46 protein-coding genes and 2 pseudogenes (1 of these 48 running past the window's edge) are annotated in these 57,671 nt (G+C 53.7%); 33 read left to right on the top strand and 15 right to left on the bottom strand.

Annotation, left to right across the window (positions count from 1 at the left end; genetic code table 11):
* The 4 genes from EHN13_RS10570 to EHN13_RS10585 form a co-directional block, all read left to right on the top strand.
* A partial coding sequence (locus EHN13_RS10570) for a tetratricopeptide repeat protein (protein ID WP_170166185.1) occupies nt 1-1,628 on the top strand: 1,628 nt, incomplete at its 5' end.
* A gap of 73 nt (nt 1,629-1,701) precedes the next feature.
* A complete protein-coding gene (locus EHN13_RS10575; protein WP_003838420.1) occupies nt 1,702-3,141 on the top strand; it encodes a sugar porter family MFS transporter in 1,440 nt (479 codons plus the stop codon).
* Complete coding sequence (locus EHN13_RS10580; RefSeq protein ID WP_124021366.1) at nt 3,141-3,983, top strand: aldose 1-epimerase; 843 nt, start codon at nt 3,141-3,143, stop codon at nt 3,981-3,983. The genes EHN13_RS10575 and EHN13_RS10580 overlap by 1 nt, the downstream gene beginning before the upstream one ends.
* 88 nt (nt 3,984-4,071) lie before the next feature.
* Nucleotides 4,072-5,220, top strand: a complete 1,149-nt coding sequence (locus EHN13_RS10585) for a 3-phenylpropionate MFS transporter (RefSeq protein ID WP_003037650.1) — start codon at nt 4,072-4,074, stop codon at nt 5,218-5,220.
* Here EHN13_RS10585 and csiE read toward each other — a convergent pair.
* The 7 genes from csiE to EHN13_RS10630 form a co-directional block, all read right to left on the bottom strand.
* On the bottom strand, nt 5,215-6,492 hold the full coding sequence (gene csiE / locus EHN13_RS10590) for a stationary phase inducible protein CsiE (RefSeq protein ID WP_003037652.1): 1,278 nt from the start codon (nt 6,490-6,492) through the stop codon (nt 5,215-5,217). The genes EHN13_RS10585 and csiE overlap by 6 nt on opposite strands.
* Nucleotides 6,493-7,354: 862 nt before the next feature.
* On the bottom strand, nt 7,355-7,954 hold the full coding sequence (locus EHN13_RS10605) for a KpsF/GutQ family sugar-phosphate isomerase (protein ID WP_101742013.1): 600 nt from the start codon (nt 7,952-7,954) through the stop codon (nt 7,355-7,357).
* Complete coding sequence (locus EHN13_RS10610; protein WP_061068343.1) at nt 7,951-9,588, bottom strand: FGGY-family carbohydrate kinase; 1,638 nt, start codon at nt 9,586-9,588, stop codon at nt 7,951-7,953. The genes EHN13_RS10605 and EHN13_RS10610 overlap by 4 nt, the downstream gene beginning before the upstream one ends.
* Before the next feature lie 17 nt (nt 9,589-9,605).
* Nucleotides 9,606-10,559: an ABC transporter permease gene (locus tag EHN13_RS10615; protein ID WP_003037658.1), complete on the bottom strand. Its 954-nt coding sequence runs from the start codon at nt 10,557-10,559 to the stop codon at nt 9,606-9,608.
* A gap of 1 nt (nt 10,560) precedes the next feature.
* Nucleotides 10,561-11,550, bottom strand: coding sequence for an ABC transporter permease (locus EHN13_RS10620; protein WP_115601659.1), 990 nt, complete (start codon nt 11,548-11,550; stop codon nt 10,561-10,563).
* Entirely contained in the window at nt 11,543-13,051 is a 1,509-nt protein-coding gene (locus tag EHN13_RS10625; protein ID WP_124021368.1) for a sugar ABC transporter ATP-binding protein, read from the bottom strand. Before EHN13_RS10625 ends, EHN13_RS10620 begins: the two co-directional genes overlap by 8 nt.
* 104 nt (nt 13,052-13,155) lie before the next feature.
* Nucleotides 13,156-14,139 (bottom strand): autoinducer 2 ABC transporter substrate-binding protein, encoded by a 984-nt coding sequence (locus EHN13_RS10630; RefSeq protein WP_032949791.1) that lies wholly within the window; start codon nt 14,137-14,139, stop codon nt 13,156-13,158.
* 420 nt (nt 14,140-14,559) lie between these two features.
* Here EHN13_RS10630 and EHN13_RS10635 point away from each other — a divergent pair, with 420 nt between their 5' ends.
* The gene (locus EHN13_RS10635) at nt 14,560-15,198 is read left to right on the top strand and encodes a DUF1007 family protein (RefSeq protein WP_124021369.1); all 639 of its coding nucleotides are present in this window, start codon (nt 14,560-14,562) and stop codon (nt 15,196-15,198) included.
* Nucleotides 15,189-16,169, top strand: a complete 981-nt coding sequence (locus EHN13_RS10640; protein ID WP_124021370.1) for a nickel/cobalt transporter — start codon at nt 15,189-15,191, stop codon at nt 16,167-16,169. Before EHN13_RS10635 ends, EHN13_RS10640 begins: the two co-directional genes overlap by 10 nt.
* Before the next feature lie 72 nt (nt 16,170-16,241).
* Here the strand turns inward: EHN13_RS10640 and suhB are convergent, their stop codons facing one another.
* Entirely contained in the window at nt 16,242-17,045 is an 804-nt protein-coding gene (gene suhB, locus EHN13_RS10645; protein ID WP_003037670.1) for an inositol-1-monophosphatase, read from the bottom strand.
* A gap of 118 nt (nt 17,046-17,163) precedes the next feature.
* Here suhB and trmJ point away from each other — a divergent pair, with 118 nt between their 5' ends.
* The 11 genes from trmJ (at nt 17,164) to sseB (ending at nt 25,874) form a co-directional block, all read left to right on the top strand.
* Nucleotides 17,164-17,895, top strand: a complete 732-nt coding sequence (trmJ, locus tag EHN13_RS10650) for a tRNA (cytosine(32)/uridine(32)-2'-O)-methyltransferase TrmJ (protein ID WP_048218399.1) — start codon at nt 17,164-17,166, stop codon at nt 17,893-17,895.
* Between the two features lie 173 nt (nt 17,896-18,068).
* A complete protein-coding gene (gene iscR / locus EHN13_RS10655) occupies nt 18,069-18,560 on the top strand; it encodes a Fe-S cluster assembly transcriptional regulator IscR (RefSeq protein WP_003037674.1) in 492 nt (163 codons plus the stop codon).
* 112 nt (nt 18,561-18,672) lie between these two features.
* Nucleotides 18,673-19,887, top strand: a complete 1,215-nt coding sequence (gene iscS, locus EHN13_RS10660) for a cysteine desulfurase (RefSeq protein WP_003037677.1) — start codon at nt 18,673-18,675, stop codon at nt 19,885-19,887.
* 25 nt (nt 19,888-19,912) lie between these two features.
* Nucleotides 19,913-20,299 carry a Fe-S cluster assembly scaffold IscU gene (iscU, locus tag EHN13_RS10665; RefSeq protein ID WP_002913991.1) on the top strand — a complete coding sequence of 129 codons (387 nt, stop codon included), beginning with the start codon at nt 19,913-19,915 and terminating at the stop codon, nt 20,297-20,299.
* 20 nt (nt 20,300-20,319) lie between these two features.
* Nucleotides 20,320-20,643, top strand: a complete 324-nt coding sequence (gene iscA, locus EHN13_RS10670; RefSeq protein ID WP_003037681.1) for an iron-sulfur cluster assembly protein IscA — start codon at nt 20,320-20,322, stop codon at nt 20,641-20,643.
* Between the two features lie 108 nt (nt 20,644-20,751).
* Nucleotides 20,752-21,267: a co-chaperone HscB gene (gene hscB, locus EHN13_RS10680; protein ID WP_124021371.1), complete on the top strand. Its 516-nt coding sequence runs from the start codon at nt 20,752-20,754 to the stop codon at nt 21,265-21,267.
* A 15-nt stretch (nt 21,268-21,282) separates the two neighbouring features.
* Nucleotides 21,283-23,133 carry a Fe-S protein assembly chaperone HscA gene (gene hscA, locus EHN13_RS10685; RefSeq protein ID WP_003037687.1) on the top strand — a complete coding sequence of 617 codons (1,851 nt, stop codon included), beginning with the start codon at nt 21,283-21,285 and terminating at the stop codon, nt 23,131-23,133.
* Nucleotide 23,134: 1 nt separating this feature from the next.
* A complete protein-coding gene (fdx, locus tag EHN13_RS10690) occupies nt 23,135-23,470 on the top strand; it encodes an ISC system 2Fe-2S type ferredoxin (RefSeq protein WP_124021372.1) in 336 nt (111 codons plus the stop codon).
* A gap of 11 nt (nt 23,471-23,481) precedes the next feature.
* Complete coding sequence (iscX, locus tag EHN13_RS10695) at nt 23,482-23,682, top strand: Fe-S cluster assembly protein IscX (protein WP_003037694.1); 201 nt, start codon at nt 23,482-23,484, stop codon at nt 23,680-23,682.
* Between the two features lie 61 nt (nt 23,683-23,743).
* On the top strand, nt 23,744-25,027 hold the full coding sequence (pepB, locus tag EHN13_RS10700) for an aminopeptidase PepB (RefSeq protein WP_061068340.1): 1,284 nt from the start codon (nt 23,744-23,746) through the stop codon (nt 25,025-25,027).
* A gap of 70 nt (nt 25,028-25,097) precedes the next feature.
* The gene (gene sseB / locus EHN13_RS10705) at nt 25,098-25,874 is read left to right on the top strand and encodes an enhanced serine sensitivity protein SseB (RefSeq protein ID WP_005120414.1); all 777 of its coding nucleotides are present in this window, start codon (nt 25,098-25,100) and stop codon (nt 25,872-25,874) included.
* A 36-nt stretch (nt 25,875-25,910) separates the two neighbouring features.
* On the opposite strand, the gene timP is transcribed toward sseB, so the two are convergent.
* Together timP and sseA are read right to left on the bottom strand one after the other, a co-directional pair.
* Nucleotides 25,911-26,039 carry a small toxic inner membrane protein TimP gene (gene timP / locus EHN13_RS24330; protein WP_306308094.1) on the bottom strand — a complete coding sequence of 43 codons (129 nt, stop codon included), beginning with the start codon at nt 26,037-26,039 and terminating at the stop codon, nt 25,911-25,913.
* A gap of 338 nt (nt 26,040-26,377) precedes the next feature.
* Nucleotides 26,378-27,226, bottom strand: coding sequence for a 3-mercaptopyruvate sulfurtransferase (sseA, locus tag EHN13_RS10715; protein ID WP_061068338.1), 849 nt, complete (start codon nt 27,224-27,226; stop codon nt 26,378-26,380).
* A 206-nt stretch (nt 27,227-27,432) separates the two neighbouring features.
* Here sseA and EHN13_RS10720 point away from each other — a divergent pair, with 206 nt between their 5' ends.
* From EHN13_RS10720 to EHN13_RS10785, 13 genes and pseudogenes are all read left to right on the top strand, one after another.
* Complete coding sequence (locus EHN13_RS10720) at nt 27,433-32,364, top strand: alpha-2-macroglobulin family protein (protein WP_124021373.1); 4,932 nt, start codon at nt 27,433-27,435, stop codon at nt 32,362-32,364.
* The gene (pbpC, locus tag EHN13_RS10725; protein WP_124021374.1) at nt 32,365-34,677 is read left to right on the top strand and encodes a peptidoglycan glycosyltransferase PbpC; all 2,313 of its coding nucleotides are present in this window, start codon (nt 32,365-32,367) and stop codon (nt 34,675-34,677) included.
* Between the two features lie 137 nt (nt 34,678-34,814).
* Nucleotides 34,815-35,246 (top strand): nucleoside-diphosphate kinase, encoded by a 432-nt coding sequence (gene ndk / locus EHN13_RS10730; RefSeq protein WP_003037710.1) that lies wholly within the window; start codon nt 34,815-34,817, stop codon nt 35,244-35,246.
* 290 nt (nt 35,247-35,536) lie between these two features.
* The gene (rlmN, locus tag EHN13_RS10735) at nt 35,537-36,703 is read left to right on the top strand and encodes a dual-specificity RNA methyltransferase RlmN (RefSeq protein ID WP_003037713.1); all 1,167 of its coding nucleotides are present in this window, start codon (nt 35,537-35,539) and stop codon (nt 36,701-36,703) included.
* A gap of 285 nt (nt 36,704-36,988) precedes the next feature.
* Entirely contained in the window at nt 36,989-37,966 is a 978-nt protein-coding gene (gene rodZ, locus EHN13_RS10740) for a cytoskeleton protein RodZ (protein ID WP_101742002.1), read from the top strand.
* Between the two features lie 26 nt (nt 37,967-37,992).
* On the top strand, nt 37,993-39,111 hold the full coding sequence (gene ispG, locus EHN13_RS10745) for a flavodoxin-dependent (E)-4-hydroxy-3-methylbut-2-enyl-diphosphate synthase (RefSeq protein ID WP_040233471.1): 1,119 nt from the start codon (nt 37,993-37,995) through the stop codon (nt 39,109-39,111).
* Between the two features lie 110 nt (nt 39,112-39,221).
* Entirely contained in the window at nt 39,222-40,496 is a 1,275-nt protein-coding gene (gene hisS / locus EHN13_RS10750; protein WP_061068334.1) for a histidine--tRNA ligase, read from the top strand.
* A gap of 13 nt (nt 40,497-40,509) precedes the next feature.
* Nucleotides 40,510-41,130, top strand: coding sequence for a YfgM family protein (locus tag EHN13_RS10755; RefSeq protein WP_005120429.1), 621 nt, complete (start codon nt 40,510-40,512; stop codon nt 41,128-41,130).
* 10 nt (nt 41,131-41,140) lie between these two features.
* Nucleotides 41,141-42,319, top strand: coding sequence for an outer membrane protein assembly factor BamB (gene bamB / locus EHN13_RS10760; RefSeq protein WP_048210928.1), 1,179 nt, complete (start codon nt 41,141-41,143; stop codon nt 42,317-42,319).
* 118 nt (nt 42,320-42,437) lie between these two features.
* Nucleotides 42,438-43,909, top strand: a pseudogene (gene der / locus EHN13_RS10770) (ribosome biogenesis GTPase Der).
* Between the two features lie 288 nt (nt 43,910-44,197).
* A complete protein-coding gene (locus EHN13_RS10775) occupies nt 44,198-45,739 on the top strand; it encodes a peptide MFS transporter (protein ID WP_124021375.1) in 1,542 nt (513 codons plus the stop codon).
* A 63-nt stretch (nt 45,740-45,802) separates the two neighbouring features.
* On the top strand, nt 45,803-46,837 hold the full coding sequence (locus tag EHN13_RS10780; protein WP_124021376.1) for a Gfo/Idh/MocA family oxidoreductase: 1,035 nt from the start codon (nt 45,803-45,805) through the stop codon (nt 46,835-46,837).
* Between the two features lie 52 nt (nt 46,838-46,889).
* Entirely contained in the window at nt 46,890-47,105 is a 216-nt protein-coding gene (locus EHN13_RS10785) for a zinc ribbon domain-containing protein (RefSeq protein ID WP_048210932.1), read from the top strand.
* Here EHN13_RS10785 and xseA read toward each other — a convergent pair.
* Nucleotides 47,102-48,475: an exodeoxyribonuclease VII large subunit gene (xseA, locus tag EHN13_RS10790; protein ID WP_124021377.1), complete on the bottom strand. Its 1,374-nt coding sequence runs from the start codon at nt 48,473-48,475 to the stop codon at nt 47,102-47,104. The genes EHN13_RS10785 and xseA overlap by 4 nt on opposite strands.
* Before the next feature lie 158 nt (nt 48,476-48,633).
* Between xseA and guaB the strand changes: the two genes are divergently transcribed.
* Both guaB and guaA read left to right on the top strand, forming a co-directional pair.
* Nucleotides 48,634-50,100, top strand: coding sequence for an IMP dehydrogenase (guaB, locus tag EHN13_RS10795; RefSeq protein ID WP_048210934.1), 1,467 nt, complete (start codon nt 48,634-48,636; stop codon nt 50,098-50,100).
* A 63-nt stretch (nt 50,101-50,163) separates the two neighbouring features.
* The gene (guaA, locus tag EHN13_RS10800; RefSeq protein ID WP_124021378.1) at nt 50,164-51,741 is read left to right on the top strand and encodes a glutamine-hydrolyzing GMP synthase; all 1,578 of its coding nucleotides are present in this window, start codon (nt 50,164-50,166) and stop codon (nt 51,739-51,741) included.
* Nucleotides 51,742-52,685: 944 nt separating this feature from the next.
* Here the strand turns inward: guaA and EHN13_RS10805 are convergent.
* The 4 genes and pseudogenes from EHN13_RS10805 to EHN13_RS10820 form a co-directional block, all read right to left on the bottom strand.
* Nucleotides 52,686-53,840: a hypothetical protein gene (locus tag EHN13_RS10805; protein ID WP_061068328.1), complete on the bottom strand. Its 1,155-nt coding sequence runs from the start codon at nt 53,838-53,840 to the stop codon at nt 52,686-52,688.
* A gap of 33 nt (nt 53,841-53,873) precedes the next feature.
* Complete coding sequence (locus EHN13_RS10810; RefSeq protein WP_124021379.1) at nt 53,874-54,563, bottom strand: YaaW family protein; 690 nt, start codon at nt 54,561-54,563, stop codon at nt 53,874-53,876.
* A 215-nt stretch (nt 54,564-54,778) separates the two neighbouring features.
* Nucleotides 54,779-55,093: pseudogene (locus EHN13_RS10815) on the bottom strand (mechanosensitive ion channel protein MscS); the annotation flags it as partial.
* Between the two features lie 408 nt (nt 55,094-55,501).
* Entirely contained in the window at nt 55,502-55,705 is a 204-nt protein-coding gene (locus EHN13_RS10820; protein ID WP_071887371.1) for a YfgG family protein, read from the bottom strand.
* Nucleotides 55,706-56,071: 366 nt separating this feature from the next.
* Here EHN13_RS10820 and EHN13_RS10825 point away from each other — a divergent pair, with 366 nt between their 5' ends.
* A protein-coding gene (locus EHN13_RS10825) for a bifunctional diguanylate cyclase/phosphodiesterase (protein ID WP_124021380.1) crosses the window boundary here: on the top strand, nt 56,072-57,671 show its 5' portion. The gene runs 671 nt beyond the window's last position; only the first 1,600 of its 2,271 coding nucleotides appear in the window; its start codon is at nt 56,072-56,074; the stop codon falls past the right edge of the window.

Below are 57,671 nucleotides of genomic sequence, written 5' to 3' on the forward strand. Positions count from 1 at the left end.
GAGGCGACGACGACAGCGCGTGGGATAATTATTATAAGGCCAGCTGGAGCGGCAACTGCCGGGATGCGGCTTTCTGGTCGTTAGCGCGTTTGGCGATGAAGCGTCAGGATTACGCTGGCGCGTTGGAAAAGGTGGAGCAGAGCCTGCGCTTTAACGGCAGTAATAACCTGGCGATGGGACTGAAAGCGCTGGCGCTGACAAAGCTTGATCGCAATGCGCAAGCGCTGGACTACATTCGCCAACAGCTGGTGGATTATCCGCTGAGCTATACCCTGCACTATGCGCGCTGGGCTATCTGCCAGGACGAGGCGACAGCGCTTGCGCTGATCTCGATTACCGGGCGTCGCGGGACCAACGCGTGTGAACTGGCAGGCTGGCTGACCTCTTTGGGGCAAAAGGATGCTGCCCGTGGCGTGCTGGAACTGCTCGACAGCCAGGAAACGCTGCCGATGCTGTGGCGCGCCTCGCTGAGCGATAATCCACAACCCTTCATTGAACGTGCTCGTGAGTGTCTGCAAAACCGCGTGCGTTTCCCCAATACGCTGGATGAAGTGCAGATGCTGCAAACTCTTGAGCAAAGCGCTTTTGCCCGCTATTTACTCGGCTGTTTCTGGTACAGCAAACGGCGTTATGCCGAGGCGGTTTCCTGCTGGCAGTTCACGCTTGCGCAGGAAGCGGATTTCGCTCCGGCGCATCGTTTACTGGGGATTTACGCCTGGAACAAACTGCACGATGCGCAGCAGGCGAAACAGTATCTGTCGCAAGCCGTGGCGCTGGAGCCGCAAAATGCCCGCTTCCTGTTTGAACTCGACTATCTCAACAAGCTGATGGCACAACCGGCTGAACAGCGCCTGCAGCGGCTGGAAGCCAGTAAAGAGATTGTCTTCCTGCGTGATGATCTGACGGTGGAACTGCTCAGCTTGTGGAATGGGTTGGGGCGCTATGACGATGCCGCCGCAGTATTACGTGAGCGGGTGTTCCATCCGTGGGAAGGCGGTGAAGGTAAAGCCACCGGGCAATATCTGCTTAATCAATTACATCGCGCGCTGGCTGCCGTGCAGTCCGGCGACCCGCAAACTGCTATTACGCAACTGCAACAGGCGCTGCACTATCCGCAAAACCTCGGGGAAGGCCGTTTGCCAGGGCAAACGGATAACGACATCTGGTATTTGCTGGGGTATTGCGCGCAGCTGCAAGGCCATTTCGAAGAGTCTCAGCGCTACTTCTCCCGTGCGACGCGAGGCGGAAGCTCACTGGATGCCGGACGTTACTACAACGACCAGCCAGTGGACTATCTCTTCTGGCAGGGTATGGCGCAGAGAAAACTTGGCGATGATGCAGAGGCGGACGCTCTGTTCAATAGCTTCCTGCAATGGGTTGAGTCGCATCACGACAACGTGCCGGATGTCGATTTCTTTGCCGTATCGCTACCCGACCTGGTGGTGCTGGATACCTCAGCAGAAGCAAAACACCAGCAACACTGCCTGTTTATCAATGCGCTCGGGCATCTGGGGCTAGGAAATAGCGCCGCCTGTCAGCGTGAACTTGATGAACTCCTGCAACTCAATCCGGCACATGACAAGGCATTACTGCTGCGTCACGCCATTAACGTAAGGCTTTTCCAGTAACACTCGAAACGGGTGGGGGATAACCTCACCCGAAACCTACTGTACCCTGCGTTTCCCTGAAAGAGGAATCATAATGAATAACGCGCAGACACATTTAAAGATTGGTTACGTCTGGACTATCTGCCTGGTTGCGGCCTGCGGAGGTTTACTGTTTGGCTATGACTGGGTGGTGATCGGCGGGGCAAAACCCTTCTATGAAGCATATTTCTCGATTACCGATCCGGCGCAATCCGGCTGGGCGATGAGTTCCGCGCTGGTTGGTTGTATCTTTGGCGCGCTGATTTCCGGCTGGTGCGCCGATAAATTTGGCCGAAAAATGCCGCTGATTCTTTCAGCGATCCTCTTTAGCGCTTCTGCATGGGGAACTGCCGTCGCCAGTAACTTCGATATGTTTATTGTCTATCGCATTGTGGGTGGCGTGGGGATTGGTCTGGCGTCTGCGCTAAGTCCGCTGTATATCGCCGAGGTCAGCCCGGCGGAAAAGCGAGGTCGCTTTGTTGCCGTTAACCAGCTCACCATCGTCATTGGCGTGCTGGCGGCGCAGCTTATCAACCTGATGATTGCCGAACCTGTTGCCACAGGCGCTACGCAGCAGGCCATTGTTGAAAGCTGGAACGGTCAGACAGGCTGGCGCTGGATGTTTGGTGCTGAATTAGTGCCTGCGGTAATTTTCCTGGTGCTGATGTTCTTTGTACCTGAATCGCCGCGCTGGCTGGTGAAAGCGGGCAAAGCCGATCGTGCGCGTGCCATGCTGCAGCGCATTGGTTCGGCGGAATATGCCGGGCAAACGCTGAAAGAGATTGAACATACGCTGCAAAAAGATAATCACAAGGTCGCGTGGTCAACGCTGTTACAACCGCAGATCAAACCGATCGTGATTATTGGCATGGTGCTGGCAGTGTTCCAGCAGTGGTGTGGGATCAACGTTATTTTCAACTATGCGCAGGAGATCTTCGCCTCTGCCGGATTCGACATCAACGGTACGTTAAAATCGATCGTGGCGACAGGGATCATCAATCTGGTCTTTACCCTTGCTGCTCTGCCGTTAGTGGACAAAATTGGCCGTCGTAAATTGATGCTGTTCGGCGCGTCAGGATTGACGGTTATCTACGTACTGATTGCCGGGGCGTACGGGTTGGGCATTATGGGCTGGCCGGTTTTGGTTCTGGTGCTGGCGGCAATCGCGATTTATGCTCTGACGCTGGCGCCGGTGACCTGGGTGCTGCTATCAGAAATTTTTCCCAACCGCGTGCGCGGGCTGGCAATGTCGCTGGGGACGCTGGCGCTGTGGATTGCTTGTTTCCTGCTGACCTATACCTTCCCGCTGCTCAATGCGAGTCTGGGCGCGTCGGGAAGCTTCCTGCTGTACGGTGTGATTTGCGCGATGGGCTTCATCTATGTTCTGCGTAATGTACCGGAAACCAAAGGCGTGACGCTGGAAGCGCTGGAAGAACAGCTGGCGGCGCAGCATACAAAAGTTGGTGCATCAACCCAACCGCGAAGCGCTCGCTAATGGATGGTCTGCTGACGCTACAAAACGCACATCTGCGGATGTGCGTCGATCCGCAGGGCGGTTCTCTATTAAGCCTGGTTTCGTTACAACATCAACAGGCCATTTTACGCGAAGGTCATGGTCAGCGGCCTGGTGATTGCGGCCTGTTCCCGATGCTGCCGGTCGCGAATCGGGTGGCGGGAAATCGTTTTATGCTGCGCGGTGAAGAGGTGGTTTTACCTCAGCATGGCGCAGACGACACTTTCTTCCTGCACGGTGACGGCTGGCTGCAACGCTGGCAGATTATTACCGCTACCCAAAGCGGCTGTTTGCTGCAGTTGCGCAGTTGGCACCCCTGCGGCTACGACTATACGGCGCGGCTTTGCTATCAACTGGAAACCTCAAGCCTGCACGCCTCGTTGACGCTCACTCATTGCGGTGAACAGCCAATGATTTACGGCTGCGGGTTCCATCCGTTTCTCGCCTTTGATAAGCGCAGCACGGCGCAGTTCACCGCCGGCGGTTACTGGCCGGAGGGGGAACAGCATCTGCCGCTGGAATGGCAACGCGATATCCCTTCAGCGGCGGATTTCATGCATGCGCAATACGGTGAGGATAGCTGGCTGAATGTCGAATATTCTGGCTGGAGCGGGCGGGCCGTTATTCAGCGGGATGTGATGAAAGTCACGATTTTAGCGCAAACTCCGTGGTTGATGCTGTTCAGAATGTCGGGTGAGGAGTTCCTGTGCCTGGAGCCGCAAACGCATCCGGTGAATGCCCACAACATGCAGGGGCAGCCGGGATTGCAGGTTTTAGCGCAGGGAGAACGCTGCCATTTTGCGATGCAAATTAGCGTCGAATAGGGCAAAAATCATGTTATCTGCCTGTTAATGCTCTCTTGCGCCAGCCTGCGTTTGTCGCCAGACTATCGCCTCCAAACGGGAGGGATTCATGGCTTTGCATTCCACGCGCTGGCTGGCGCTCGGTTATTTCACCTACTTCTTTAGCTACGGTATCTTTCTGCCTTTCTGGAGCGTCTGGCTCGAAGGGTTAGGGCTGACGCCGGAAACCATCGGTTTACTGCTGGGCGCGGGGCTGATTGCCCGTTTTCTCGGTAGCTTGCTGATTGCACCGCGTGTGAGCGATCCCTCTCGGCTGATCTCAGCGTTACGTATTCTGGCCTTATTGACGTTGGTGTTTGCGCTGGCCTTCTGGGCGGGGACCAACGTGGCGTGGCTGATGGTGGTGATGGTCGGCTTTAACCTGTTTTTCTCGCCGCTGGTGCCGCTGACCGACGCACTGGCCAACACCTGGCAAAAACAGATAACCATGGATTACGGTCGGGTGCGACTGTGGGGATCCGTGGCCTTTGTGATCGGCTCTGCGTTGACCGGCAAACTGGTGAGCCTGTTCGACTATCGGGTGATCCTGGTCCTGTTATCGCTTGGCGCCGCCTCAATGCTGCTGGGCATGATGATTCGCCCGAGCGTGCAGCCAGCGGGTGAAAACCGTCAGCAGGAGAGCGCAGGATGGCCCGCCTGGCGCGCGCTAATAACCCAAAGCTGGCGCTTTCTGGCCTGCGTGAGTCTGCTGCAGGGCGCGCATGCAGCTTATTACGGTTTCAGCGCCATTTACTGGCAGTCTGCCGGGTATTCCGCTTCGGCGGTGGGCTATTTATGGTCTTTAGGCGTGGTGGCGGAAGTGATTATTTTTGCGCTCAGCCACAAGCTGTTCCGCCGCTTTAGCGCTCGCGATCTTCTGCTGCTTTCCGCCGTTTGCGGCGTCGCGCGTTGGGGCCTGATGGGCTGGAGCACAGAGCTGCCGTGGCTGATTGTGGTGCAAATCCTGCATTGCGGAACGTTTACCGTCTGCCACCTGGCGGCGATGCGTTACATTGCTGCGCGACAGGGCAGTGAAGTGATTCGTCTCCAGGCGGTATATTCTGCGGTGGCGATGGGCGGCAGTATCGCCATCATGACCGTTTTCGCCGGCTATCTGTACCAGAACCTGGGCAGCGGCGTATTCTGGGTGATGGCGCTGGTGGCGCTACCAGCTATCGTTCTGCGCCCGAAAGTGGTGGCGCAGCCTGCGACGTTATGATTCAAGGATTTTGCGGATCTGCTGCTGCTGGTGAGACGTAAGCGCCAGATCCGCATGAATCAGCGGGGGAGAAAACAGCGGTAGCGGCGTGGTGTACGGTGTAATAATCAGCGTTACGCCACGCGGCGCTCCCTCTTTTTGAAAGTCCTGCATCGGCATATGCTTTACGTTGAGCGGCAGCAGCGTCAGTTCGCGCAGCTGTTGCTCTATATGCGCTTCAAGTTGTTCGTTACTACCGGTCAGCAGGATAATCTGCTTTTCGTGCAAATCCTTCTCCTGCATCAGCCAGGCGCCGAAAATAACGGCGACCAGGCCGATCTCTTCTTCTGAAAACTGGACATCGTATTCCGCTTCAAAGCCGTGAATCGCCTCGCGGGTAGTTCGAACCAGCCGGGGATAAAGTCGGCTGAACTCCTCCGGTAGTGTGTTATCAATGCCGATGGCAAATACGCTGCGGTTCAGTGCCTGGGCCAGGTGGATATACAACTGGTCATTCAGCCCTTGCTCGTCGCTGAAGCGCACGTTGCCATACTCGCGAAAACGCAACACCAGCCGCGCAATAGCAAGGCGCAGGCGGCGATCCTGCTGGTGATTATCGCGGATCGGGTCGGGGATGCGGATCATTGAGAATAACAACGCCATAAACAGCGATTCGCCCAGCGGCGCACTTTGCATGACGTGGCGCTGCCAGTGGCGGCCAATTTCCTCGGCGAGCGGATACTCAGCGCAGGATTGTGCCCACCGTTGCTGGAGTGGATTAAACTCCGGGGTGATCCCCGCGTGGTGCTGTAGCAGACAATATTGTAAATACAAGCGCAGGAACTGGATGTCACGACACTCAAACGGCTTCTGTAAGCGCCGGGAGCACAGATTGATGAGCGCATGCAGATTGGTGTCGTCATACAGCGTACGTGCGATACCTTGTTGTTTAAGAGCAATTTTTAAAGTGGGCGTGAAATGCTGAGCGATAAAAGTAGGGCAAATCCGCAGGCCACGGCGCAGCCACTGCAACAGACACAGACGCTGATTTAGCGGGGTTCCTTCGATCGCATAGCCACCATTCTGCGCGGTGGCTATCGTGAGCCGGTGATAGCGCTGGATTTCGAGCCCTGCGCCAATAATATCTTCCTGAACCGTGGCATCATCGACACCATTGAGGCTGCTGAAGGTTTGTGTAGTCGCGATTTGCCCCGGCAGGAAAAGCGTCAGCAGAACCTGGCAACGGCGCTGGGGAGCGGAAAGTACAGATGGCGGAGCAAGCGTTGACATCATCTGTAGGGTCTCCCGTAAGTATGTTTGATAAGAATAGCTAAAGTTTGCTCATAGATTTGGAGAATGGAATGCTTTCCACCAGGAATGCTGGAGAGCGTCACAGAATTTTTAACGTGCGGAACAGATAGCGGGAGTGGAACGCAGCGCGTTAATCCGTTTTTTCACTGTTTTATCTTTTGTTTAGATATAAAAAAATGCCAGAGGGGGAATGCTGGCGGAGGGTGGTATGAACATGCTATCGCAGAGAAAGGGTTCCGTTCACCTCAGCAGTGTCATTTCTCTGAAGCGCTGATACCCGTGAACGTGCAAGGGAGGCTCACCGTCGCCTCCCTTGCATCCCAGGCTCCCGGCGGGAAAATCGTCGCTACGCGATGTATTCGTCTTATGCCGTCTGCCTGTCGGGTCGGGGTCGAGCCTGCGTCCCTGCAGGCCGTCCCCTCTGCCCGCATTCCTGCGGGCAGACCCGGTCAGCCGTCAACGCCTCATCGATTTTCAGCCGGACCGGGGTCATCGCTGCAACGCTCTGACTTCCAGTTAAATCTGTTTTGCTGTTCAGATATATTCAAATAAAAATGCAGGTGGTCAGGTGTGGGCTGGTCCGGCTGAAAATTGCCGACGTGGTTCCGTAAGGCCGGGAGAGCCAGCATGGATGCTGGCTCAGGGCGCGTTTTGCAGGGATGCTACCTCGCGCCCGGCCCGGTAGCCTGGAGGAATAAGCGGAGGGTATTGCGTAGCAACAATTTTCCCGCCGGGAGCCGGGATTGTTAAGGGTACGGCGATAGTACCCTTAACACGTTCACAGGCAGTATCGTTTCAGAGAAGTGAAAAACATAAGGTGAACGTAACAATACGCCGGATGGCGTTACTGCTCACGACTCAGCGTTAATCCCACATCGCCGCCCGGATGTACCGCCAGCAGCGTTTCCTTTGAGTATCCGCTCTCGCTCATCAGACAGGCACAGGCGGCGTCAAAGATAGCCAGCACCAGTAAAATAGAGGTGGTAGCCAACATGTTCAGCGGATCGGCCTCGCGCTGTACACCGGTGGAAATCACCAGCCTCGAGGCTTTAGCAATGGCCGAATCGGCGTTTTCAGTCACGCTCAGGATGGGCACATTCCTCGCAGCCAACCCGGGCAGCAGCCGGGTGAGCTCGTCCGAATTCCCCCCGCGCGACAGCATAATCACCAGGTCGTTAGCGCGTAAGAAGCCCAAATCGCCATGCGCTGCATCCGTTGCGTTGAGATAAATCGCCGGACGTTCCACGCAGGCGAGCATATGCGCGACTTTACGCGCCGCAATACCGGATGTACCGACGCCGGTCACGACGATTTTCCCTGTACAACTGCGCAACTCCGCCATCAGCGACTGCCAGACCGGTTCAGTCAGATGCTGCCCCAGACCCGCCAGGGCATCGCTATAGAGCTGAAATACGTCGCTGGCCTGAGACCATGAATCACTCATGCGTCCTCCTGCATCAACTGGCGGTATTTCATATGGTCCTGATACATCTCGTGGAACACCCGATATTTGCGATCGTAGTACTGCTTAATGCGATTGGTCTGCGGGGTGACCGTTTTACCTATCCGGCTCATCGCTGACATTGCTTCCGGGAAGGTATCGAACACGCCCGCGGCGATAGTTCCCATCATGGCGCCACCCAGCAGCATGGCTTCGCTCTCTTCAGGCAGCAGCATCGCACAGCCGGTGGCGTTGGCATGCTCCTGAACGAAGATCGGGTTTTTCGTCCCGCCGCCGCTGGCCATAATGGTATCGATGGTATAGCCGCTTTGATTCATCGTTTCAATGATATGACGGGTTCCCAGCGCAATGGCCTGAATGGTCGCGAGGTACTGTAACGCCATATCTTCCGGCGTGCGCGACAGCTTCAGTCCGGTGATAGCGCCTGTGAGCGTTGGGTTGGCGCGCGGTGAACGGTTGCCGTGGAAATAGGGCAGGATGTGCATATCGCGGGTTAAAAATGCGATATCTTCCGGCTCACCGGCCATTTTACGCAGCAGCGCATTCAGCACTTCATAAATGGTCTGCCCTTGAGATTTCGCCTGGGTCAACAAGGTTTCGTAACAAGGATGCGACTGAATAACGTGGTCGATTAACGCCCCGGTTGCCGACTGTCCACCTTCGTTAAGCCAGTATTCTGGCAGCACTGCTGAGTAGTAAGGACCCCAAACGCCGCCGATAAAACGCGGCTCTTTGGAAATCGCCATGTGTCCGGTAGAGGTGCCGCCAATCAGCGCGATACGACGGTCAAAATCCGCCACCTCGCCGGAAACACCGCTTGCGCCGAGCGTGCCGAGCGTACCGGCGTGGGCATCGATGATCGAGACGCTGACCGCGGTCCCCGGAATCAGCCCCATTTCGCTGGCGGCGCGTGCGGACAGCCCGTGACCGAGCGGTTCGCCCATGGTTTTCACGTAGCGACCAATTTTGGCGGCATCATGTTCCAGCAAGTCTTCCAGCCCAATCTGGCGGAAATAGCTGGCATCCCATTTGTCTTCATGGCCCATATAGGTCCATTTACACACCGTCGAGCACAGTGAGCGCGTGTCATCGCCCGTTGCGCGCCAGGTCAGGAAATCGGGCAGGTCAAAGTAGTATCCCGCATTGGCCCAGGTGTTGGGCATATGTTGCTTCAGCCACAGCAGCTTTGGCGTTTGCATTTCCGGTGAGATAATGCCGCCAACGTAGTCCAGCACCCGGTGGTGCAGGGCGTTGATGCGTTCGGCCTGGGTAATGGCGCGGTGATCCATCCACACAATGATATTCTGTTCGCTGCGCCCGGACGGACTAATGGTCAGTGGTTTACCTTCTTTGTCCAACACCACCAGTGAACAGGTCGCGTCAAAGCCCAGACCTTTCACCTGGATAGGGTTGATATCCGACTGGTTAATCGCATCGCGAACCGCGTTACACACCGCCTGCCAGATGTTATCGGAAGACTGCTCAACAAAATCGGCCTGCGGGCGGTAAATCTCGATGGCCCGACTGGCCTGGCCGACCATTCTGCCGTTGAGATCAAACACGCCAGCACGGGCGCTTCCGGTTCCGACATCCACACCAATAAAGTAACTTGCCATAATTTTTTCTCCTGAAATCAGGCTTTACGATTCTGTAATGCGATAAAGAGGATCAGCACCGCGCCCCACAGCGCCATCGTCAGATAGCTGCTGACCCCCAGCAAGTTAAGGCCGCTTTCCAGCATTTGCAGCACAATCAGCGCCAGGACCAGGCCGATAATGCGTCCGAAGCCGCCATCCGGATTGATGCCGCCGAGTACGGAGGCAAGGATGGTGACCAGCAGGTAGGACTCACCGTATCCGGCTTTTGCCGAGTTAAATTTCGCCATCATCAAAATGGCGGCGACCCAGCCGAGCAGGGCTGAAATAACGTACACGGAAATTTGTACCCGCACGGTATTCACGCCGCTGTAGCGGGTAGCTTGTTCATTGGAACCGACGAGATACAGGCTGCGCCCCAGCGTGGTGTGCTCCAGCAGTACCCATAGCAGGATTGCCACCAGGAAAAAGAGCAACAGCGCCACCGGAATACCCGCAATCGTGGCGTTGCCAAGGTACTGAATGGCGGTCGGGAAACCCGAAATCACCGTCCCGTTGGAGAGCAGAATATTCAGCCCGGAGATAAGCGTCATCGTGCCGAGGGTGGCGAGAATCGGTGAGACGCCGACCCAGGCAATCAGTGCGCCGTTGAGCGTGCCGATAGCCACCGCCACGGCAGCCCCTGCCAGCAGCGCCAGCACCAGAAACAGCGGGTTATCCGGATGGGTGACGATAATCGCCGCCATCACCAGCGAGCAGGCGTTCGCCCCGGCAATAATTGACAGGTTAATGCCGCCGGTCAGCATGGTCATACCCATCCCGAGGGCCAGCATGCCGAGGATCGGTAACTGTGAGCCTATCGACTGGAAGTTAGCGACGCTAAAAAAACGGCTGCCGAGCAGGGCTGAGAAAACCAGGGCGACGACCACAATAATGACGCATTGCAGACGAATGATGGCATCACCGGGTAAAAATCTGGCGATTGTTTTCATCTCAAAGCTCCCTTGCCAGTTTGCGTTTTTCGTTCCAGGCCGTGGCACTGATGCTGACCAGGATAATGGCGCCGCTGAATACGGTGTGCCAGTAAGAGGAGACGCTGAGTAGCGTCAGACCATTTTGTAAGAAGGCGAGTAAGACAACGCCGAGCAGGGTTCCGGTCAACGTACCGCGCCCGCCGCTCATGCTGGTTCCGCCGAGTACGACCGCCGCCAGCACCGTCAGCTCAAAGCCGAGCAGCGAATTGGGTGCAACTGACTGGGTGATTTGCGCCTGAACCACGGCCGCAACACCTGCCAGAATGCCCATATAGCCATACACGTAGAAATGCAGCTTCAGCAGATTCAGCCCCAGGCGTGAGGCCGCGTCGCGGTTGCCGCCCATGGCGTAAACCTGACGGCCAAGACGGGTATAGTTCATCAGCACTGCGGTAAAGACGATCACCGCCGCCAGGCACAGCAGGGGCAGGGTCAGGCCGTAGTCGTAGCCATCTGCCGCGGTGAAGGAGAACCAGTTAATGCCGTTCATAAACCAGTCAGGGAAACCGTACAGCCAGGTGCCTTTGGTGGCGTATACCAGCAGGCCGTAGTAGACGTTCAGCGTGGCGATGGTAATGATGATTGCCGGAACGCGCAGCCAGTAGACCAGGAAGCCATTAATCAGTCCAAGCAGCAGGCCCACCGCAATCGCAATGGTTAACGCCAGAGCGAAGTTGCCGCCGTGGCCGATCACCCAACTGGCCATCGCATACTGGGCAATCGCGGTCATCGCCGGAAATGAGATATCGATCCCGCCGGAAATCAGCACCACAAACAGCCCACAGGCAAGGATGCCGAGAATCGCGTAGCTGGTGGCCACATCCGTCAGGTTCCCCAAAGACAAGAACTCGTCGGTGCTGATGCTCAGCCCAACCGCCAGCGCCACGACCAGCAGGCCCAGCCAGAATTCATGTTGCCCGATTAAACGGGACAGATGCATCTTATTCATTGATTACCTCGACCACTTCAGCAATCTCCTCTTCACGGCAGTGATGAGGATTAAATTCCGCCACCAGCCTGCCGCGACGCATCACCAGCACGCGGTGGCTGTTGTAATACGCTTCCGGGATTTCATCGCAAATCATCAGCACCGCCATACCTTGTTCCGCTAAATCGCGGGCGATCTGGTAAATGCCCTCTTTGTTGGCGATATCCACGCCTACGGTAGGCGAGTCGAGGATCAGAATGCGGGGATTGGTCGCCACCCATTTGGCAATGGCGATGCGCTGGGCATTCCCGCCGGAAAGCGTTTTGACCGGCAGGTGCGGATCGGACACCTTGATATTTAGCTCGCGGATCAAATCGGCGACCAGCTTTTGCGCTTTATGGTGATCGAGCAGGCCGCTGCCGGTATGCAGCTGATCAAAGACCGTGACGATGGTGTTGTCGTAAATCGACTGCTCCATGATCAGCCCCTGCGTCAGGCGATCTTCTGAGACATAGCCGATCCCGTGTTTGATGGCGTCATGGTTATTACGAAGCGTGACCGGCTGACCGTTAATACGCATCTCGCCGCTTTCCGGGTGTGTCATGCCAAACAGGCTCAAACAAAGCTCGGTACGCCCGGCGCCCAACAGGCCGACAATTGAGACAATCTCGCCGCCGTGTAGCGACAGATTAATGTTCTGGTATTTGCCTCTGCGGCTGAGGTTGCGCAGCTCCAGCAGGGGCTCTCGATCGTCGAATGATTTCTCCGGCAGCGGGCTGTAGTGGAAGCGTTGTCCGGTCATCAGGAAAGCCAGCTCGTGACTGTCCAGTTCGCTGGCAGGATATGTACCCACCAGTTTGCCGTCGCGCATCACGCTGATACGGTCTGCCACTTCCATTACTTCATCCAGACGATGGCTGACAAACACCACGCAAATACCGGCCGCTTTCAGTTCGTTAACCACCTTCAGCAGGCCATTGACCTCCTGGCGGGTTAGCGAGGCGGTGGGCTCGTCCATAATCACCAGACGCGCATCGGCGGCAATCGCCCGGCAAATGGCGACCAGCTGTCGATCAGCAATCGAGAGTTTTTCTACTTTTTTATCGGGATCGATATTCACCCCGATACGTTTCATGGCGGCCAGCGCCTGCTGTTTCATAGCGCCACGACGCACCCAGATATCGCCGCCAGGAAGGTAGCGGTTAACCGCAATATTTTCCGCGACGCTAAAGTTGGGGAACAACGACAGGTCCTGATAAATAACCTGAATGCCGTAGTGGGACGAAAGCTGCGGCGTCAGGTGATGGAACAATTTTCCGTCGAGTAAAATCTGCGCGCCTTTTTCCGGGTGATAAACCCCGGAGATCACTTTAATAATGGTGCTTTTACCACAGCCGTTTTGACCCGCCAGACAGTGAACTTCGCCTTTTCTCAGCGTCAGATTCACGTTATCCAGCGCCAGCACGCCCGGGAATTGTTTGCTGATATTCTCAAGAGTGATAAATGCGGTGGTGTCTGTCATGGACAATACCCCTGCGAGCGTCCTGACGGACGCTGAGTGTTAGTTTGGTGGATAGCGCCGACCAGACGGTCGGCGTTATGGTTTCCCTGGTGTTGGCAAAAGCCTTAGAAACCGAGTGACTGTGCGTTGTCTTTGGTGACTTCGAGGATCTTGTTAAAGCGGATCACTTTCTTCTCCGTGTCGATATCGGCTTTCCCTAAACCGTCGATACTCAGATCTGCATTGACTTCTTTGCCCTGCAACAGCTGATCGGCAACCGTTACCAGCGCATAGCCCGCATCTTTTGGATCCCACAGCAGCGCTTTTTTGATATCACCGCGCATCAGGTAAGGCGCAGCTTGTGCTGGCATGGCGATCCCGACAACGGCGATCTTATCTTTGGCGCGTTTTTTCTGCACAGCCTGACCCGCCCCAATTGGACCCAGTGAGCCGAAGCCGATAATGCCCTTCATCTGCGGATAGGTTTTCATCAGATCCAGCGTTGTGGCGTAGGATTTATCGATGCTTTCCGCGACCGGCAGGCGTGAAGTGACCTCGAACATTTCCGGATATTTTTCTTTCTGGTACTTAATTGCATAATCCGCCCACGCATTATGCAGTGGGACCGTCAGCGAACCGACATAGATGGCATAACCCCCTTTGCCGCCCATGTTTTTTGCTAGCTCATCAACGTTGGCCTGCGCGTATTTTTCACTGTCGATGGTTTCGATATCCCACTGACCGATTTGCTCGTCCGGGGATTCGTGCGTCAGGACCACAATGCCTTTCTCGCGCGCTTTTTTCAGTACCGGCTCAAGAACCTTGGCATCGTTTGGTACCACGATGATTGCGTTGACGTTTTTGGCGATCAGATCCTCAATCACTTTGACCTGCTGTGCCGGGTCCGGCGTAGACGGACCGGTCTGGTAAGCGTTCACATCCAGTTTTTTTGCTGCTTCGTTAACACCGGTTTCCATGCGGTTAAACCAGGGAATACCGGTGACTTTGGCAACCACAGCAATTTCATATTTTTCCGCCGCAAAGGACGTGCCGGACAACATGCATGCAGAAACCAGGGTTGCACTGAGTAATGCGAGTTTGAATTTCATAGTTGTACCTTTCGTAGGGGGCAGGACATGTCACGGCGTGAAGTTAACAACGAATGGAAGAGGGAATGAATCATAAGTTTGGAGAATGTGATATACGCCCATTATTGTGAATTTATGGAAACAAAATGGTTAATAATTGGTTAAATTTGCATGGTTTTACATTCAAATGTTCAAATTAAGTGTTAATTAAGCATTAAAATGAAACTGTTAATTAACATTTTATTATCATTTGACTTAGGCTTTGACGCCGAAAAGGTGTTTGGGTGGAATTTCCCGAAGAAGAAATTATCGAAATTGAGAACTGAATCGATACCGGAAAAGGGTGCTCAATATTTTTTCGTTCAATGGTATCCTCGGCACACTTGCGCCAAATACGGCATCATTATTTGTGGCGGTGTTGATTTTTAACGTGGAGAACTCATGCAAGGCGTTAAACGTATCATTATGACGTGGTTTCTCGTAGTTCTGTCCTTTGGCGCAGGTGCGCATCCCCATAGCTTTATTCATCTGAAAACTGAAGTTGTGAGCGAGAATGATCGGTTCGTCGCGCTGAAAATGCGCTGGACGATGGATGAAATCACTTCGGCCGATCTGCTTTACGATGCGGGGAATGCCAAACCTGGTGATGAAATTTGGAAAAAACTGGCGGCGGAAGTGATGGCCAACGTTCTCGGGCAGCACTATTTCACCGAAGTGTGGCACGATGGGAAAAAGGTAAAGTTTAAAAACAGACCGACGGAATATGGCATGGAGCGTGAAGAACACCAGGCGGTGCTGACGTTCGTTCTGCCGCTGGCCGAAGCTCAACCACTGAGCGGTCAAAAATATACTATTTCAACCTTCGATCCGACCTACTACGTCGATATGAGCTATGACAAAGACAGCGACGCCCGGCTTTCGCAGACCATAAGCCAGCAATGCCATATTTCAGTGCATACGCCGACGCCGAATGAACACATGTTGAGCTTTGCGCAGTCGCTGGATAAAGAAGACGCACCGCCGGAGGATATGGAGTTGGGTAAACAGTTTGCACAGACGGTGACGCTGCAATGTCAGTAGTTTATCAACAACGCGCAGCCAGACGCCGCTGGCTCACGCTATGGCCGCTGGCGGTCTTTTTGTTGCTGGCGACAGGCGGGGTGTTGTGGTTATGGCAGGCCTGGCCGCAGGTGATGATGCAAAGTGTCGTCTGGCAGCGCGACGTTAACCAGCAGATGAGCGGGTTGCTGAAAGCGGTTGCCGCGAACCCCACACGTGCGGGCGGATCTCTGCTGTTGTTTAGCTTTATATATGGGGTATTGCACGCATTGGGGCCGGGGCACGGCAAAATCGTCATCACGACCTGGCTTGCGACGCATCCGTCGAAACTCAAGTCGAGCATTGGGCTGACGCTGGCGTCTTCCCTATTGCAAGGGCTGGTGGCAATAGGACTGGTGGTTGTAGTCCTCACCGTCTTGCAACTGCCTGCCCGACAGCTGCATATGAGCAGTTTCTGGCTGGAGAAAGGAAGTTATGCGCTGGTTGGCGTGTTGGGTGTTTTATTGTGTGTCCGTGCGCTAAAGAAATTGCGCCAGCTGCTGATGCGCCCGAAATTCACCGCCTTTACGCCGCACCATGTGCATCACGAGGGCTGCGGCTGCGGGCATCAGCATTTGCCCAACCCGGAACAACTGCAAAGCGGTGATGACTGGCGCGCCCGGTTGATGATTATTCTCTCTATGGGCATGCGCCCATGCTCTGGCGCAATTATGGTGCTGCTGTTCAGTAAAGTGGTTGGTGTCTTTAGCTGGGGTATGGCGTCGGCGTTGGCGATGGCGGCAGGAACCTCTTTGACGATTACGTCACTGGCTCTGCTGGTACACAGTTTTCGCTCGCTGGCGGTGAGAATTAGCGGGCATAAAGCGCCGGTGCTGTGGCGGCAAATCGGATGGACAACGCTGGCGTTAGCCGGTGGTGCGGTGCTTATTGTTGCTGCGATAGTGATGTGGATGAGCGCGGTGCCGGTAGGGCGAGGGATAAGACCGTTTTAGGTTAGTGAGCGGAATGGTATGACTTGTAGGCCGGATAAGACGCGAAAGCGTCGCATCCGGCACCACAGCAGATTAACGCTTCAGCGCATCGCTCAGTTCGTCACGCATGTTAGCCAACATGGCTTTAACAACGCGCGGGTTACCTGCAACGATGTTGCCGGTTGCCAGGTAGTTATGACCACCGGTGAAGTCGCAAACCAGTGCGCCAGCTTCACGCGCAATCAGCTCACCTGCTGCGAAATCCCATGGTTTCAGACCGATTTCGAAGTAACCGTCAACGCGCGCAGCGGCAACGTAAGCCAGATCCAGCGCAGCAGAACCTGTGCGGCGGAAGTCAGCGCACTCGGTAAACATTTTGCCAAGAATTTTCATGTAAGAAGCGGCGTGCTGCTTCGCTTTGAACGGGAAACCGGTGGCGATGATGGTGCCGTCCAGATCGCGGGCGGTGCTGCCACGCAGACGATAGCCGTTCAGCTGTGCGCCCTGGCCGCGAGTGGCGGTGAACAGTTCGTTACGCATTGGATCGTAAACAACGGCGACTTCAGTACGGCCTTTAATGCGTACTGCGATAGATACCGCGAAGTGCGGCAGACGTTTTACGAAGTTGGTAGTGCCATCCAGTGGATCGATAACCCATTGAACATCCTGATCTTCACCTGCGTGCTCACCGCTTTCTTCGGTGATGATGGTGTGCTGTGGGTAAGATTTGCGAATAGTTTCGATAATAATCGCTTCGGCGGCTTTATCGACGTTAGTCACGAAATCATTGCTGCCTTTCTGGCTGGTTTCTACAGAGTCTGGGGTTTCGTAGTGTTTGGCAATTACATTACCCGCCTTGCGCGCTGCGCGCACGGCGATGGTCAGCATCGGATGCATCGGTCTCTCTCACTGGATGTTAAAGAACGGGAAAACGGCGCAGAGTATAGCAGCGAGTTCGGAATATGTCTTCGTTTTATGATAATATGCCCGAATAATCTTTAGCCGAAGAAATACAATGCTGCAAAATATTCGAATCGTGCTGGTGGAAACCTCTCACACTGGCAACATGGGCTCTGTAGCCCGCGCAATGAAAACCATGGGTTTAACCAATCTGTGGCTGGTAAATCCACTGGTTAAACCGGACTCTCAGGCCATCGCTCTGGCGGCAGGTGCCAGTGATGTGATCGGCAGCGCGCAGATCGTCGATACTCTCGATGAAGCTCTGGCAGGTTGCAGCCTGGTAGTAGGCACCAGCGCGCGCTCCCGTACGCTGCCGTGGCCGATGCTGGATCCGCGTGAATGCGGTTTAAAAAGCGTCTCTGAAGCGACGAATTCGCCGGTGGCGCTGGTGTTTGGTCGTGAACGCGTTGGTCTGACGAATGAAGAACTGCAGAAGTGCCATTACCACGTCGCTATTGCCGCGAACCCGGAATACAGCTCGCTGAACCTGGCGATGGCGGTGCAGGTCATCTCTTATGAAGTGCGTATGGCCTGGCTGGCAACGCAGGAAAGCGAGAAGACCACAGAATACGAAGAAGCTGAGTACCCGCTGGTCGATGATTTAGAGCGTTTTTACGGTCATCTGGAACAAACGCTTCTGTCGACCGGGTTTATCCGTGAAGGGCATCCGGGACAGGTGATGAATAAGCTGCGCCGTCTGTTTACGCGCGCGCGTCCTGAGAGCCAGGAGCTGAACATTTTGCGCGGGATTTTAGCGTCAATTGAGCAACAGAATAAAGGCAAGTAAACGTAACGCCTCCGGCAAGTAAAAATGGCACTGAAGGTTAAATACCTGACTAAATTAGTCAAGTAAATAGTTGACTGATTTAGTCGGGAATGTCAGACTTGCCCCTGCTATGCAATACCCCCATTTTACAATAAAAAACCCCGGGCAGGGGCGAGTTTGAGGCTAAGTAAGACATGAGACTGACATCAAAAGGGCGTTATGCCGTGACCGCAATGTTGGACGTTGCGCTCAACTCCGAAACGGGCCCGGTACCGTTGGCTGATATTTCTGAACGTCAGGGAATTTCCCTGTCATATCTGGAGCAGCTGTTTTCCCGTTTGCGTAAAAACGGTCTGGTTTCCAGCGTACGTGGACCAGGCGGCGGGTATCTGCTGGGTAAAGATGCCGGCAGCATCGCAGTAGGTGAAGTAATCAGCGCTGTGGACGAGTCTGTAGATGCGACCCGTTGCCAGGGCAAAGGCGGTTGTCAGGGCGGCGATAAATGCCTGACCCACGCGCTGTGGCGCGATCTGAGCGATCGTCTGACCGGTTTCCTCAACAACATTACGTTGGGCGAACTGGTGAATAATCAGGAAGTCCTGGATGTGTCTGGTCGCCAGCACACGCATGACGCTCCACGCACTAATCGTGCACAAGACGCGATCGACGTTAAGTTACGCGCATAATAATAGTATTTTAGAATCAGGCCGGGGCGTCAGACGCCCCGTTAACTCGGTCGTACATCCAGCCGGTTGCCTGATTCCTTGCATTGAAGCGATGTACGGAGTTTATAGAGCAATGAAATTACCGATCTATCTCGACTACTCCGCAACCACGCCGGTGGACCCGCGTGTTGCCGAGAAAATGATGCAGTGTCTGACCCTGGACGGAAACTTTGGTAACCCAGCGTCTCGTTCACACCGTTTCGGCTGGCAGGCTGAAGAGGCGGTAGATATCGCCCGTAACCAGATTGCTGACCTCGTGGGCGCTGACCCGCGTGAAATCGTCTTTACTTCCGGTGCGACTGAATCCGATAACCTGGCGATTAAAGGTGCAGCCAACTTTTATCAGAAAAAAGGCAAGCACATCATCACCAGCAAAACCGAACACAAAGCCGTGCTGGACACCTGTCGTCAGCTGGAGCGCGAAGGGTTTGAAGTCACCTACCTCGCCCCGCAGCGTAACGGCATTATCGACCTGAAAGAACTTGAAGCGGCAATGCGTGACGACACTATCCTCGTGTCCATCATGCACGTGAATAACGAAATCGGCGTGGTGCAGGATATCGCGACTATCGGCGAAATGTGCCGTGCGCGCGGCATCATCTATCACGTTGATGCGACCCAGAGCGTGGGCAAACTGCCTATCGATCTGAGCCAACTGAAAGTTGATCTGATGTCCTTCTCCGGCCACAAAATCTATGGTCCGAAAGGTATCGGTGCGCTGTACGTGCGTCGTAAACCGCGTATTCGTATTGAAGCGCAGATGCATGGTGGCGGTCACGAGCGCGGTATGCGTTCCGGTACGCTGCCTGTGCACCAGATCGTCGGCATGGGTGAAGCCTACCGCATTGCCAAAGAAGAGATGGAAACCGAGATGGCGCGCCTGCGCAGTCTGCGTAACCGTCTGTGGGACGGCGTGAAAGATATGGAAGAAGTGTATCTTAACGGCGATCTCGAGCAGGGTGCACCGAACATTCTCAACGTTAGCTTCAACTATGTTGAAGGCGAATCGCTGATTATGGCGCTGAAAGATCTGGCTGTATCCTCCGGTTCTGCATGTACTTCTGCAAGCCTGGAGCCATCCTACGTGCTGCGCGCGCTGGGGATGACCGACGAGCTGGCACATAGCTCAATTCGTTTCTCTTTAGGTCGTTTCACTACCGAAGAAGAGATTGACTACGCCATTAATCTGGTTCGCAACTCCATCGGCCGCCTGCGTGACCTTTCTCCGCTGTGGGAAATGTTCAAACAGGGCGTGGATCTGAACAGCATTGAATGGTCACATCACTAATCGGTACCGATAAGGAGAATTCAGCATGGCTTACAGCGAAAAAGTAATCGATCATTACGAGAATCCACGTAACGTGGGTTCTTTTGACAACAGCGACGAGAACGTGGGCAGCGGCATGGTGGGTGCACCAGCCTGTGGCGACGTGATGAAGTTGCAGATCAAAGTCAACAATGAGGGTATCATTGAAGACGCGCGTTTCAAGACTTACGGCTGCGGTTCCGCTATTGCTTCCAGCTCTCTGGTTACCGAATGGGTAAAAGGGAAATCTCTGGACGAAGCACAGGCGATTAAAAACACCGATATCGCCGACGAGCTTGAACTGCCACCGGTGAAAATTCACTGCTCTATTCTGGCTGAAGACGCGATTAAAGCCGCGATTGCGGATTACAAAAGCAAACGTGAAGCAAAATAATTAAGAGTTGAGGTTTTATTATGTCGATTACCTTAAGCGACAGTGCAGCAGCGCGTGTAAATACCTTCCTGGCAAACCGCGGTAAAGGGTTTGGTCTGCGTCTGGGCGTGAGAACCTCCGGCTGCTCAGGTATGGCCTATGTACTGGAATTTGTTGACGAGCCGGCGGCTGAAGATACCGTGTTTGAAGACAAAGGCGTTAAAGTTGTGGTCGACGGTAAGAGCCTGCAATTCCTCGACGGTACGCAGTTAGACTTCGTCAAAGAAGGTCTGAACGAAGGGTTTAAGTTCACTAACCCGAACGTGAAAGACGAATGTGGATGCGGCGAAAGCTTCCACGTGTAACGCGCTTACTGATAACCCCACCGTGGTCGCCTGCGCGTGGGGTTTGTTTTACCTGACTCTCTGGTTTTGCCTCATCGAACAACAGAGAATCGATGCCCTGAGAATGTTATGGACTACTTCACCCTCTTTGGCTTACCGGCCCGTTATCAGCTCGATACTCAGGCGCTGAGCCTACGTTTTCAGGATCTACAACGTCAGTATCATCCTGATAAATTTGCCAGCGGTTCCCAGGCGGAACAACTTGCTGCGGTTTCGCAGTCCGCCACGATCAACCAGGCCTGGCAAACGCTGCGTCATCCTTTGATGCGCGCCGAATACTTATTGTCTTTACACGGCTTTGATATCCGCAGCGAGCAGCATACGGTGCGCGATACCGCGTTTCTGATGGAACAGCTTACGCTTCGCGAAGAGCTGGACGAAATTGAACAGGCAAAAGACAGTCAACGTTTAGATGCGTTTATGCAGCGTGTCAGCGAAATGTATAACGTTCGCCATCAATTGATGGTGGAACAGCTGGATAGCGAGACGTGGGACGCAGCGGCAGATACCGTGCGTAAGCTGCGTTTTCTCGATAAACTGCGAAGCAGTGCAGAACAACTCGAAGAAAAACTGCTCGATTTTTAATTTCCGGAAGCGAAAATGGCCTTATTACAAATTAGTGAGCCTGGTCTGAGCGCCGCGCCGCACCAGCGTCGTCTGGCGGTAGGTATCGATTTAGGCACCACCAACTCCCTGGTTGCGACCGTACGCAGCGGCCAGGCCGAAACGCTGGCAGATCATGAAGGTCGCCACCTGTTGCCGTCAGTGGTTCACTATCAGCAGCAGGGCTACTCTGTTGGTTACGATGCCCGCGCGAATGCCGCGCTGGATACGGCAAACACCGTCAGTTCGGTAAAACGCATGATGGGCCGCTCTCTGGCGGATATCCAGGCGCGTTACCCGCATCTGCCATATACGTTCCAGGCCAGCGAAAACGGCTTGCCGATGATTGAAACCGCTGCCGGATTGCTTAATCCGGTGCGCGTCTCCGCTGATATTCTGAAAGCGCTGGCCGCGCGGGCAACCGAATCACTGTCCGGCGAACTGGACGGCGTGGTAATCACCGTTCCGGCTTACTTTGACGATGCACAGCGTCAGGGAACAAAAGACGCCGCGCGTCTGGCGGGCCTGCACGTATTACGTCTGCTGAACGAACCGACCGCAGCTGCGATTGCCTATGGTCTGGACTCCGGTCAGGAAGGCGTGATCGCCGTCTACGACCTTGGCGGCGGTACTTTTGATATTTCTATTCTGCGCCTGAGCCGCGGCGTGTTTGAAGTGCTGGCGACCGGCGGTGATTCCGCGCTCGGCGGCGACGATTTTGACCATCTGCTGGCCGATTATATTCGCGAGCAGGCTGGCGTGGCCGATCGTAGTGATAACCGCGTACAGCGTGAACTGCTGGATGCCGCGATTGCCGCGAAAATCGCGCTTAGCGACGCTGATTCTGTAACGGTTAACGTGGCGGGATGGCAGGGTGAAATCACCCGTGAAACCTTTAATGAACTCATTTCCGCACTGGTCAAGCGTACGCTGCTGGCCTGCCGTCGCGCGCTGAAAGATGCGGGCGTGGAGCCGCAAGATGTGCTGGAAGTGGTGATGGTCGGTGGTTCAACTCGCGTGCCATTGGTGCGTGAACGCGTCGGTGAATTTTTTGGTCGTACGCCGCTGACTTCTATTGACCCGGACAAAGTGGTCGCTATTGGTGCGGCAATCCAGGCAGATATTCTGGTCGGAAATAAACCAGACAGCGAAATGCTGCTGCTGGACGTTATCCCGCTGTCCCTGGGACTGGAAACCATGGGCGGTCTGGTGGAGAAAGTGATCCCACGTAACACCACGATTCCGGTGGCGCGCGCGCAGGACTTTACCACCTTTAAAGATGGCCAAACCGCGATGTCCATTCACGTAATGCAAGGCGAGCGTGAGCTGGTGCAGGACTGCCGTTCACTGGCGCGTTTTGCGCTGCGCGGCATCCCGGCATTGCCAGCTGGCGGCGCACACATCCGCGTGACCTTCCAGGTGGACGCGGATGGCCTGCTGAGCGTCACCGCCATGGAAAAATCCACCGGCGTAGAGTCCTCAATTCAGGTCAAACCGTCCTACGGTCTGACCGACAGTGAAATCGCCTCCATGATTCAGGATTCGATGAGTTTTGCCGAGCAGGACGTTAAAGCCCGTATGCTGGCAGAACAGAAAGTCGAAGCGGCACGCGTACTGGAAAGTTTATCCGGTGCGTTGAACGCTGATGCCGCGCTGTTAAGCGCCGCAGAACGTCAGGCTATCGACACCGCCGCCGCGCATTTGAGCGAGGTTGCACTGGGTGACGATGTTGACGCGATAGAACAAGCCATTAAAAACGTAGACAAACAAACCCAGGAATTCGCCGCTCGCCGCATGGACAAATCCGTCCGTAGCGCGCTGAAAGGCCATTCCGTGGACGAGGTTTAATATGCCAAAGATTGTTATTTTGCCTCATCAGGATCTCTGTCCCGATGGCGCAGTTCTGGAAGCTGAGACCGGCGAAACCATTCTTGACGTTGCCCTGCGTAACGGTATCGAGATTGAACACGCCTGTGAAAAATCCTGTGCCTGCACAACCTGCCACTGCATCGTACGTGAAGGTTTTGATTCTTTGCCGGAAAGCACAGAAGAAGAAGACGACATGCTGGATAAAGCCTGGGGACTGGAGCCGGAGAGCCGTTTAAGCTGTCAGGCACGTGTCATCGAGGACGATTTAGTGGTCGAAATCCCACGTTACACAATCAATCATGCACGTGAGCATTAACAGAGGGTAGTATGGGACTGAAGTGGACCGATAGCCGTGAAATCGGCGAAGCGCTGTACGACGCGTTCCCCGATCTCGACCCCAAGACCGTTCGTTTCACCGATCTGCACCAGTGGATCTGTGACCTGGAAGAGTTCGATGATGATCCACAGGCATCGAACGAAAAAATCCTTGAGGCCATTTTGCTGGTCTGGCTGGACGAAGCCGAATAAGTCAACGGGCTGCCCACGGGCGGCCCGTTTTCCTGTATGCGCGAAAATAAGGATAAATAAAATGACAGAAGCCATGAAAATTACGCTTTCCACGCAACCCGCCGATGCCCGCTGGGGTGAAAAGGCGACATACAGCATTAATAATGACGGTATTACCCTGCACCTGAACGGGAAAGATGACCTCGGCCTTATCCAGCGCGCCGCCCGTAAAATTGACGGCCTGGGTATTAAACATGTCCAACTGGACGGTGAAGGCTGGGATACCGAACGTAGCTGGGCGTTCTGGCAGGGCTACAAAGGACCAAAAGGCACCCGCAAAGTTGAGTGGGCCGCTCTGGATGAGGCGCAGCGCAAAGAGCTGGATAACCGCCTGAAAATTATTGACTGGGTGCGCGATACCATTAACGCCCCGGCAGAAGAGCTGGGCCCGGAACAGCTGGCGCAACGCGCAGTAGACCTGCTGTGCTCTGTTGCCTGCGATAACGTCTCTTACCGGATCACTAAAGGCGAAGATCTGCGCGAGCAGAACTACATGGGATTGCATACCGTAGGTCGTGGCTCTGAACGTCCTCCGGTACTGCTGGCGCTGGATTACAATCCAACTGGCGATAAAGAAGCGCCGGTTTATGCCTGTCTGGTTGGCAAGGGAATTACCTTTGATTCCGGCGGATACAGCATCAAGCAAAGCGCATTTATGGACTCGATGAAGTCTGATATGGGCGGTGCGGCCACGGTGACCGGCGCGCTGGCGTTCGCCATCACCCGTGGTCTGAACAAGCGCGTTAAGCTGTATCTGTGCTGCGCGGATAACCTGATCAGCGGCAACGCCTTTAAGCTCGGTGATATTATTCACTATCGCAACGGTAAAAAAGTTGAAGTGATGAATACCGATGCCGAAGGACGTCTGGTACTGGCCGATGGCCTGATTGACGCCAGCGCGCAAAAACCAGAATTGATCATTGATGCTGCCACGTTGACTGGCGCGGCGAAAACGGCACTGGGCAACGATTACCACGCGCTGTTTAGCTTTGACGATCAACTGGCTACCCGTCTGCTGGCAAGTGCGGCGCAAGAAAACGAACCGTTCTGGCGTCTGCCGTTGGCAGAGTTCCACCGTAGCCAGCTGCCGTCTAACTTTGCCGAGCTGAATAATACCGGCAGCGCGGCTTATCCGGCGGGTGCCAGCACTGCGGCGGGCTTCCTGTCCCATTTCGTGGAAAACTATCAGCAGGGCTGGCTGCACATCGACTGCTCTGCAACCTATCGCAAAGCGCCGGTTGAGCAGTGGTCTGCGGGCGCAACCGGTCTGGGCGTGCGTACTATCGCGAATCTGCTGACCGCATAATTCATGATTGTATGGCCGGATGGCGCTACGCTTATCCGGCCTACATGTATTTATCCAATTTGTGATCCTTATGTCCGAAACAAAAAACGAATTAGAAACCCTGCTGGAGCAAGCGGCGACAGAGCCTGCGCATCGTCCGGCATTTTTCCGTACTTTACTGGAGTCTACCGTCTGGGTGCCGGGTACTGCCGCAGAAGGTGAGGCGGTGGTTGAAGACAGCGCCCTCGACCTTCAGCACTGGGAAAAAGAAGACGGCACCACCGTGATCCCGTTCTTCACCTCCCTGGAAGCTCTGCAGCAGGCGGTTGAAGATGAGCAGGCATTTGTCGTCATGCCGGTGCGTACATTGTTTGAAATGACGCTCGGCGAAACGCTGTTTCTCAACGCGAAACTGCCGACCGGCAAAGAATTTATGCCGCGTGAAATCAGCCTGCTGATGGGGGAAGAAGGGAATCCGCTCAGCACCCAGGAAGTACTGGAAGGCGGTGAATCGCTGATCCTCTCTGAAGTCGCTGAACCTCCGGCGCAGATGATTGACTCGCTGACTACGCTGTTTAAAACCATTAAGCCGGTAAAACGCGCGTTTCTCTGCTCGATCAAAGAAAGTCCGGATGCCCAACCCAACCTGCTGATTGGCATTGAAGCCGATGGCGATATTGAAGAGATTATTCATGCCACGGGGAGTGTTGCAACGGATACGTTACCGGGTGATGAACCGATTGATATCTGCCAGGTGGTGAAAGGTGAGAAAGGGGTCAGCCACTTTATTACCGAACACATCGCGCCTTTCTACGAGCGTCGCTGGGGCGGTTTCCTGCGGGATTTCAAACAGAACAGGATTATCTGAGTAAAGGAAAGCCGCCCCGTAGGGCGGCTACCTGGCTTACTTGCCCTGGGCGCTGAGCGTCACGCGTGCAAAATTACCTGAGTAACTCTGGTCCCCGTGAAGACACAACGCGCCAGATACAACAAGCACGATACAGAAGTACCGTATTTTCATTGCGCGGTCCATGCGAAGACCGCATCACGACAGCACCACTGGCGATCATGCCGTGATAGCAAGCACTGAGGTGCGCCTGCGTATACGGCCATACAATGACCTTCCCTAAAGCCAGTGCCCGTTTGCGAGACAGCGGAAAGGGCCGCTCAGAATAATACATTAAATGTTGAATAGTTTCCCTGTTAATTAACTTGACTTTTATTCTCTTAAACCGGAATATTTAGCTCCTGAGGTGTGCCTGCGTTGCTATGGCAACACAGCCTGCTGGAAAGGCCGCGAACCGGACTGGCACAAAAAAACGCTCATTTGAGCGGTTTTTTTGTGGGCGAAAAAAATGTGTAAATCAGATTTTATTTAGTTTCGGGTTCTACCGGTAAATCGTTGCGCGCTCCCCATTCGCTCCATGCGCCGTCGTACAGCGCGACGTTGGAAACGCCCAGCGTCGCAAGCGCCAGCACCACCACGGCCGCCGTTACGCCGGAGCCGCAGCTGGCGATTATCGGCCTGTCAAAGCTCACGCCGTGGCTGAAGAAAATAGCATCCAGCTCATCGGTGGTTTTCAGTTCGCCGTCACGAACCAACTCTGTCCACGGTACGTTCAGCGCACCGGGAACATGGCCGCGCTTGAGGCCTGGTCGGGGTTCGTCAACTTCTGCGTTAAAACGCGCAGCCGGGCGCGCATCGACAATCTGTGCGGTTTTTTCATGGCTGGCCAGCAGGACATCGGTCACCCGCACGACGGCCTCTGGCGTAAACACGGCGTCAAATTCACCTTCGGGCAAGTCAACATTTCCTGTCTGCAAGGGGAGCTCATCACGCTGCCAGCTCGCAAAACCGCCTGCCAAAATGGAGACATTTTCGACGCCAAATGTGCGCAGCATCCACCAGGCACGCGGGGCGGAAAACAGATTGCCATCGTCGTAGATGACCAGGTGTTTATCCTGATGTACGCCCAGCTCGCGCATGGCGACGGCGAAAGCCTCCGGACGTGGCAGCATATGCGGTAACGCAGAAGTATGGTCGGAGAGCGCTTCGATATCAAAAAAGACCGCACCAGGAATATGGCCGGCGCGATACTCCTCGCCAACATCGCGATCTTCCTGGCCTGGAGGTGCCATCCGGGCATCAAGAATTTGTATTTCCGGGTCGTCAATATGTTCGACAAGCCAGTCGGCAGCGACAAAGAAGGCGGTAGTCATAGGCATCTCCATTTTTACCAGGTTTCGGCAAATTGTCGGATGTTTGGTGCAAAGCGACAAGTAAAAGAGGCTGATTTGTCAGGTGGACCCACATTAATCACGAAAATTCAGACAACAACATCTTATTACTGACTTCCACCTGCTGAAATCTGACGCATAATAGTTGTTCTACGTTGCTAACGGGCCACTCAGGCCAGGGATGAAAAATGAAACATTTACGCGTAGTGGCCTGTATGCTGATGTTGGCGCTGGCGGGGTGCGATAATAACGATAAGCCGTCGACGACGGCAAAAAATGATACGCCCGCCCCACAGACCACACCGGTAAAAGATCCGGCGCAATTACAAAAGCTGATGCAGCAAAGCCAGGGCAAGCCGTTGACGCTGCTGGATTCCTCAGAAGTCCAGTTGGATGGTGCGGCGACGCTGGTGCTGACTTTTTCTATTCCTCTCGATCCTGAACAAGATTTTTCTCGCGTACTGCACGTTGTCGATAAAAAAAGCGGCAAAGTGGATGGGGCCTGGGAGCTGGCGCCAAACCTGAAAGAGCTGCGCTTACGCCATCTTGAACCTAACCGGGAACTGGTGGTGACCATTGAGCGTGATTTGCTGGCGCTGAATAAAGCGACGTTCGCTATCGACTATGAAAAAAATATTACCACCCGCGACGTCCAGCCAAGCGTAGGCTTCGCCAGTCGCGGCTCGCTGCTGCCGGGAAAAGTGATTGAAGGGCTGCCAGTGATGGCCCTTAACGTCAACAGCGTGGATGTGAACTTCTATCGCGTGAAGCCCGAGTCGCTCGGCGCATTTGTCAGTCAGTGGGAATACCGCAATTCGTTGTCTAACTGGGAATCCGACAATCTGCTGAAAATGGCGGAACTGGTTTATACCGGGCGCTTTGACCTCAACCCGGCGCGTAACACCCGTGAGAAGCTGCTGCTGCCGCTTAGCGATATTAAGCCGTTGCAGCAGGCGGGCGTTTACATTGCGGTGATGAATCAGGCCGGGCATTACAACTACAGCAATGCCGCCACGCTATTTACGCTCAGCGATATTGGCGTGTCCGCGCACCGTTACCACAATCAACTGGATGTCTTTACGCAGAGTCTGGAAAACGGCGCGGCGCAGCAAGGTATTGATGTCACCTTACTCAACGAAAAAGGGCAGACGCTGGCGCAGGCGACCAGCGATGCTCAGGGGCACGTGAAGCTCGAGACGGATAAAGATGCCGCCTTATTGTTGGCCCGCAAAGACGGGCAGACCACGCTGCTGGACCTGAAACTCCCTGCGTTGGATCTGGCTGAATTTGATATTGCCGGCGCGCCGGGATACAGCAAACAGTTCTTTATGTTTGGACCCCGTGACCTCTATCGTCCTGGCGAAACGGTGATCCTCAACGGATTACTGCGCGACAGCGACGGCAAAACGTTGCCTGACCAGCCGGTGAAGCTGGAGGTTGTGAAGCCTGACGGGCAGGTTTTACGCACGGTAGTTAGCCAGCCGGAAAACGGTCTGTACCGCTTTAGCTGGCCGCTGGACAGCAGCGCGCCAACCGGCATGTGGCATATTCGTGCCAATACTGGCGACAACCAGTCGCGGATGTGGGATTTCCACGTCGAGGATTTTATGCCGGAGCGGATGGCGCTTAACCTCGCCGCTAGTAAGATGCCGGTGGAGCCAACTGATGAAGTGAAGTTCGCGGTGGTAGGCTACTACCTGTACGGCGCGCCCGCCAATGGCAATGCCTTGCAAGGACAGCTTTATCTGCGCCCACTGCGGGATGCGGTACCGGCATTGCCAGGATTTCAGTTTGGGAATATTGCCGAAGAAAACCTTTCCCGTAGCCTCGACGAAGTTCAGCTCACGCTGGATGATCACGGTCGCGGCGAAGTGACCACTAACAGCCAGTGGCAGGAGACGCATTCCCCGTTACAGGTGATTTTGCAAGCCAGCCTGCTGGAATCGGGCGGTCGCCCGGTGACGCGTCGGATTGAACAAGCTATCTGGCCTGCGGATACGCTGCCGGGTATTCGTCCGCAGTTTGCGGCGAAAGCCGTCTATGACTACCGCACCGATACCACCGTGAATCAGCCTATCGTTGATGAAAACAGCAACGCCGCTTTCGACATTGTGTATGCCGATGCGCAAGGCGAGAAAAAAGCGGTGTCCGGTTTGCAGGTGCGTTTGATCCGCGAGCGACGAGATTATTACTGGAACTGGTCTGAAGGCGAGGGCTGGCAATCACAGTTCGATCAAAAGGATCTGGTTGAAGGTGAGCAGACTCTGGATCTTAAGGCCGATGAAACTGGCAAAGTGAGTTTCCCGGTTGAGTGGGGCGCTTATCGCCTGGAAGTGAAAGCACCGAATGATGCGGTGAGCAGCGTGCGCTTCTGGGCCGGCTATAGCTGGCAGGATAACAGCGACGGCAGCGGGGCAGTACGTCCCGACCGCGTGACTCTGAAACTGGATAAACCCAATTATCGCCCCGGCGATACCATGAAGCTGCACATTGCCGCGCCCGCTGCTGGCAAGGGGTATGCGATGGTTGAATCCAGCGAAGGCCCGCTGTGGTGGCAGGAGATAGACGTGCCGGCGAATGGTCTTGATATGACTATCCCGGTCGATAAAACCTGGAACCGCCATGACCTGTATCTCAGCGCTTTAGTGATACGTCCTGGCGATAAATCCCGCTCAGCAACGCCAAAACGTGCGGTCGGTTTACTGCATTTGCCGTTAGGTGACGAAAACCGTCGTCTGGCGCTGGCGCTGGAAAACCCGGCGAAAATACGTCCAAACCAGCCGTTGACCGTCAAGATTAAAGCCAGCGTCAAAAATGGCGACGTACCAAAACAGGTTAACGTGCTGGTCTCTGCCGTTGATAGCGGAGTGCTGAATATTACCGATTACGCCACGCCGGATCCGTGGCAGGCGTTTTTCGGGCAAAAACGCTATGGCGCGGATATTTATGATATTTACGGCCAGGTGATCGAAGGGCAAGGACGTCTGGCAGCGCTGCGCTTTGGTGGTGACGGCGATGAATTAAAACGTGGCGGTAAGCCACCGGTTAATCACGTCAATATCGTGGCGCAACAGGCGCTGCCGGTCACGCTTAACGAGCAGGGCGAAGGTACGGTGACGTTACCTATCGGTGATTTCAACGGCGAGCTGCGGGTAATGGCGCAGGCCTGGACGGCGGATGACTTTGGCAGCAGCGAAAGCAAAGTGATCGTCGCCGCGCCGGTGATTGCTGAACTGAACATGCCGCGCTTTCTGGCGGGGGGCGATACCTCGCGCCTGACGCTGGACGTAACCAACCTGACTGATAAACCGCAAACGCTGGACATTAAGCTCGCGGCCAGCGGTTTACTGGAGCTGGTTGGACAAGCCCCTGAACCGGTAAATCTGGCGCCGGGCGTGCGTACGACGTTGTTTGTTCCGGTACGTGCGCGGGAAGGTTTTGGCGATGGCGAAATTCAGGCGCAGATAAGCGGCCTGACTCTGCCGGGTGAAACGCTGCCTGCTCAGCATAAACAGTGGAAGATTGGCGTGCGTCCGGCGTTTCCGGCGCAAACTGTTAACCACGGCGTCGCGCTCCAGCCGGGCGAAACATGGCAGCTTCCGGGCGAAGAACTGGCGAATTTCTCACCGGTAACGATGCAGGGACAACTGTTGTTCAGCGGTAAACCGCCGCTGAATCTGGCGCGCTATATCCGCGAACTGAAAGCTTACCCTTACGGATGCCTGGAGCAAACGGCGAGCGGGTTGTTCCCGTCCTTATATACCAACGCCGCGCAGTTGAAGGCGCTAGGTATCGCGGGCGACAGCGACGAAAAACGCCGTGCGGCAATAGAGCTTGGCATCTCCCGTTTACTGCAAATGCAGCGTGATAACGACGGTTTTGCGCTGTGGGATAAAAACGGCCCGGAAGAGTACTGGCTGACCGCGTACGTGATGGATTTCCTCGTCCGGGCGAATGAACAGGGCTACAGCGTCCCGGCTGAGGTGATTAACCGGGGTAACGAGCGGTTGCTGCGCTATTTGCAGGATCCGGGCATGATGTCGATTCGTTATACCGACGATTCATCAGCGAGCCGGTTTGCGGTGCAGACCTACGCCGCGCTGGTACTGGCCCGTCAGCAGAAAGCCCCGCTCGGCGCATTGCGGGATATCTGGGAGCGTCGTGCGCAGGCGGCTTCCGGTTTACCGCTGTTGCAGCTGGGGATCGCGCTGAAAAACATGGGCGATGCCAGTCGCAGTGAACAGGCGGTGACGTTAGCGCTGAACACGCCGCGTCGCGATACGCAACAGTGGATGGCGGATTACGGCAGTCAGCTACGCGACAACGCGCTGATGCTGGCATTACTGGAAGAGAACAAGCTCAAACCTGACGTGCAGAATACGCTGCTGAATACCTTGTCAGAACAGGCCTTTGGGCAGCGCTGGCTCTCAACTCAGGAAAATAATGCGCTGTTCCTTGCCGCGCGTACGCTACAGGACTTGCCTGGCACGTGGCAGGCGCAAACGTCACTCTCAGCGCAACCGTTAGCAGGGGAGAAATCACAAACCCGCAGTCTGGAAGCCGACGCGCTGTCTACGCTGAGCGTTACCAATACCGGTAGTCTGCCGCTGTGGCTGCGTCTGGATGTGAGTGGTTACCCGCAAACCTCGCCGACGCCTGCCAGCAACGTTTTGCAGATTGAGCGCCAAATTCTGGGAACCGATGGGCGCAGCAAATCGCTGGAGTCTCTGCGCAGCGGCGAGCTGGTACTGGTCTGGCTGGAGGTGAAAGCCAGCCAGAACGTACCGGATGCGCTGGTGGTCGATTTACTGCCAGCGGGCCTGGAGCTGGAAAACCAGAATCTGGCCAACGGCAGCGCCAGCCTGCAGGACAGCGGTAGCGAAGTGGCGAATCTGCTCAATCAGATGCAGCAGGCGGATATCCAGCACGTTGAGTTCCGTGACGATCGCTTTGTCGCCGCGGTGGCGGTCAACGAAGGGCAGCCGGTGACGCTGGTGTATCTGGCTCGAGCGGTAACGCCGGGAACGTATCAGGTTCCTGTGCCGCAGGTGGAGTCCATGTACGTTCCGCAGTGGCGCGCGACCGGTGCGACAGAGGGACTGTTGATTGTCAGACCGTAAATGATGCGCGGGTTGGGTAAACGCGGCTGCTGGCTCTGGCTGGCAGCCGTTGCACTATTGTTTGTGGCGGCGGTTTGGGCGGCAGATAAAATCTGGCCGCTGCCGCTTCACGAAGTCGATCCGGCGCGTGTCGTGGTGGCCTATGATGGTACGCCGCTCTGGCGCTTCGCCGACGCGGACGGCATCTGGCGGTATCCAGTAACGATTGATGAGGTGTCGCCCCGCTACCTTGAGGCGTTAATTAACTACGAAGACCGTTGGTTCTGGAAACATCCTGGCGTTAATCCTTTCTCAGTACTGCGCGCGGCATGGCAAGACCTCTCCTCTGGGCGTGTGGTTTCGGGCGGCAGTACGCTTACCATGCAGGTCGCACGATTACTCGATCCCCATCCGCGAACCTTCGGCGGCAAGTTTCGCCAGCTCTGGCGCGCATTTCAGCTGGAGTGGCATCTTTCCAAGCGCGAGATCCTGACGTTGTATCTTAACCGTGCGCCGTTTGGCGGTACGCTACAGGGCGTGGGGGCCGCTAGCTGGGCCTATCTGGGCAAATCACCTGCGCAACTGAGCTACTCCGATGCCGCGCTGCTGGCTGTTTTGCCACAGGCACCGAGCCGTCTGCGTCCGGATCGCTGGCCGGATCGTGCTGAAGCGGCGCGCAATAAAGTGCTCGAACGCATGGCAACGCAAGGCATTTGGCCAGCCAGACAAGTGCAGGAATCACGTGAAGAACCGGTCTGGCTGGCGCCCCGGCAAATGCCGCAGTTAGCACCGTTATTCTCGCGCATGATGCTGGGAAAAAGCCGAAGCGATAAAATCGTGACTACCCTAGATGCCGGATTGCAGCGTCAACTGGAAGAGCTGGCGCAAAACTGGAAGGGGCGCTTACCTGCACGCAGTTCGCTGGCGATGATTGTAGTCGATCATACCGATATGAGCGTGCGTGGCTGGGTCGGCTCGGTAGATATGAATGACGACTCCCGTTTTGGTCATGTGGATATGGTGAATGCGATCCGTTCGCCTGGTTCGGTGCTGAAGCCGTTCATCTATGGTCTGGCGCTGGATGACGGACTCATTCATCCGGCTTCATTGTTGCAGGATGTCCCGCGGCGAACCGGGGACTATCGACCGGGGAATTTTGACAGCGGTTTTCATGGCCCTGTGAGTATGAGCGAAGCGCTGGTGCGCTCGCTGAATTTACCCGCCGTGCAGGTTCTTGAAGCCTATGGTCCAAAGCGTTTTGCCGCATCGTTACGTAACGTCGGTTTACCGCTGTATCTGCCCGCGGGGGCCGCACCGAATCTGTCGCTGATTTTGGGCGGTGCGGGGGCAAGGCTTGAGGATATGGCGGCGGCGTACAGCGCCTTTGCCCGCCAGGGGAAAGCGGGAAAACTGCGTCTGCAGCCAGACGATCCACTGCTGGAACGTCCGTTGATGTCGGCGGGCGCGGCGTGGATTATTCGCCGCATTATGGCTGACGAAGCACAACCGCTGCCGGATAACGCGCTGAGCCGCGTGGTGCCGTTGGCGTGGAAAACGGGCACCAGCTATGGCTATCGCGATGCGTGGGCGATTGGTGTTAACGCCCGTTATGTGATTGGCATCTGGACCGGCAGGCCAGACGGTACGCCGGTGGTGGGACAGTTTGGTTTTGCCAGCGCCGTGCCGTTGCTCAATCAGGTCAACAATCTTTTGCTCTCTCGCGGGACAAATCAGCCGGAAGATCCACGCCCTGAATCCGTGAGTCGCGGTGTGGTGTGCTGGCCGGGCGGGCAATCTCTTGCCCCCAGTGACAGCAACTGCCGTCGCCGTCTGGCAACCTGGTTACTGGATGGCAGTCAGCCGCCAACGTTATTATTGCCCGAGCAGGAAGGGGTTAATGGAATTCGTTTTCCTGTCTGGCTGGATGATGAAGGCAAACGTGTGGCGGCGGATTGTCCGCAGGCGCACGAGCAAACGTTAATCGTTTGGCCGTTGCCGCTGGAGCCATGGCTACCGGAATCAGAACGCCGTGGGGCGAGATTACCGCCAGTTTCTGCCACATGTCCGCCGCTGGGACAAGACGCTTCGCAGCCGTTGCAGTTGACAGGCATTCGCGATGGCGCGATTGTGAAGCGTTTACCCGGTTCTGCTCAAGCCTCATTGCCGGTGCAAACCAGCGGTGGGAGCGGTGAACGATGGTGGTTTCTTAACGGTGAACGGCTGGATGAACGCGGACGTCGTCTGACGCTACAGCTGGCGACCAAAGGGGATTATCAACTGCTGGTGATGGATGACGCCGGACAGGTAGCGACGGTGAGATTTTCGTTGCAGTAGACCAGTTGGTCACTGTTTGTTGCTAAAATTCATCTTATTTTAAAGAAATGTTATCTTCGTCAATAGTCAATTGCCGGGATGCTCTTTATAATCCGCGCCAGGTAAACCACAACAAAACATCTTTTTCAGAGGTAATCATGGCTATTGAACGTACTTTTTCCATCATCAAACCAAACGCGGTGGCAAAAAACGTTATTGGGAGCATCTTTGCGCGCTTTGAAGCTGCAGGGTTCAAAATTGTCGGTACTAAAATGCTGCACCTGACCGTTGAGCAGGCGCGCGGCTTCTACGCCGAGCATGATGGCAAGCCGTTCTTTGACGGTCTGGTTGAATTCATGACCTCTGGTCCGATCGTTGTTTCTGTGCTGGAAAGCGAAAATGCCGTACAGCGCCACCGCGATCTGCTGGGTGCAACCAACCCGGCAAATGCGCTGGCAGGCACGCTGCGCGCAGATTACGCTGACAGTTTTACTGAGAACGGCACCCATGGTTCTGACTCCGTTGAGTCAGCGGCGCGTGAAATCGCCTATTTCTTTGGTGAAGGTGAGGTTTGCCCACGCACTCGCTAATCTCCCGCGTCTTTCACGTTGCAGATGCGTTGGCTGCGTTCGTTTACCTCGGCCACATAGTTTTCTATGCTCCCGGGGGGGCTCGAACTAGCCGCCTTCCTGCGACGCGAAATCCTTTGGAGATGAATTAGCGATTTACATATTATTTTCGCTAATGCTTCGTGCAAACGTGGCATCCCTGCGCCAGACTTTGTACAATGCAACGCCCCGGAAGAGCAGATCGCTTGCCGGGGCGTTTCTTTTTAACCCTCCACGGGCCACAACGTGTAACAACGAGGCCGGAAAAAATTATGTCTGAATTAGTTAACACCTCTGAAGTCGTCATTCCTGCGGTTCCAAATAAAAATGGAAAAATTAACCTGCTGGATCTGAACCGTCAGCAAATGCGCGAATTCTTCAAAGAGATGGGCGAAAAACCGTTTCGTGCCGATCAGGTCATGAAGTGGATGTACCACTATTGCAGCGACAACTTTGATGACATGACTGACATCAATAAGGTGCTGCGTAACAAGCTGAAAGAAGTGGCTGAAATTCGCGCCCCGGAAGTGGTGGAAGAGCAGCGCTCCTCTGACGGTACGATCAAATGGGCCATCGCGGTTGGCGATCAGCGCGTAGAAACCGTGTATATCCCGGAAGACGATCGCGCCACCCTGTGTGTTTCTTCACAGGTCGGTTGCGCATTAGAGTGTAAATTCTGCTCTACGGCGCAGCAGGGCTTTAACCGTAACCTGCGAGTGTCGGAGATCATTGGTCAGGTCTGGCGTGCGGCGAAAATCGTCGGCGCGGTGAAAGCAACGGGCGTGCGTCCTATCACCAACGTGGTGATGATGGGGATGGGCGAGCCGCTGCTTAACCTGACCAACGTCGTTCCGGCGATGGAAATCATGCTGGACGACTTTGGTTTTGGGCTGTCCAAGCGTCGCGTTACGCTGTCCACTTCGGGCGTTGTCCCTGCGCTGGATAAACTGGGCGATATGATCGACGTCGCGCTGGCGATTTCTTTGCATGCGCCAAATGATGAAATTCGTGACGAAATTGTACCTATCAACAAAAAGTACAATATCGAAACGTTCCTCGGGGCTGTGCGCCGTTATCTGGAGAAATCCAATGCGAATCAGGGTCGTGTAACCATTGAATATGTGATGTTAGATCACATCAATGACGGCACTGAACACGCGCATCAGTTGGCCGAGCTGTTGAAAGATACGCCGTGTAAGATCAACCTGATCCCGTGGAACCCGTTCCCGGGCGCGCCGTATGGCCGCAGTTCCAACAGCCGTATCGATCGTTTCTCCAAAGTGTTGATGAGCTATGGTTTCACCACCATCGTGCGTAAAACACGTGGCGATGACATTGATGCAGCCTGCGGTCAGCTGGCGGGCGACGTTATTGATCGTACCAAGCGTACTCTGCGTAAGCGTATGCAGGGTGATGCTATCGACATCAAGACCGTTTGATGTTGAGTGCACTACGGTATAATTCATGTACCGTAGTGCAACGTAAACCAGATGAGGTTCTTTGTTGTTGTCGTCAGGTCAATAATAACGGTGCGTTTTTGTCGACTTTAAGGCAGTATGTAACGGCGCAACAAGCGTTTAGCCCTCAGGTTTACGCTGTTTTGTCATTGATGGTCTGACGGTTTTATACTGTCTGACGAAGGTTAACTGACCAGATGTTTCGCGGTGTGGGTGAGCATTGTGGCTCGCCGGCATCAGAACCCAAATATTACGCAGCTGTAGCGAATGAATACTGAAGCCACGCACGATAAAAATGAAGCACTCTCCACCGGCGTTCGTCTGCGCAATGCCCGTGAACAACTCGGATTCAGCCAACAGGTGGTCGCGGAACGACTCTGCCTGAAGGTTTCCACGGTACGCGATATTGAAGAAGATAAGGCACCAGCCGATCTCGCTTCAACATTCCTGCGCGGGTATATCCGTTCTTATGCGCGTCTGGTGCATATTCCTGAAGAAGAACTGTTGCCAGGGCTGGAAAAACAGGCTCCGATTCGTCCTGCCAACGTCGCACCGATGCAAAGTTTTTCGCTCGGTAAGCGTCGTAAGAAACGCGACGGCTGGCTAATGACCTTTACCTGGCTGGTACTGTTTGTCGTTGTCGGACTGACCGGTGCCTGGTGGTGGCAGAACCATAAAGCGCAGCAGGAAGAGATCACCACCATGGCCGATCAATCTTCCGCTGAACTGAATGCCGGTAAAGATAACGCACAGAGTGTGCCGCTGGATACCAGCGCCTCTGCAAGCCAGGACAGTACACCGGCTCCGGATGATGCCGCTCAAACGCCGGATACCGCAGCGACTCCGGCTCCTGGCGCAGATCAAAACGCCGTTGTGGCTCCGTCTCAGGCCAATGTTGATACTGCAGCGACCACACCCACTGCACCGGCGACAGCGGCACCGCTGCCGACTGACCAGGCTGGCGTCACTACACCGGCTGGCGATCCTAACGCGCTGGTGATGAATTTCACCGCTGATTGCTGGCTGGAAGTGACCGACGCAACCGGTAAAAAACTGTTCAGCGGCATGCAGCGTAAAGATGGCAATCTGAATCTGGTCGGTCAGGCGCCATATAAACTGAAAATTGGCGCTCCGGCGGCAGTGCAGATTCAGTTCCAGGGTAAACCTGTCGACCTGAGTCGTTTTATCAGAACTAACCAGGTTGCGCGTCTGACCGTTAATGCCGAACAATCACCGGCTCAGTAACAGACGGCAATGCGGGAGATTTTTTAATGCATAACCAGGCTCCAATTCAACGTAGAAAATCGACACGCATTTACGTTGGGAACGTGCCGATCGGCGATGGCGCGCCCATCGCCGTACAGTCGATGACCAATACGCGTACCACGGATGTGGAAGCGACGGTTAATCAGATTAAAGCGCTGGAACGCGTAGGCGCAGACATTGTTCGTGTCTCTGTACCGACAATGGATGCTGCAGAAGCGTTCAAGCTTATCAAACAGCAGGTTAACGTCCCGCTGGTTGCCGATATTCACTTCGACTATCGTATCGCGCTGAAGGTGGCGGAATACGGCGTTGATTGCCTGCGTATCAACCCAGGTAATATCGGTAATGAAGAGCGTATTCGCATGGTGGTGGACTGCGCTCGTGATAAAAACATTCCTATCCGCATCGGCGTCAACGCCGGATCGCTGGAAAAAGATCTGCAGGAAAAATACGGTGAACCGACGCCGCAAGCGCTGCTGGAGTCCGCAATGCGCCATGTGGATCACCTCGATCGTCTGAACTTCGATCAATTCAAAGTCAGCGTTAAAGCGTCTGATGTTTTCCTTGCCGTAGAATCCTATCGCCTGCTGGCGAAACAGATCGATCAACCTCTGCATCTGGGGATCACCGAAGCCGGTGGCCTGCGTAGCGGCTCGGTAAAATCCGCGATCGGTTTAGGATTGCTGCTGTCTGAAGGGATCGGCGATACGCTGCGCGTTTCTCTGGCGGCCGATCCGGTAGAAGAGATCAAAGTTGGCTTCGACATCCTGAAATCGCTGCGCATTCGTGCGCGTGGCATCAACTTTATCGCTTGCCCAACCTGCTCGCGTCAGGAGTTTGACGTTATCGGTACAGTGAACGCGCTGGAGCAACGTCTGGAAGATATTATTACGCCAATGGACGTTTCGATCATCGGTTGTGTGGTAAACGGCCCTGGCGAAGCACTGGTTTCCACGCTGGGCGTGACGGGCGGCAACAAGAAAAGCGGCCTGTATGAAGACGGCGTGCGTAAGGACCGACTCGATAACGACGACATGATCACGCAGCTCGAAGCCCGTATTCGCGCCAAAGCGAGTATCCTCGACGAAGCGCGACGCATTGACGTGCAGCAGCTTGAAAAATAATAACGTGATGGGAAGCGGCGTGCTTCCCGTGTATGATTGAACCCGCATGGCGCCCGTATTATCCGGGTTAGCGCTGAGGGTTCATTTTTATATCCATAAAGAGAATAAACGTGGCAAAAAACATTCAAGCCATTCGCGGCATGAACGATTATCTGCCTGGCGAAACCGCCATCTGGCAGCGCATTGAAGGCACTCTTAAAAACGTGCTCGGCAGCTACGGTTACAGTGAAATCCGCTTGCCGATTGTAGAGCAGACCCCGTTATTCAAACGCGCGATCGGTGAAGTCACCGACGTCGTTGAAAAAGAGATGTATACCTTTGAGGACCGCAATGGCGACAGTCTGACCCTGCGTCCTGAAGGCACTGCGGGCTGCGTACGCGCCGGCATCGAACATGGTCTCCTGTACAATCAGGAACAGCGTCTGTGGTATATCGGGCCGATGTTCCGCCACGAACGTCCGCAAAAAGGGCGCTATCGTCAATTCCATCAGTTGGGTTGCGAAGTGTTTGGCCTGCAAGGCCCGGACATCGATGCTGAACTCATTCTGCTGACCGCCCGCTGGTGGCGTGCGCTGGGGATTTCTCAGCATGTCAGCCTTGAGCTGAACTCCATTGGGTCGCTTGAAGCCCGTGCGAACTACCGTGATGCGCTGGTCGCTTATCTGGAACAGTATAAAGATAAACTGGACGAAGACTGTAAGCGGCGCATGTACACCAACCCGCTGCGCGTGCTCGACTCCAAAAACCCGGAAGTACAGGCGCTGTTGAACGACGCGCCTGCGCTGGGCGACTATCTGGATGACGACTCGCGCGAGCATTTTGCGGGCTTGTGCAAACTGCTGGAGTCCGCAGGTATTGCCTACACCGTCAATCAGCGTCTGGTTCGTGGTCTTGATTACTACAACCGCACCGTATTTGAGTGGGTCACCACCAGCCTGGGCTCACAGGGTACCGTCTGTGCAGGTGGCCGTTATGACGGTCTGGTAGAGCAACTTGGCGGCCGCGCAACGCCGGCCGTAGGCTTTGCCATGGGCCTGGAACGACTTGTTTTGTTAGTTCAGGCAGTTAATCCGGAATTTAACGCCGATCCTGTTGTCGATATATACCTGGTCGCTTCGGGGGCAGACACGCAGTCGGCGGCAATGCGGCTTGCAGAACGTCTGCGCGATGAAGTTCCTGGTGTGAAACTGATGACAAACCACGGCGGCGGCAACTTTAAGAAACAGTTTGCCCGCGCCGATAAGTGGGGCGCCCGCGTTGCACTGGTACTGGGTGAGTCCGAAGTGGCTGACGGTACCGTTGTAGTGAAGGATTTGCGCTCTGGTGAGCAAACGGCAGTAGCGCAGGATAGCGTTGCCACGCATTTGCGCACTCTACTGGGCTAAGGAGAAGGACAGCGTGGAAATTTACGAGAACGAACACGACCAGGTTGATGCGGTAAAACGCTTCTTTGCTGAAAACGGCAAAGCGCTGGTTGTTGGGGTAATTTTAGGGGTTGGCGCGCTGGTCGGCTGGCGTTACTGGACCAGTCATCAGACGGAGTCCGCACGCTCTGCTTCTCTGGCGTATCAAAATACGGTGACTGCGGTTAGCGCAGGTAAGCCTGATAGCATTCCTGCCGCAGAGAAATTTGCCGCAGAGAACAAAAATACATACGGCGCATTAGCGTCAATGGAACTGGCACAGCAGTTTGTTGACCAAAACGAACTAGAGAAAGCCGCGGCCCAGTTACAACAAGGCCTGGCCGCCACCAGCGATGAGAATCTCAAAGCGGTGCTTAATCTGCGTCTTGCTCGTGTTCAGGTTCAGCTTAAGCAGGCTGATACCGCGCTGAAAACACTCGATACCATTAAAGGTGAAGGGTGGGCGGCAATTGTAGCCGATCTGCGTGGTGAAGCGTTGCTGAGCAAAGGCGACAAACAAGGTGCGCGTAGCGCATGGGAAGCGGGTGTGAAAAGCGATGCCTCTCCTGCTCTGAGCGAAATGATGCAGATGAAAATCAATAATTTGTCCATCTGAGAGGGACCCGATGCAATTGCGTAAATTACTTCTGCCAGGGCTGCTTTCCGTTACCCTATTGAGCGGCTGTTCACTGTTTAGTGGCGAAGAAGATGTCGTTAAGATGTCCCCGTTACCGGTGGTCGAAAACCAGTTTACTCCGTCTACTGCCTGGAGCACTTCTGTAGGCAACGGTATTGGTGATTTCTACTCCAACCTTCATCCTGCACTGGCGGATAACGTGGTCTATGCTGCCTCTCGCGCCGGTGTGGTGAAAGCGCTGAACGCAGACGACGGCAAAGAAGTCTGGTCTGTTAATCTGGGTGAGAAAGACGGCTGGTTCTCCCGTGCATCTGCTCAGCTTTCTGGCGGAGTCACCGTGTCCGGCGGCCATGTTTATATTGGCAGCGAAAAAGCACAGGTTTATGCGCTGAACACCAGCGACGGCACAACCGCATGGCAGACGAAAGTTGCCGGGGAAGCGCTGTCTCGCCCGGTGGTGAGCGATGGCATGGTGTTAATCCACACCAGCAACGGCCAGTTGCAGGCCTTGAACGAAGCTGACGGCGCCATCAAATGGACCGTTAACCTCGATATGCCTTCTCTGTCACTGCGCGGCGAATCTGCTCCAGCGACCGCCTTTGGCGCAGCTATTGTGGGTGGCGATAATGGTCGCGTAAGTGCCGTACTGATGCAGCAGGGCCAGATGATTTGGCAGCAGCGTATCTCTCAGGCCACTGGCCCAACCGAAATCGATCGTCTGAGTGATGTCGATACCACGCCGGTTATCGTCAATGGCGTAGTTTACGCACTGGCTTATAATGGTAACCTGACGGCGCTGGATCTGCGCAGTGGCCAGATCATGTGGAAACGTGAGCTCGGCTCGGTGAATGATTTCATCGTCGATGGTAATCGTATCTATCTGGTTGATCAGAATGACCGTGTGCTGGCGCTGACCACCGACGGCGGCGTGACGCTGTGGACGCAAAGCGATCTGCTGCACCGTCTGCTGACGTCTCCGGCTCTGTATAACGGTAACCTGGTCGTAGGCGATAGCGAAGGCTACCTGCACTGGATTAACGTTGAAGATGGTCGCTTTGTCGCTCAGCAGAAAGTCGATAGCTCAGGTTTCCTGACCGAGCCGGTCGCTGCTGATGGTAAACTGCTGATCCAGGCGAAAGACGGTACGCTGTACTCCATTACGCGTTAATCGTCCTGGCCGCTCGCTTTGAAAAACGGCTCCTGGTGCAGGGGCCGTTTTACTGTTTTTAACAATGGCGCAAAAATAGCGTCCGTTGTCTGATGATTTTTTAAATGAGGCTTTAAACATGGTACCTGTGGTCGCGCTTGTCGGGCGCCCTAACGTTGGCAAATCCACGTTATTTAACCGTCTAACTCGCACCCGAGATGCGCTGGTTGCGGATTTCCCGGGTCTGACTCGTGACCGTAAGTACGGTCGTGCGGAAATTGAAGGCCGCGAGTTTATCTGCATTGATACTGGTGGTATTGATGGCACCGAAGACGGTGTTGAAACCCGTATGGCTGAGCAGTCGTTGCTGGCTATCGAAGAAGCGGACGTTGTGCTGTTTATGGTGGATGCGCGTGCTGGCCTGATGCCGGCAGATGAAGCCATTGCCAAGCATCTGCGTGCGCGCCAGAAACCAACCTTCCTTGTTGCCAACAAAACTGACGGACTCGATCCGGATCAGGCTGTTGTCGATTTCTATTCACTGGGGCTGGGCGAAATTTACCCCATCGCGGCGTCCCATGGTCGCGGCGTCCTCAGCCTGCTGGAGCATGTTCTGCTGCCGTGGATGGATGATATCGCACCGCAGGAAGAAGTGGATGAAGATGCGGAATACTGGGCGAAACTGGAAGCCGAGGAAAACGGCGAAGAAGAGCCTGAAGACGACTTCAATCCGCAGGATCTGCCGATCAAACTGGCGATTGTCGGCGCCCGAACGTAGGTAAGTCTACACTGACTAACCGTATTCTTGGCGAAGACCGCGTGGTGGTTTACGACATGCCGGGGACCACGCGTGACAGTATTTATATCCCAATGCAGCGTGATGAGCGCGAATATGTGCTGATTGACACTGCGGGGGTACGTAAGCGCGGTAAAATTACCGAAGCGGTAGAAAAATTCTCCGTAATCAAAACGTTGCAGGCAATTGAAGATGCCAACGTGGTGATGCTGGTGATTGACGCTCGCGAAGGGATCTCCGATCAGGACCTCTCGCTGTTGGGCTTTATCCTCAATAGTGGGCGCTCACTTGTTATCGTCGTCAACAAGTGGGATGGCCTGACGCAGGAAGTGAAAGAACAGGTAAAAGAGACACTGGACTTCCGTCTGGGCTTTATCGACTTTGCCCGTGTTCACTTTATCTCCGCGCTGCACGGCAGCGGTGTAGGTAACCTGTTCGAATCCGTGCGCGAAGCGTATGACAGCTCAACCCGTCGCGTCAGCACCGCGATGCTGACTCGCATCATGACCATGGCAGTAGAAGATCATCAGCCGCCGCTGGTGCGTGGTCGCCGTGTGAAGCTTAAGTACGCACACGCCGGTGGTTATAACCCGCCGATTGTGGTGATCCACGGTAACCAGGTGAAAGACCTGCCGGATTCATACAAGCGCTATCTGATGAACTACTTCCGCAAATCACTGGAAGTCATGGGTACACCAATCCGTATTCAGTTCAAGGAAGGGGAAAACCCGTTTGCCAACAAACGTAATACACTGACACCAACGCAGATGCGTAAGCGTAAGCGTTTGATTAAGCACATCAAAAAAAGTAAGTAACCTTGCTGATGGCGATAGAGGCCCGCGTAAATCGCGGGCTTTTTTTCGCCTGTACCTGTCTGTTTGCTGTCAATGACTATTCGCTTTTTACCAAGTTTAAATCTAAGAAAGTAGACAATTGTCGAATTTTCATCTTAAAGTCACCCGGTTGGTACTAGACAAAACTACTGTCAGGTTATCAAATGGTTAAATAACTCTTCGCCGTATGTAAAAAATCGACCAGCTACGTAACTGGCCGGCGTACATCACGGTGTTTACAAGCACACGACATATCTTTTCGGGAGAATTATGCAATCCTCTGTTAATCAAAAAGAAAGCCGAACTTTCTTCGGTCATCCTTATCCGCTCGGCTCATTGTTCTTTACTGAGATGTGGGAGCGTTTTTCGTTTTATGGCATTCGTCCGTTACTGATCCTGTTTATGGCGGCTACCGTTTATGACGGCGGTATGGGGCTGGCGCGTGAAAATGCCTCGGCGATTGTCGGTATCTTTGCCGGTACCATGTATCTTGCTGCGCTGCCAGGTGGCTGGCTGGCGGATAACTGGCTCGGCCAACAAAAGGCGGTATGGTATGGCTCCATCCTGATTGCGCTTGGTCACCTGTCGATTGCGCTCTCGGCCATCATGGGTGACAACCTGTTCTTTATCGGCCTGATGTTTATCGTGCTCGGCTCTGGTCTGTTCAAGACCTGTATCTCGGTGATGGTCGGCACGCTGTATAAAAAAGGCGATGCGCGTCGTGATGGCGGTTTCTCGCTGTTCTATATGGGCATCAACATGGGCTCCTTCATCGCGCCGTTGATCTCCGGGTGGCTGATTAAATCTCATGGCTGGCATTGGGGTTTTGGAATCGGTGGCATCGGGATGTTGGTCGCGTTAATTATCTTCCGCGTATTTGCTGTTCCGGCGATGAAACGCTACGACAGCGAAGTCGGGCTGGACTCTACCTGGAACAGCCCGGTTGTGAAGCGTAACGGTGTGGGCACGTGGCTGCTGGCGCTGGCAGTTGGTGTAGCAATTGTTGTTACCCTGATTGCGCAGGGAGTGATTGTGATTAACCCGGTCGCGGTAGCCAGTGTGCTGGTGTATGTGATTGCGGCATCCGTAGCCCTCTACTTCATCTACCTGTTTGTCTTTGCGGGGCTGAACCGTAAAGAGCGCGCCAGACTGTTGGTCTGCTTTATTCTGCTGGTTTCCGCGGCCTTCTTCTGGTCGGCATTTGAGCAAAAACCAACGTCGTTTAACCTGTTCGCTAACGACTACACTAATCGTATGATCGGCGATTTTGAAATCCCGGCGGTGTGGTTCCAGTCGATCAACGCGCTGTTTATCATCTTGCTGGCACCAGTGTTCAGCTGGGCGTGGCCGAAACTTGCCAGCTTGAACATTCGCCCGAGCAGCATCACCAAGTTCGTTATCGGTATTCTGTGTGCCGCAGCGGGTTTTGGCCTGATGATGCTGGCAGCGCAAAACGTGCTGAATAATGGTGGTGCAGGCGTTTCGCCATTCTGGCTGGTGGGTAGTATTCTGATGCTGACGCTTGGCGAACTGTGTCTGAGCCCGATTGGTCTGGCAACCATGACGCTGCTGGCGCCGGAAAGAATGCGTGGACAGATGATGGGTCTGTGGTTCTGCGCCAGTGCGCTGGGTAACCTGGCCGCGGGTCTGATTGGTGGCCATGTGAAGGCTGACCAACTGGATATGCTGCCGGATCTCTTCGCGCGCTGTTCGATTGCGCTGCTGATCTGCGCTGCAGTACTGATCGTCCTCATTGTTCCGATTCGTCGCATGCTGGAGAATACGCAAACTAAACCGGTGACCAGCGCCTGATAACACCTCGATTGTGCCGGGGCAGACGTTATGTCCCGGCCATTTAATTTTCGAGGTAAGAACATGCTGTTTGGGTTTGTTGGACTTGGCGCAGTCGTTGAAACGGCATACTTGCCTGCATTACGTAACATGTTCGGTGATTCACTACGCTGCGTGGGATTTGACGTTCAACCCGCAAAACAGCCAGCAGGCGTGACGCGTTGTACATCGCTCGAAGAACTGCTTACTCAGCCTCTTGATACCCTGTTTATCACGACCGCATCCCTACATCATCTTGAGGTGCTTGAACAGGCCCTGGCCTCTCCCATCGCACGTATCGTGGTTGAAAAACCTATTGTCGCCACGCTTTCCCAAATTGAAAAACTGAAAATGCTGCTGGTTCAACCCGGTGTTGCTGATCGCGTGCTGGCGCTAGACCACTGGATGGCGCGCATCGAAACGGTGAAGCGAGGGTTGGTCAGCACTTTTGCCGAGATTGTGAAAATCGAAGGTTTCTTGCAGGAGCCAAGCGGGTTTAACACCGCAGGGGAGCCGATAGCGCTTAACTTTGCCACCGGTGAACCGGACACGCGTGAACTTCGCCACCCGGATGGCGTGATTCTGGATATCGGTACGCACGTGTTAGCAATGCTGCGGGAAACGGTACGGTATCTGGGAGGGAATAATGAGATGGTGCTGCGGTTAGTGAGTGCTAAAGACCGTCTGGGGCGTGATATCCCCCAGAGTGACCTGACCACGGCAGAGGGTGAAGCTCATCTTCAGGGGCAGATTAGCGGCATACCGCTGGATATCTGGCTGAATAAGTACGCGGGTCCAACTGGCGGTCAAAAAGGTTTGCGTCTGTATCTGAGCGATGGTCGTATCATCAGTCATGATCGGCGCGGTACAGAAGATGTACTGGAAGTGATTGACGGTGATGCTGTGCGTCGCTGGAAGCTTCCTGGCACGATTTATGCCCATTGTCTGGCGGAACATATTCTGGGGGCGCAAAGTCTGTTTGAACGCAACCCACAGGAGGTGAGGCGCACAACGCAGCGCAGACTGGAGGAGGTTGAACGATTACTCACCTTGCAGCAACAGCTGCGTGGCCCACACTAAGCGTATCGTGGTAAAATTAGCGCAGAGCTGAACGCCCTTTATAGGAGTTACCATGTCAATGAACTGCCCGGAATGTCACGCAGAACTGGAACAGCAAAACGGTGTGGCGCACTGTGAAAACTGCAAAAAAGTTATTCCGTTAGAAGCGCGCTGTCCGGAGTGCCATCTGCCACTGCAAGTGTTAAAAGCCTGCGGCGCAGTGGATTATTTCTGTCAGAACGGCCATGGCCTTATTTCGAAAAAACGCGTGGAGTTTGCGCCGGTTTAATCCGGCTTTTTCTTACGCGTTTTCTTTGCCGCCGTTACGCCTTTCACTTCGCTCTCTACCCAACCATCTGACAGTCGGGTGGTGAGAACATCACCGGCCTTCACTTGTTTGGTTTGCTTCAGCACTTTGCCGTCTGTCGCGGTAGTGACGCTATAGCCGCGCGCCAGCGTTGCCAGTGGGCTGACGGCTTCCAGATGCGTGACCGCATTGCCGAAACGTTCGCGTTGCTGGCTGACGCGCGAGCGAATATTTTCCGCCAGTCGGTATTCCAGTTGCTGAATACGTGTTTGCGCGCGGTGAATACGCGGCTGCGGGGTTTGCTGATTCAGACGCTGCAGCATGCGCTGTTGACGCTGATTTGCCTGTTTAATCTTATTCTCAAGAGCGGCGTTCATTCTCTGACTTAGTCGTTCCAGCACGGTCTGCTGACGGGCCAGACGCAGCTGCGGATGCTGCTGTTGCAAGCGGTGATTAAGCTGGGTAAATCGGCGAGTTCGGTTGGCGAGATAGTAATCCATCGCCATTTCCAGACGTTGCTGACCCTGCTGAATTTGACGCAGCAGTTCAAGCTGGTTGCGGCTGACAATTTCGGCCGCCGCAGATGGCGTTGGCGCGCGCAGATCGCCAACAAAATCAGCGATGGTCACATCGGTTTCGTGGCCGACGGCGCTGACGACTGGAATCCGGCTGGCAAAGATCGCCCGCGCTACCCGTTCGTCGTTAAAGCTCCATAAATCTTCCAGCGAGCCGCCACCACGACCGACAATCAGTACATCACACTCGCCCCGCGCGTTCGCCAGCGCAATGGCGCGCACAATTTGTCCTGGCGCATCATCGCCCTGGACGGCGGTTGGATAGATAATCACGGGCAGGGAAGGGTCACGACGCTTCAGCACGTGGAGAATATCATGCAGCGCGGCGCCGGTTTTAGAGGTGATGACCCCAACGCAGTGCGCAGGTGAGGGGAGCGGCTGTTTGAACTGTTGGTCAAAGAGGCCTTCGGCCTGGAGCTTCGCCTTCAGTTGCTCGTATTTCTGCTGCAACAACCCTTCGCCAGCTGGCTGCATGCTCTCGACGATTATCTGGTAGTCCCCACGCGGCTCATACAATGTAATGTTAGCGCGTACCAGTACCTGCTGCCCGTGCTGTGGGCGGAACGTTACCCGGCGGTTGCTGTTGCGAAACATCGCGCAGCGAACCTGAGCGGTGTCATCTTTGAGCGTAAAATACCAATGACCCGAGGACGGCTGAGTGAAATTGGAGATTTCACCGCTGATCCACACTTGCCCCATTTCTTGCTCAAGCAGCAAACGAACCGTCTGATTCAGGCGGCTTACGGTAAAAATTGAGGTGGTCTGAGAGGATAACATGTGAGCGGGATCAAATTCTAAATCAGCAGGTTATTCAGTCGAAAGTAACATGCTCACAGAGGAGCGCAAGGTTTTTTGCAAAAAGTGTGGATGCAATCGGTTACGCTCTGTATAATGCCGCGGCAATATTTAATAACCTCCCAGGTGAGATATTGCCCATGCTACGTATCGCAAAAGAAGCCCTGACGTTTGACGACGTCCTCCTCGTTCCCGCTCATTCTACCGTTCTGCCGAATACTGCTGATCTTAGCACCCAGTTGACGAAAACCATTCGCCTGAACATTCCTATGCTCTCCGCGGCAATGGACACCGTGACGGAAGCGCGCCTGGCAATTGCCCTGGCCCAGGAAGGCGGCATCGGTTTTATCCACAAAAACATGTCCATCGAGCGCCAGGCCGAAGAAGTTAAACGTGTGAAAAAACACGAATCTGGCGTGGTGACCGACCCGCAGACCGTTCTGCCAACCACCACGCTGCGCGAAGTGAAAGAACTGACCGAGCGTAACGGTTTTGCAGGCTACCCGGTTGTGACTGAAGATAACGAACTGGTCGGCATCATCACCGGTCGTGACGTACGTTTTGTGACCGATCTCAGCCAGCCAGTGAGCGTTTACATGACGCCGAAAGAGCGTCTGGTGACCGTTCGCGAAGGCGAAGCGCGCGATGTCGTGTTTGCCAAAATGCACGAAAAACGCGTTGAGAAAGCGCTGGTTGTTGATGACAGCTTCCACCTGCTCGGCATGATCACGGTTAAAGATTTCCAGAAAGCGGAACGTAAACCTAACGCCTGTAAAGACGAGCATGGTCGTCTGCGCGTTGGCGCTGCTGTCGGTGCGGGTGCAGGTAACGAAGAGCGCGTTGATGCGCTGGTTGCCGCGGGCGTTGACGTACTGCTGATTGACTCCTCTCACGGTCACTCTGAAGGCGTACTGCAGCGTATTCGTGAAACTCGCGCTAAATATCCTGATCTGCAGATCATCGGTGGTAACGTGGCAACTGGCGCTGGTGCTCGCGCACTGGCGGAAGCCGGCTGCAGCGCGGTGAAAGTCGGTATCGGCCCAGGCTCCATCTGTACTACCCGTATCGTTACCGGCGTAGGTGTACCGCAGATCACCGCTGTTTCTGACGCGGTTGCAGCGCTTGAAGGCACCGGCATTCCGGTTATCGCCGATGGTGGTATTCGTTTCTCCGGCGACATCGCGAAAGCGATTGCTGCAGGTGCTGCTGCAGTCATGGTTGGCTCCATGCTGGCAGGTACCGAAGAATCCCCGGGTGAAATCGAACTGTACCAGGGCCGTTCTTACAAATCATACCGCGGTATGGGCTCTCTGGGCGCGATGTCCAAAGGCTCCTCCGACCGTTACTTCCAGAGCGATAATGCCGCCGACAAACTGGTCCCTGAAGGTATCGAAGGCCGCGTAGCGTATAAAGGTCGCCTGAAAGAGATCATTCACCAGCAGATGGGCGGGCTGCGCTCCTGTATGGGGCTGACCGGCTGTGGTACTATCGACGCGCTGCGTACTCAGGCTGAATTTGTCCGTATCAGCGGTGCGGGTATCCAGGAAAGTCACGTTCATGATGTGACCATCACCAAAGAGTCCCCTAACTACCGCATGGGCTCCTGATAAGTTTCCGCGCCCGGCTCTGTGCCGGGCGAATTTGTTTCACTTGCCTCGGAATTAGCGTCAATGACAGACAATATTCATAAACATCGCATTCTCATCCTCGATTTCGGATCGCAGTACACTCAGCTGGTCGCACGCCGCGTACGTGAGCTGGGCGTCTACTGTGAACTGTGGGCATGGGATGTTACGGAAGCACAAATTCGCGAATTCAACCCAAGCGGTATTATTCTTTCCGGTGGTCCGGAAAGTACCACCGAAGCAAACAGCCCGCGTGCGCCAGAGTACGTGTTCAATGCCGGCGTGCCGGTGTTCGGCGTTTGCTACGGCATGCAGACCATGGCAATGCAGCTCGGTGGCCATGTTGAAGGGTCTAACGAACGTGAATTCGGCTATGCGCAGGTTGAAGTTCAGACCGACAGCGCGCTGATCCGTGGTATCGAAGACTCCCTGACTGCAGAAGGCAAACCGCTGCTGGACGTGTGGATGAGCCACGGCGATAAAGTGACCGCCATTCCGGAAGGTTTCGTGACTGTTGCCAGCACCGACAGCTGCCCGTTCGCCATCATGGCGCATGAAGAAAAACGCTTCTACGGTGTGCAGTTCCACCCGGAAGTCACCCACACCCGTCAGGGTATGCGCATGCTGGAGCGCTTTGTGCGCGATATCTGCCAGTGTGAAGCGCTGTGGACGCCGGAAAAAATCATCGACGACGCTGTTGCCCGTATTCGTGAGCAGGTTGGCAATGACAAAGTGATCCTCGGCCTGTCTGGCGGCGTTGACTCCTCCGTTACCGCAATGCTGCTGCACCGCGCGATTGGCAAAAACCTGACCTGTGTCTTCGTCGATAACGGTCTGCTGCGCCTGAACGAAGCCCAGCAGGTCATGGATATGTTCGGTGACCATTTCGGCCTGAACATCGTTCACGTTGAAGGCGAACAGCGTTTCCTGGATGCGCTGAAAGGTGAGAACGATCCGGAAGCCAAACGTAAAATCATCGGTCGTGTGTTCGTTGAAGTGTTCGATGAAGAAGCACTGAAACTGGAAGACGTTAAATGGCTGGCGCAGGGCACTATCTATCCGGACGTGATTGAATCCGCGGCTTCCGCCACCGGTAAAGCGCACGTTATCAAATCTCACCACAACGTGGGCGGCCTGCCGAAAGAGATGAAGATGGGTCTGGTTGAACCGTTGCGTGAACTGTTCAAAGACGAAGTGCGTAAGATTGGTCTGGAGCTGGGCCTGCCGTACGACATGCTGTACCGTCACCCGTTCCCGGGCCCGGGTCTGGGTGTTCGCGTACTGGGCGAAGTGAAGAAAGAGTACTGCGACCTGCTGCGTCGTGCGGATGCTATCTTCATCGAAGAACTGCACAAAGCCGACCTGTACAACAAAGTCAGCCAGGCGTTCACCGTGTTCCTGCCGGTACGTTCCGTTGGTGTGATGGGCGATGGCCGTAAGTACGACTGGGTTGTTTCCCTGCGTGCAGTAGAAACCATCGACTTTATGACCGCGCACTGGGCGCACCTGCCGTATGACTTCTTAGGCCGCGTTTCCAACCGCATCATCAACGAAGTTAACGGTATCTCCCGCGTGGTGTATGACATCAGCGGTAAGCCGCCGGCTACCATTGAGTGGGAATAAGCCGATAACCCTTTCTGAGTTTTCATGAACAGGTAAAAATGCAATCAACCCTCTGTTTTTACAGAGGGTTTTTATTTATGTGTATTCATGAATTTTCTATGTGGCCGTATCGCCCACCGGACCTCGCTTGCTGCGAAGAAACGTGATGGTAAAATCTGATCAGAAATGCGGAAACTTTCACAAATTTTACCTTCAATGATATGCGACGAACGGTCTGCATTTTATTGCATGAGGCTGGGGATCCATCAGGCTGGGCAGAAAAGTGCCTCGCGCATGAGCAAAAAGGGTTAAGGGAATCTTGTTGAAATGTTTGCGCTTTCTGTTTCATCAACGCCTAAGTTTAAGCTGAGGTAGCCAAAATTCAGGAGGTATGAGTTGGCATTCCCAATGCTTCCCATTCTGCCCCTCTGTTAGTGCGTAGTGCCCATGTTCTTGGGAAAGATAAAGTTTTATTGATAGCCGTTCGTGCAGCATCCCAAGTCGAGTCATAAAGAAAATCATTTAATAATAATGAATATCCATATTGATTACTTCTAGGAGTCCATGCTCTGCTTATTATTTGAACAAGGTCTTGCGCTCCAAATATTGCATATGAATCCGATGTTGAACTATCTTTTGCTGAAATCCACAATAGTCTTTCGCCGGGAAACAATGTTTATCTTCAGTTAATAAAACCATTTTGGGCAAAATATTCACGGTTAAGGAATGGGATAGGATTAAAAGTTGAATAAGGATCGTTATTACTAAAACTGGATATATTCTTGCAGAATTTATAGCGTATGTTTCAAGTCGATCGCCATTAGAATGGGATTGCCAAATATCAATAATTTGTGGATATCACCGCCAGCACACCTTCATCCTCTTGGTTGGCGAGATGCCGCTGCTCCAGCCGCGACATCTCGTATTGTATAGCCAATTCTTGACGTTTAGTTAGCGTCGGTATGCTAACGCAAAAATCGACCTCTCAGCACCTTATTATCCACAATCTCTAACAATACCTGCGGTGATTGGGCTGCCTGGATGCGTTCGCCGAGTTGTGTAAGTAAAACGTTATCAGTATTAAGTAGGCTATCCGTTTGATTTAGCTTGCGTTCTACCTGTAAGGCATTTGCCTGGGTGCTGCTTGTTCGTTCAAATAATGGCTTCATCTTGCTTAGATGATGGGCGACTTTACGTTTTATTTTTTCCCATTGCTGAAATATGCCGTTGCTGGCATTCAGTTCTTTTAAATATAATTCGCTTGTCAGGACAAACTCTTGGTTGCCGTCATGCTTGATGAACAGGATGAGATTAGCAACTAACAAACATTGCATACCCGTCAGATACTCACGCTGCAACCGTTCAACATTGCTGATTTTCAGTTTGAGCGCTTCCCGGAGATCGTCAGATCCAAACCAACTGGTCGGTTCAAATTGTTCAATTTCTCGATATGCCTGAGTGATATCCTTTTCAAGATGCTTAACCTGCGAGCGCACTTCCTGCGCGCTTTTGGCGAGGTTCAGTAGTGACTCTTTGGTGATAATTTCATTACGGCTCAGTAATAAACCAATAATATTGAGATGTTCATGGAAAGTCTGGATATTCGCGAGGCGCGATTGTTCAAGATGGCCTTTAATCGAATCGATCTTTTGTTCGATGATCCGCAGTCTCTCATTAATATCGGCAAGATGTTTTTGGGCCAGAAGTTGTGACGCGATATTAAAAACCAGGCTGGCATTGACCAGCGACTTCAGATTTTCAGCTTCGTGAAATCGGGCTTGTGCGCCAATTTTGTTGGTGTCTGGATTAAGTACCGCACCGATTGCTCCGCTGCCATCTTTCGCCTGTACCAGTTGGCTGTATTCGAAAGAACAGGTCATTAATTGTGTCGCGTTACCTGCAATGGCAGTGGCGACGGTGGGGACGCTACTGAGCCAGTGATTAAAGAGTGAAATGCTGCTGGGATCCAGTTCCGTCTGTGAGTCCTGTTGCGCAAGATCTTGCCAGTATCCAGGCTGGCTGTGTATTTTCACCAGGGCATTATTTTGCGCGTCGACGATGTCCACTTCGAAGGCCGCTTCTTGCTCAGGTATCTGATTGTTATTCGCTAAAGTTGACATAGGGTGAATTCTGCTCGATTAGTTACGGTATTTTTACTGCGCTATTTTGGGCGAGTGAAGCATGTTGAGCATCGCGATATGAGCAATGAACGGAATTGTCACCCGGTATGCCTCCCCAAGCGTTTGGTTAGCAAGGCTGACCGTACTGACGATAGCAGTGACGGGATGTAAGCGGAGCGCGGTAAATGCCGCTACGCTTGCCGCAGCTGACAGGCCGATAACAACCCCTTTATCGTTTATGCGCAGATTATCCTGCATCTTGAAAAAACCGGAGATAACTTTCGTTTCTGTGCAGCGCTCCCAACGTTCATGATCGGCTAATGACTGCCAGTCATCACCAAACAAACTTAGGACGATTTCCCGTTCTTTTGTGACGTTATTTTTTTTCTTGCTGTCTTTGCCATTGAGCTTTTTATGAACATCGGTTAATAACTCAGAATAAGGCAATGGCTCACTGCGGAAAATATTAACGAGCGAGTGTCCGCCATATTCCTGCAATTCATGTAGCAGATGCCGCAGTCCACGCTTGCTGTAGTCCCGTTCTGCCTTCTCTTCGAGTAGTAAGTCCTTAACGGACGATGATAATGCTACCCGGCCTTTACCGTTGTCTGTCAGAACGTCGACCAGATAGTCAATATGATTGAGGGAGGTTTTTTTCAGTAACGACAGGATATGTGGGTCACATTTGACCGGTTGTTCCATTTTTATGGATTCCTTCATCATAAATAAAGCATAGAAAACGATAGAGAGTATTGTACAGATATGTTGGGGAGGGGAGGAGGTTGTTTTTTGTAGCCTGTAATGTGAGACATGGAAACATGTAACGATGATGATATTTACGGTTTCTTTTTTAGCATTTAATTTTTAAATTTTATCTAAGGATGGGTGTTTAAGCGATTAGTCAACGCTAATGCGGCCCAGCAGAGGGAATAAATATTTTAATCGACAATCTGCAGGTGAGGCTGTGATTGTGATGGGGCGTTTTGAGCACGGCTATCCATCTGCGGATAGGGCAAGTCGATATGGTTGGCATCCATCGCTTCTTTGATGTTTTCCAGCAGATCGTAATAGGTATTCCAGTATTCGCCGTTACGCACCCAAACGCGAACATAGAAGTTAAGCGATGAGGCGGCAAGTTCGCCCAGATGCACGGTCACACCGCGACTCCGATCAACGCGTTCATCCTGCTCGATGATATGCGTAATGACGCGTTTCACTTCCGCAATCCGACTCTGGTAGCCTATGCCAATGATGGCGATAATGAATTTTTGGGAAAAAATGAAAAACTACTCATAGTATTATCCTGTTTGTGTTCAAAAATGGTAACGATTCAAATAAATATTTAATTTTCATGCAAAACATTGATGTATACGTCAGTGATATATGCTGGCGATATTAATTAGCGTCTGTTTGAACTGTATTTGTCTTTTTTATGTCCAGTAAACAAGAACGTAAAAATGAGCGCGAATAGTGCGGTGAAGTGGGATTAAAAGATTGTGCATTTGTGCGAAAAACACGGTCTTTTATCCGATAACTTAGTGCGTGTGGTGGGTAAGACAGCGTATTGTTTCATCGCTCAAATCCCTTACCGGATGGTTAAATGTCAGGCGATTAGCCATCCGGTAAGGAATCTTAAGACAGGGGATCACAGATACGAGCGTTCAGCGTTCGTCAGTTTGAGCAGGAGAAGTCTGTTGCGGCAAGGTGGTCTGCTGGGATTCTTTCTTGTCCTGGTGGTGGTGCCACGCACCGATAGCAGAGTAGACGAAGCGTCCGAAGAAGAAGATGAAGCTGATAAGCAGTACGATCCGGATCATGCGACTGTTAAATCGGTGTCGTTTGCGTAGGCTGGTAACCTGGCTCACAAAAGGTTCCTTAAAGTGTACCCAACCAGTGGGCGATACTTACATTAAGGCACACTAAGAGGGAATGGTCAATTCTTCGTTATGTAAAATTGCATCAACGGTTTTATCCACTTATGTTATGGAAACTAATATTATTATTTGCATTAATAATGAATAAACGATCATAAATAAAGAAAAAGGTAATAATTGATTAATGGGGGATATTTTTTTTGACATATATCAAACCCCGTCGGTTATCCGTAACTAAAATTGATGAGTCATTGTGATGTGTATTACATCATAGTTTTAAAGTCAGGTGGGATGCCTGTCTGAATGCCCTTCACAGAAAATACCCCTACATGATGTGAGGGATTCTACTGAGCATCTATGAAACTCAATAAAAACTATATAAATATTAGAGATAAATGGTGGGCGCTGCCCCTCATCTTACCATCTTTACTGTTGCCGTTATTGAGCACTGCCAATACCTACGCACATATTAGTACCGGTACAGTCATCCTTTTTTACCTGCCTTTAGCGCTGATGATTAGCTTGATGTTGTTTTTTAGTTGGGCGGCACTGCCAGGAATAATCATTGCTATCGGTTGGTACAAATATCCGCAGGTTGGGTTATTTGAAACGCTGTCAATTATTACGCACTTTATAGTTACAGTGGTGCTTAGTTGGGGCGGATATAAAGTTTTTGCTCCCCGGAGAAACAACGTGGCGCACGGCGACTCCCATCTGATGTTTCAGCGAATATTTTGGCAGGTTTTCTGTCCGGCAACGCTATTCCTGATTCTCTTCCAGTTCGCTGCGTTTGTTGGTGTATACGAGAGCAAATCAGGTATGGTGGGCGTTATGCCCTTTAATACCGGAACGTTGATCAACTACCAGGCTATGCTGGTAGGGAACCTTGTTGGTATACCTCTATGCTATTTTATCATCCGAACCATTCGAAACCCGCTGCATATACGGGGCTATTATTCGCAATTAAAGCAGCAATTTGACACCAAAGTAACGCGACCAGAGTTTGCTGTCTGGTTGATAATATTGACTTTATTGATGGCTCTGTTGTGTATGCCGTTAAATGAACAGAGTTCGATATTCAGCACAAATTATACCTTGTCTCTGTTACTGCCCGTCATGTTATGGGGCGCAATGCGTTACGGTTACCGATTTATTTCAATGATATGGACAGTCGTGTTGATAACTGCCATTCATTATTATCAGCGCTATATGCCCTGGTATTCGGGTTACGATACACAACTTGCAATTACCTCTTCGAGTTACCTCGTTTTTTCTTTCATCGTAAATTACATTGCCGTGCTGGCAACGCGTCAGCGATTTGTCACCCGACGCACACATCGTCTGGCATATTTTGATCCGATGGTGCATTTGCCAAACCTGCGGGCATTGAACCGAACGCTGAAAAAAGCGCCATGGTCAGTGCTTTGTTTTCTGCGTATACCGGGCATGGAACTGTTGGTGAAAAACTACGGTATTATGTTGCGTATCCAGTACAAGCAAAAACTCTCACATTGGATAGCGCCGTTGCTGGAACAAGACGAATATGTTTTTCAATTATCCGGTAATGATTTAATACTGCGTTTTAATACTGAGTCACATCAGCAGCGTATTGAAGCGCTGGACAAACATATCAGGCAATTCCGTTTTGTCTGGGATGGCATGCCCCTGCAACCGCAGGTTGGGATCAGTTTTTGCTATGTTCGCTCACCCGTTAACCACATTTATCTGTTACTGGGGGAGTTAAGCACCATCGCCGAGCTCTCGCTGGCAACCAATATGCCGGAGAGTTTGCAGCGACGTGGCGTAATGCACCTGCAGCGGGATCTGAAAGATAAAGTGGCAATGATGAATCGTTTGCAGCAGGCACTGGAGCATGATCGCTTCTTCCTGATGGCACAGCCGATTTCTGGCGTACGCGGCGATATTTATCATGAAATCCTGCTGCGTCTTCAGGGCG

It is taken from the genome of Citrobacter youngae (assembly GCF_003818115.1).
GTDB classification, from domain to species: Bacteria; Pseudomonadota; Gammaproteobacteria; order Enterobacterales; family Enterobacteriaceae; genus Citrobacter; species Citrobacter youngae.

Coding starts and splice junctions, on each gene's coding strand:
- EHN13_RS10575 (WP_003838420.1), top strand. CDS start 1,702: ATGAATAACGCGCAGACACATTTAAAGATTGGTTACGTCTGGACTATC.
- EHN13_RS10580 (WP_124021366.1), top strand. CDS start 3,141: ATGGATGGTCTGCTGACGCTACAAAACGCACATCTGCGGATGTGCGTC.
- EHN13_RS10585 (WP_003037650.1), top strand. CDS start 4,072: ATGGCTTTGCATTCCACGCGCTGGCTGGCGCTCGGTTATTTCACCTAC.
- csiE (WP_003037652.1), bottom strand. CDS start 6,492: ATGATGTCAACGCTTGCTCCGCCATCTGTACTTTCCGCTCCCCAGCGC.
- EHN13_RS10605 (WP_101742013.1), bottom strand. CDS start 7,954: ATGAGTGATTCATGGTCTCAGGCCAGCGACGTATTTCAGCTCTATAGC.
- EHN13_RS10610 (WP_061068343.1), bottom strand. CDS start 9,588: ATGGCAAGTTACTTTATTGGTGTGGATGTCGGAACCGGAAGCGCCCGT.
- EHN13_RS10615 (WP_003037658.1), bottom strand. CDS start 10,559: ATGAAAACAATCGCCAGATTTTTACCCGGTGATGCCATCATTCGTCTG.
- EHN13_RS10620 (WP_115601659.1), bottom strand. CDS start 11,550: ATGAATAAGATGCATCTGTCCCGTTTAATCGGGCAACATGAATTCTGG.
- EHN13_RS10625 (WP_124021368.1), bottom strand. CDS start 13,051: ATGACAGACACCACCGCATTTATCACTCTTGAGAATATCAGCAAACAA.
- EHN13_RS10630 (WP_032949791.1), bottom strand. CDS start 14,139: ATGAAATTCAAACTCGCATTACTCAGTGCAACCCTGGTTTCTGCATGC.
- EHN13_RS10635 (WP_124021369.1), top strand. CDS start 14,560: ATGCAAGGCGTTAAACGTATCATTATGACGTGGTTTCTCGTAGTTCTG.
- EHN13_RS10640 (WP_124021370.1), top strand. CDS start 15,189: ATGTCAGTAGTTTATCAACAACGCGCAGCCAGACGCCGCTGGCTCACG.
- suhB (WP_003037670.1), bottom strand. CDS start 17,045: ATGCATCCGATGCTGACCATCGCCGTGCGCGCAGCGCGCAAGGCGGGT.
- trmJ (WP_048218399.1), top strand. CDS start 17,164: ATGCTGCAAAATATTCGAATCGTGCTGGTGGAAACCTCTCACACTGGC.
- iscR (WP_003037674.1), top strand. CDS start 18,069: ATGAGACTGACATCAAAAGGGCGTTATGCCGTGACCGCAATGTTGGAC.
- iscS (WP_003037677.1), top strand. CDS start 18,673: ATGAAATTACCGATCTATCTCGACTACTCCGCAACCACGCCGGTGGAC.
- iscU (WP_002913991.1), top strand. CDS start 19,913: ATGGCTTACAGCGAAAAAGTAATCGATCATTACGAGAATCCACGTAAC.
- iscA (WP_003037681.1), top strand. CDS start 20,320: ATGTCGATTACCTTAAGCGACAGTGCAGCAGCGCGTGTAAATACCTTC.
- hscB (WP_124021371.1), top strand. CDS start 20,752: ATGGACTACTTCACCCTCTTTGGCTTACCGGCCCGTTATCAGCTCGAT.
- hscA (WP_003037687.1), top strand. CDS start 21,283: ATGGCCTTATTACAAATTAGTGAGCCTGGTCTGAGCGCCGCGCCGCAC.
- fdx (WP_124021372.1), top strand. CDS start 23,135: ATGCCAAAGATTGTTATTTTGCCTCATCAGGATCTCTGTCCCGATGGC.
- iscX (WP_003037694.1), top strand. CDS start 23,482: ATGGGACTGAAGTGGACCGATAGCCGTGAAATCGGCGAAGCGCTGTAC.
- pepB (WP_061068340.1), top strand. CDS start 23,744: ATGACAGAAGCCATGAAAATTACGCTTTCCACGCAACCCGCCGATGCC.
- sseB (WP_005120414.1), top strand. CDS start 25,098: ATGTCCGAAACAAAAAACGAATTAGAAACCCTGCTGGAGCAAGCGGCG.
- timP (WP_306308094.1), bottom strand. CDS start 26,039: ATGGACCGCGCAATGAAAATACGGTACTTCTGTATCGTGCTTGTTGTA.
- sseA (WP_061068338.1), bottom strand. CDS start 27,226: ATGACTACCGCCTTCTTTGTCGCTGCCGACTGGCTTGTCGAACATATT.
- EHN13_RS10720 (WP_124021373.1), top strand. CDS start 27,433: ATGAAACATTTACGCGTAGTGGCCTGTATGCTGATGTTGGCGCTGGCG.
- pbpC (WP_124021374.1), top strand. CDS start 32,365: ATGATGCGCGGGTTGGGTAAACGCGGCTGCTGGCTCTGGCTGGCAGCC.
- ndk (WP_003037710.1), top strand. CDS start 34,815: ATGGCTATTGAACGTACTTTTTCCATCATCAAACCAAACGCGGTGGCA.
- rlmN (WP_003037713.1), top strand. CDS start 35,537: ATGTCTGAATTAGTTAACACCTCTGAAGTCGTCATTCCTGCGGTTCCA.
- rodZ (WP_101742002.1), top strand. CDS start 36,989: ATGAATACTGAAGCCACGCACGATAAAAATGAAGCACTCTCCACCGGC.
- ispG (WP_040233471.1), top strand. CDS start 37,993: ATGCATAACCAGGCTCCAATTCAACGTAGAAAATCGACACGCATTTAC.
- bamB (WP_048210928.1), top strand. CDS start 41,141: ATGCAATTGCGTAAATTACTTCTGCCAGGGCTGCTTTCCGTTACCCTA.
- EHN13_RS10775 (WP_124021375.1), top strand. CDS start 44,198: ATGCAATCCTCTGTTAATCAAAAAGAAAGCCGAACTTTCTTCGGTCAT.
- EHN13_RS10780 (WP_124021376.1), top strand. CDS start 45,803: ATGCTGTTTGGGTTTGTTGGACTTGGCGCAGTCGTTGAAACGGCATAC.
- EHN13_RS10785 (WP_048210932.1), top strand. CDS start 46,890: ATGTCAATGAACTGCCCGGAATGTCACGCAGAACTGGAACAGCAAAAC.
- xseA (WP_124021377.1), bottom strand. CDS start 48,475: ATGTTATCCTCTCAGACCACCTCAATTTTTACCGTAAGCCGCCTGAAT.
- guaB (WP_048210934.1), top strand. CDS start 48,634: ATGCTACGTATCGCAAAAGAAGCCCTGACGTTTGACGACGTCCTCCTC.
- guaA (WP_124021378.1), top strand. CDS start 50,164: ATGACAGACAATATTCATAAACATCGCATTCTCATCCTCGATTTCGGA.
- EHN13_RS10805 (WP_061068328.1), bottom strand. CDS start 53,840: ATGTCAACTTTAGCGAATAACAATCAGATACCTGAGCAAGAAGCGGCC.
- EHN13_RS10810 (WP_124021379.1), bottom strand. CDS start 54,563: ATGATGAAGGAATCCATAAAAATGGAACAACCGGTCAAATGTGACCCA.